This is a genomic window from Dehalococcoidia bacterium (assembly GCA_035574915.1).
GTDB lineage: Bacteria > Chloroflexota > Dehalococcoidia > DSTF01 > WHTK01 > DATLYJ01.
The window spans coordinates 1-56,056 of the sequence record DATLYJ010000089.1; the positions used below are offsets into that span (position 1 = coordinate 1).

General features: G+C 68.1%; 56 protein-coding genes and 1 tRNA gene (1 of these 57 cut by a window edge). 27 read left to right on the forward strand and 30 right to left on the reverse strand.

Going from position 1 to position 56,056, the window contains the following annotated elements:
* The 6 genes from VNN10_08345 to VNN10_08370 all read left to right on the forward strand — a co-directional run.
* A partial coding sequence (locus tag VNN10_08345) for a DUF58 domain-containing protein (GenBank protein ID HXH22025.1) occupies positions 1 to 522 on the forward strand: 522 nt, incomplete at its 5' end.
* A complete protein-coding gene (locus VNN10_08350) occupies positions 519 to 1,526 on the forward strand; it encodes a hypothetical protein (GenBank protein HXH22026.1) in 1,008 nt (335 codons plus the stop codon). The genes VNN10_08345 and VNN10_08350, both read left to right, overlap by 4 nt.
* The gene (locus VNN10_08355; protein HXH22027.1) at positions 1,523 to 2,461 is read left to right on the forward strand and encodes a VWA domain-containing protein; all 939 of its coding nucleotides are present in this window, start codon (positions 1,523 to 1,525) and stop codon (positions 2,459 to 2,461) included. Before VNN10_08350 ends, VNN10_08355 begins: the two co-directional genes overlap by 4 nt.
* Positions 2,461 to 4,215: a VWA domain-containing protein gene (locus VNN10_08360; GenBank protein ID HXH22028.1), complete on the forward strand. Its 1,755-nt coding sequence runs from the start codon at positions 2,461 to 2,463 to the stop codon at positions 4,213 to 4,215. The genes VNN10_08355 and VNN10_08360 overlap by 1 nt, the downstream gene beginning before the upstream one ends.
* Complete coding sequence (locus VNN10_08365) at positions 4,215 to 4,436, forward strand: DUF2007 domain-containing protein (GenBank protein HXH22029.1); 222 nt, start codon at positions 4,215 to 4,217, stop codon at positions 4,434 to 4,436. The genes VNN10_08360 and VNN10_08365 overlap by 1 nt, the downstream gene beginning before the upstream one ends.
* A gap of 23 nt (positions 4,437 to 4,459) precedes the next feature.
* Positions 4,460 to 4,954, forward strand: a complete 495-nt coding sequence (locus VNN10_08370; protein ID HXH22030.1) for a GrpB family protein — start codon at positions 4,460 to 4,462, stop codon at positions 4,952 to 4,954.
* Positions 4,955 to 4,979: 25 nt separating this feature from the next.
* On the opposite strand, the gene VNN10_08375 is transcribed toward VNN10_08370, so the two are convergent.
* From VNN10_08375 to VNN10_08430, 12 genes are all read right to left on the reverse strand, one after another.
* Positions 4,980 to 7,268: a transglutaminase domain-containing protein gene (locus tag VNN10_08375; GenBank protein ID HXH22031.1), complete on the reverse strand. Its 2,289-nt coding sequence runs from the start codon at positions 7,266 to 7,268 to the stop codon at positions 4,980 to 4,982.
* A complete protein-coding gene (locus VNN10_08380) occupies positions 7,265 to 8,539 on the reverse strand; it encodes a DUF58 domain-containing protein (protein HXH22032.1) in 1,275 nt (424 codons plus the stop codon). The genes VNN10_08375 and VNN10_08380 overlap by 4 nt, the downstream gene beginning before the upstream one ends.
* Before the next feature lie 10 nt (positions 8,540 to 8,549).
* Positions 8,550 to 9,512 (reverse strand): MoxR family ATPase, encoded by a 963-nt coding sequence (locus tag VNN10_08385; GenBank protein HXH22033.1) that lies wholly within the window; start codon positions 9,510 to 9,512, stop codon positions 8,550 to 8,552.
* A 486-nt stretch (positions 9,513 to 9,998) separates the two neighbouring features.
* Complete coding sequence (locus VNN10_08390) at positions 9,999 to 10,208, reverse strand: hypothetical protein (GenBank protein ID HXH22034.1); 210 nt, start codon at positions 10,206 to 10,208, stop codon at positions 9,999 to 10,001.
* Between the two features lie 48 nt (positions 10,209 to 10,256).
* Positions 10,257 to 11,162, reverse strand: coding sequence for a glycosyltransferase (locus VNN10_08395; protein ID HXH22035.1), 906 nt, complete (start codon positions 11,160 to 11,162; stop codon positions 10,257 to 10,259).
* An 82-nt stretch (positions 11,163 to 11,244) separates the two neighbouring features.
* A complete protein-coding gene (gene fmt / locus VNN10_08400; protein HXH22036.1) occupies positions 11,245 to 12,216 on the reverse strand; it encodes a methionyl-tRNA formyltransferase in 972 nt (323 codons plus the stop codon).
* A 60-nt stretch (positions 12,217 to 12,276) separates the two neighbouring features.
* Positions 12,277 to 13,098, reverse strand: coding sequence for an SAM-dependent chlorinase/fluorinase (locus VNN10_08405; GenBank protein HXH22037.1), 822 nt, complete (start codon positions 13,096 to 13,098; stop codon positions 12,277 to 12,279).
* Positions 13,095 to 14,729, reverse strand: a complete 1,635-nt coding sequence (locus VNN10_08410) for a peptide ABC transporter substrate-binding protein (GenBank protein HXH22038.1) — start codon at positions 14,727 to 14,729, stop codon at positions 13,095 to 13,097. Before VNN10_08410 ends, VNN10_08405 begins: the two co-directional genes overlap by 4 nt.
* Positions 14,730 to 14,755: 26 nt before the next feature.
* Positions 14,756 to 14,980 carry a preprotein translocase subunit SecG gene (secG, locus tag VNN10_08415; protein ID HXH22039.1) on the reverse strand — a complete coding sequence of 75 codons (225 nt, stop codon included), beginning with the start codon at positions 14,978 to 14,980 and terminating at the stop codon, positions 14,756 to 14,758.
* A 10-nt stretch (positions 14,981 to 14,990) separates the two neighbouring features.
* A complete protein-coding gene (locus tag VNN10_08420; protein ID HXH22040.1) occupies positions 14,991 to 16,343 on the reverse strand; it encodes a gluconeogenesis factor YvcK family protein in 1,353 nt (450 codons plus the stop codon).
* Positions 16,344 to 16,404: 61 nt separating this feature from the next.
* Positions 16,405 to 17,883, reverse strand: a complete 1,479-nt coding sequence (gene gatB, locus VNN10_08425) for an Asp-tRNA(Asn)/Glu-tRNA(Gln) amidotransferase subunit GatB (protein ID HXH22041.1) — start codon at positions 17,881 to 17,883, stop codon at positions 16,405 to 16,407.
* Between the two features lie 93 nt (positions 17,884 to 17,976).
* Positions 17,977 to 18,627: a metalloregulator ArsR/SmtB family transcription factor gene (locus tag VNN10_08430; GenBank protein HXH22042.1), complete on the reverse strand. Its 651-nt coding sequence runs from the start codon at positions 18,625 to 18,627 to the stop codon at positions 17,977 to 17,979.
* A 101-nt stretch (positions 18,628 to 18,728) separates the two neighbouring features.
* Between VNN10_08430 and VNN10_08435 the strand changes: the two genes are divergently transcribed.
* The 3 genes from VNN10_08435 (at position 18,729) to VNN10_08445 (ending at position 22,305) form a co-directional block, all read left to right on the forward strand.
* A complete protein-coding gene (locus tag VNN10_08435; GenBank protein HXH22043.1) occupies positions 18,729 to 19,991 on the forward strand; it encodes an MFS transporter in 1,263 nt (420 codons plus the stop codon).
* Positions 19,988 to 21,349: a rhodanese-like domain-containing protein gene (locus VNN10_08440; protein HXH22044.1), complete on the forward strand. Its 1,362-nt coding sequence runs from the start codon at positions 19,988 to 19,990 to the stop codon at positions 21,347 to 21,349. The genes VNN10_08435 and VNN10_08440 overlap by 4 nt, the downstream gene beginning before the upstream one ends.
* A gap of 227 nt (positions 21,350 to 21,576) precedes the next feature.
* Entirely contained in the window at positions 21,577 to 22,305 is a 729-nt protein-coding gene (locus tag VNN10_08445; GenBank protein ID HXH22045.1) for a hypothetical protein, read from the forward strand.
* On the opposite strand, the gene VNN10_08450 is transcribed toward VNN10_08445, so the two are convergent.
* Complete coding sequence (locus tag VNN10_08450; GenBank protein ID HXH22046.1) at positions 22,302 to 22,763, reverse strand: GNAT family N-acetyltransferase; 462 nt, start codon at positions 22,761 to 22,763, stop codon at positions 22,302 to 22,304. The two genes, VNN10_08445 and VNN10_08450, sit on opposite strands and share 4 nt — an antisense overlap.
* Positions 22,764 to 22,943: 180 nt before the next feature.
* Here VNN10_08450 and VNN10_08455 point away from each other — a divergent pair, with 180 nt between their 5' ends.
* A complete protein-coding gene (locus tag VNN10_08455; GenBank protein HXH22047.1) occupies positions 22,944 to 23,123 on the forward strand; it encodes a hypothetical protein in 180 nt (59 codons plus the stop codon).
* 4 nt (positions 23,124 to 23,127) lie between these two features.
* Positions 23,128 to 23,367, forward strand: a complete 240-nt coding sequence (locus VNN10_08460) for a hypothetical protein (GenBank protein HXH22048.1) — start codon at positions 23,128 to 23,130, stop codon at positions 23,365 to 23,367.
* 226 nt (positions 23,368 to 23,593) lie between these two features.
* On the opposite strand, the gene VNN10_08465 is transcribed toward VNN10_08460, so the two are convergent.
* Entirely contained in the window at positions 23,594 to 24,013 is a 420-nt protein-coding gene (locus VNN10_08465; GenBank protein HXH22049.1) for an Hsp20/alpha crystallin family protein, read from the reverse strand.
* A 339-nt stretch (positions 24,014 to 24,352) separates the two neighbouring features.
* Between VNN10_08465 and VNN10_08470 the strand changes: the two genes are divergently transcribed.
* Together VNN10_08470 and VNN10_08475 are read left to right on the forward strand one after the other, a co-directional pair.
* Positions 24,353 to 25,708: a TldD/PmbA family protein gene (locus VNN10_08470; protein ID HXH22050.1), complete on the forward strand. Its 1,356-nt coding sequence runs from the start codon at positions 24,353 to 24,355 to the stop codon at positions 25,706 to 25,708.
* A 177-nt stretch (positions 25,709 to 25,885) separates the two neighbouring features.
* Entirely contained in the window at positions 25,886 to 26,785 is a 900-nt protein-coding gene (locus VNN10_08475; GenBank protein ID HXH22051.1) for an alpha/beta fold hydrolase, read from the forward strand.
* A gap of 198 nt (positions 26,786 to 26,983) precedes the next feature.
* Here the strand turns inward: VNN10_08475 and VNN10_08480 are convergent, their stop codons facing one another.
* From VNN10_08480 to VNN10_08515, 8 genes are all read right to left on the reverse strand, one after another.
* Positions 26,984 to 29,740, reverse strand: a complete 2,757-nt coding sequence (locus tag VNN10_08480) for a valine--tRNA ligase (protein HXH22052.1) — start codon at positions 29,738 to 29,740, stop codon at positions 26,984 to 26,986.
* Positions 29,741 to 30,064: 324 nt separating this feature from the next.
* Positions 30,065 to 30,403 (reverse strand): iron-sulfur cluster assembly accessory protein, encoded by a 339-nt coding sequence (locus VNN10_08485; GenBank protein ID HXH22053.1) that lies wholly within the window; start codon positions 30,401 to 30,403, stop codon positions 30,065 to 30,067.
* A 124-nt stretch (positions 30,404 to 30,527) separates the two neighbouring features.
* Positions 30,528 to 31,148, reverse strand: coding sequence for a TetR/AcrR family transcriptional regulator (locus tag VNN10_08490; protein HXH22054.1), 621 nt, complete (start codon positions 31,146 to 31,148; stop codon positions 30,528 to 30,530).
* 15 nt (positions 31,149 to 31,163) lie between these two features.
* The gene (locus VNN10_08495; protein HXH22055.1) at positions 31,164 to 31,388 is read right to left on the reverse strand and encodes a hypothetical protein; all 225 of its coding nucleotides are present in this window, start codon (positions 31,386 to 31,388) and stop codon (positions 31,164 to 31,166) included.
* Positions 31,389 to 31,502: 114 nt separating this feature from the next.
* On the reverse strand, positions 31,503 to 32,729 hold the full coding sequence (locus tag VNN10_08500) for a competence/damage-inducible protein A (GenBank protein HXH22056.1): 1,227 nt from the start codon (positions 32,727 to 32,729) through the stop codon (positions 31,503 to 31,505).
* Positions 32,730 to 32,857: 128 nt separating this feature from the next.
* Complete coding sequence (locus tag VNN10_08505; protein ID HXH22057.1) at positions 32,858 to 33,058, reverse strand: hypothetical protein; 201 nt, start codon at positions 33,056 to 33,058, stop codon at positions 32,858 to 32,860.
* A 77-nt stretch (positions 33,059 to 33,135) separates the two neighbouring features.
* On the reverse strand, positions 33,136 to 34,404 hold the full coding sequence (gene fabF / locus VNN10_08510) for a beta-ketoacyl-ACP synthase II (GenBank protein ID HXH22058.1): 1,269 nt from the start codon (positions 34,402 to 34,404) through the stop codon (positions 33,136 to 33,138).
* The gene (locus tag VNN10_08515) at positions 34,401 to 35,444 is read right to left on the reverse strand and encodes an ACP S-malonyltransferase (protein HXH22059.1); all 1,044 of its coding nucleotides are present in this window, start codon (positions 35,442 to 35,444) and stop codon (positions 34,401 to 34,403) included. The genes fabF and VNN10_08515 overlap by 4 nt, the downstream gene beginning before the upstream one ends.
* Before the next feature lie 162 nt (positions 35,445 to 35,606).
* On the opposite strand from VNN10_08515, the gene VNN10_08520 reads away from it, so the two are divergent.
* Positions 35,607 to 36,617 (forward strand): diacylglycerol kinase family protein, encoded by a 1,011-nt coding sequence (locus tag VNN10_08520; protein HXH22060.1) that lies wholly within the window; start codon positions 35,607 to 35,609, stop codon positions 36,615 to 36,617.
* 28 nt (positions 36,618 to 36,645) lie between these two features.
* Here the strand turns inward: VNN10_08520 and recF are convergent, their stop codons facing one another.
* Together recF and VNN10_08530 are read right to left on the reverse strand one after the other, a co-directional pair.
* A complete protein-coding gene (recF, locus tag VNN10_08525) occupies positions 36,646 to 37,812 on the reverse strand; it encodes a DNA replication/repair protein RecF (GenBank protein HXH22061.1) in 1,167 nt (388 codons plus the stop codon).
* 51 nt (positions 37,813 to 37,863) lie between these two features.
* On the reverse strand, positions 37,864 to 38,481 hold the full coding sequence (locus VNN10_08530; GenBank protein ID HXH22062.1) for a hypothetical protein: 618 nt from the start codon (positions 38,479 to 38,481) through the stop codon (positions 37,864 to 37,866).
* 162 nt (positions 38,482 to 38,643) lie between these two features.
* Here VNN10_08530 and VNN10_08535 point away from each other — a divergent pair, with 162 nt between their 5' ends.
* On the forward strand, positions 38,644 to 39,486 hold the full coding sequence (locus VNN10_08535; protein ID HXH22063.1) for a pseudouridine synthase: 843 nt from the start codon (positions 38,644 to 38,646) through the stop codon (positions 39,484 to 39,486).
* Here VNN10_08535 and VNN10_08540 read toward each other — a convergent pair.
* Complete coding sequence (locus VNN10_08540) at positions 39,389 to 40,084, reverse strand: CHRD domain-containing protein (GenBank protein HXH22064.1); 696 nt, start codon at positions 40,082 to 40,084, stop codon at positions 39,389 to 39,391. The two genes, VNN10_08535 and VNN10_08540, sit on opposite strands and share 98 nt — an antisense overlap.
* Before the next feature lie 88 nt (positions 40,085 to 40,172).
* On the opposite strand from VNN10_08540, the gene VNN10_08545 reads away from it, so the two are divergent.
* Positions 40,173 to 40,991: a sulfurtransferase gene (locus VNN10_08545; protein HXH22065.1), complete on the forward strand. Its 819-nt coding sequence runs from the start codon at positions 40,173 to 40,175 to the stop codon at positions 40,989 to 40,991.
* On the opposite strand, the gene VNN10_08550 is transcribed toward VNN10_08545, so the two are convergent.
* Complete coding sequence (locus VNN10_08550) at positions 40,988 to 41,341, reverse strand: hypothetical protein (protein HXH22066.1); 354 nt, start codon at positions 41,339 to 41,341, stop codon at positions 40,988 to 40,990. The two genes, VNN10_08545 and VNN10_08550, sit on opposite strands and share 4 nt — an antisense overlap.
* Before the next feature lie 51 nt (positions 41,342 to 41,392).
* Between VNN10_08550 and yqeC the strand changes: the two genes are divergently transcribed.
* From yqeC to VNN10_08595, 9 genes are all read left to right on the forward strand, one after another.
* The gene (gene yqeC / locus VNN10_08555) at positions 41,393 to 42,163 is read left to right on the forward strand and encodes a selenium cofactor biosynthesis protein YqeC (GenBank protein ID HXH22067.1); all 771 of its coding nucleotides are present in this window, start codon (positions 41,393 to 41,395) and stop codon (positions 42,161 to 42,163) included.
* Positions 42,164 to 42,219: 56 nt separating this feature from the next.
* Positions 42,220 to 42,765, forward strand: coding sequence for a helix-turn-helix transcriptional regulator (locus VNN10_08560; protein HXH22068.1), 546 nt, complete (start codon positions 42,220 to 42,222; stop codon positions 42,763 to 42,765).
* Entirely contained in the window at positions 42,735 to 43,514 is a 780-nt protein-coding gene (modA, locus tag VNN10_08565; protein HXH22069.1) for a molybdate ABC transporter substrate-binding protein, read from the forward strand. Before VNN10_08560 ends, modA begins: the two co-directional genes overlap by 31 nt.
* Before the next feature lie 4 nt (positions 43,515 to 43,518).
* Positions 43,519 to 44,196, forward strand: a complete 678-nt coding sequence (gene modB / locus VNN10_08570; GenBank protein HXH22070.1) for a molybdate ABC transporter permease subunit — start codon at positions 43,519 to 43,521, stop codon at positions 44,194 to 44,196.
* A complete protein-coding gene (locus VNN10_08575) occupies positions 44,193 to 45,281 on the forward strand; it encodes an ABC transporter ATP-binding protein (GenBank protein ID HXH22071.1) in 1,089 nt (362 codons plus the stop codon). The genes modB and VNN10_08575 overlap by 4 nt, the downstream gene beginning before the upstream one ends.
* Before the next feature lie 77 nt (positions 45,282 to 45,358).
* A complete protein-coding gene (locus tag VNN10_08580) occupies positions 45,359 to 46,009 on the forward strand; it encodes a UdgX family uracil-DNA binding protein (GenBank protein HXH22072.1) in 651 nt (216 codons plus the stop codon).
* Positions 46,010 to 46,126: 117 nt separating this feature from the next.
* Positions 46,127 to 47,161: a DUF922 domain-containing protein gene (locus tag VNN10_08585; protein ID HXH22073.1), complete on the forward strand. Its 1,035-nt coding sequence runs from the start codon at positions 46,127 to 46,129 to the stop codon at positions 47,159 to 47,161.
* 138 nt (positions 47,162 to 47,299) lie between these two features.
* Positions 47,300 to 48,166: a transketolase gene (locus VNN10_08590; GenBank protein ID HXH22074.1), complete on the forward strand. Its 867-nt coding sequence runs from the start codon at positions 47,300 to 47,302 to the stop codon at positions 48,164 to 48,166.
* Positions 48,163 to 49,116, forward strand: a complete 954-nt coding sequence (locus VNN10_08595; protein ID HXH22075.1) for a transketolase C-terminal domain-containing protein — start codon at positions 48,163 to 48,165, stop codon at positions 49,114 to 49,116. Before VNN10_08590 ends, VNN10_08595 begins: the two co-directional genes overlap by 4 nt.
* Positions 49,117 to 49,200: 84 nt before the next feature.
* Here VNN10_08595 and VNN10_08600 read toward each other — a convergent pair whose 3' ends face one another.
* The 4 genes from VNN10_08600 to VNN10_08615 form a co-directional block, all read right to left on the reverse strand.
* Positions 49,201 to 51,033 carry an ABC transporter substrate-binding protein gene (locus tag VNN10_08600; protein HXH22076.1) on the reverse strand — a complete coding sequence of 611 codons (1,833 nt, stop codon included), beginning with the start codon at positions 51,031 to 51,033 and terminating at the stop codon, positions 49,201 to 49,203.
* A gap of 114 nt (positions 51,034 to 51,147) precedes the next feature.
* Entirely contained in the window at positions 51,148 to 52,344 is a 1,197-nt protein-coding gene (locus tag VNN10_08605) for a glycosyltransferase (GenBank protein ID HXH22077.1), read from the reverse strand.
* The gene (locus VNN10_08610; GenBank protein ID HXH22078.1) at positions 52,344 to 53,726 is read right to left on the reverse strand and encodes an oligosaccharide flippase family protein; all 1,383 of its coding nucleotides are present in this window, start codon (positions 53,724 to 53,726) and stop codon (positions 52,344 to 52,346) included. The genes VNN10_08605 and VNN10_08610 overlap by 1 nt, the downstream gene beginning before the upstream one ends.
* Positions 53,719 to 54,990, reverse strand: a complete 1,272-nt coding sequence (locus tag VNN10_08615) for a glycosyltransferase family 4 protein (GenBank protein HXH22079.1) — start codon at positions 54,988 to 54,990, stop codon at positions 53,719 to 53,721. The genes VNN10_08610 and VNN10_08615 overlap by 8 nt, the downstream gene beginning before the upstream one ends.
* A 237-nt stretch (positions 54,991 to 55,227) precedes the next feature.
* On the opposite strand from VNN10_08615, the gene VNN10_08620 reads away from it, so the two are divergent.
* Positions 55,228 to 55,305 (forward strand) — tRNA-Pro (locus VNN10_08620).
* 64 nt (positions 55,306 to 55,369) lie between these two features.
* Positions 55,370 to 56,056: the 5' portion of a tetratricopeptide repeat protein gene (locus tag VNN10_08625; GenBank protein HXH22080.1), read on the forward strand. It continues 156 nt past the right edge of the window; only the first 687 of its 843 coding nucleotides appear in the window; its start codon is at positions 55,370 to 55,372; its stop codon lies off the right edge, out of view.

The window sequence follows — 56,056 nt, forward strand, 5'->3', positions numbered from 1 at the left end:
ATTGCCTTCACGGACCGCGTGGAGCTGTACCTGCGCCCGCGCAAAGGACAGCACCACGTCCTGCGCATGGCGCGAGACCTGATCTACCACCGGACCAGGGGCACCGGCACCAGCATCGAGGCGGCGACAGATTTCCTGATGCGCGTCGCCAAGCGGCCCGGCGTCGCGTTCATAATCTCCGACTTTCACGCGCGCGGCTACGCTCCTTCCCTGCGCCTCGCGGCCCAGAAGCACGACGTCATCGCCGTGAGCATCACCGACCCGCGCGAGGTGGAGTTGCCGCCGGCCGGCCTCGTAGCCCTGCGCGATCCCGAGAGCGGCGCGGAGACGCTCATAGACACGGAGGACCGGCGCGAACGCGAACGCTACGCGGCGATGGCAGCCGAGCGGCTGTTGGCGCGGCGCCGCCTCCTCACCGGGCTGGGCGTCGACGAGGTCCCGCTGCGCACCGACCGGTCCTACGTCGAACCGCTGATGCAGTTCTTTCGGGCCCGGGCCGGCAGGAGGGTCGCGAGGGCATGAGAGGCCTCCACTTCCGCGCCCGTCCCTGGTCACGACTGGTGGCCCTTGCCGCCGCTGCCGGCCTCGCCATGGGGCTGCTACACATCGGGGCGGGGGACGCTTCTGCCGAAGAGCCGGCGGTGACCCGGTATGACGTCGAGGCGCCGCCGACCCTGACGATCGGCGACCGCTTTCGGGTGACCATTGTGGTGGAGGCGGACGCGGGAACGCGGGTGGAGATTGCCCCGGGCGGGATTCCGGAGGATGTCGCCCTGGCGGAGTCGGCGCGCTTCAGCAGCAGCGACCTCGGTGGCGGGCGCACCCAGATACGCATCGAGTTGGTGCTGTCGGCCTTCGTGCTCGGGGATTACCAGATGCCTCCTATCCGGCTGCGCTACCGCGACGCGTCCGGCGTGGCCGGTGAGCTGCGGACGCCGTCGGCGCGCCTGCTGATCCGCGGCACGCTGCCCTCGGGACCGCAGCTGCCGGAGCCGCGCGACCTGAAGCCGCAGGCCGAGATCGGGGCGCCACCGGGACCGCCTTATGAGCTGATTGGCGTTGCGGCCGCCGCTTTCGTGGTGGCAGCGGCGCTGATGGCGGTCGCGTTAAGGCGCCTGCAACGCCCGGCGGAAGGGCCCGCAGCTGCAGCTTCGGCGGAGGAGCCGCTGGGTCCGGAGGACGCAGCGCGCCGTCGTCTCGATCAGGCCGGCGCCCGCTTAGCCGAGGACGGTGACCTGCAGACCTATTACGCGACCATATCCAGGGCCGTGAGGACCTACCTCACGGAGCGCTTCGGCTTTCCTGCTTTCGCCCTCACCACGGCCGAACTGCAAGGACAGATGGTCTTTCGAGGCATGGACCGCTGGCAGGCGCGGCTGGTCGCGGGCCTCCTGGAGCAGTGCGATTCCGTCATCTACGCGCGCTATCGCCCGGCCGGGGAGCGCGCCGATGCCGACTTGACGGCCGCGTACGAGATCGTCGAAATGAGCCGCCCGCGGCAGGAGCCTCAGGAGGTGGCGGTGTGAGGTTCGCCGACCCTTACCTCCTGCTCCTCTTGATTGCCATCCCGGCGCTCCTGTGGCTGAAGGTGCGGCTGACGCGCGAGCGAGCCGGAGCTTCGTTCTCGAACCTCGAGCTGCTTGCCGGCTACCGCCCGACCTGGCGCGTCCGTTATCGCTGGGTGCCGACCCTGTTCCGCGCGGGCGCCGTGGCGATGCTTGTCGTCGCACTCGCTCGACCGCAGCAGGGACAGGCCGAGAGCGAGTTGCCGGGCCAGGGCATCGACATCGCGTTGGTGCTCGACACCTCGGGCAGCATGACCTCGACGCCCCTGGGCCGCGAGACCCGCCTCGCCGTCGCCCAGAACAACATCAGGGAGTTCATCAGCGGCCGCCGCGAAGACCGGATCGGCCTGGTCATCTTCGCCGACCGCAGCTTGGTCCTGAGCCCCCTCACGCTCGACTACGAGGCGCTCAAGAGCCTGGTCACGGACGTGACTCAGGTGGATGTGGGCGGTAACACTGCAATCGGCATGGGACTCGCTGAGGCGGTGGAACTGCTGCGTGGCTCGCGGGCGCGCAGCCGCGTCGTGATCCTTTTGACCGACGGCGAGAATAACTCCGGTGACATCGATCCCGGCCAGGCGGCGCGCATCGCGCAGGCGCTCGGCGTCCGCGTGCACACGATCGGCATCCTCGATAGCGGCACGCGCGCCGCGAACGTCAACGAAGAGGTCCTCACCCAGATGGCGGAGGTCACGGGTGGCCGCTACTTCCCTGTCACGAGCCCCGAGTCCCTGGCCCGCGTGTACGAGAACATCGACCAGCTGGAGAAGTCGCGCATCGGCCGCCTGCAGTTTGCGGCCTACGACGAGCTTGCCTGGTACTTCCTCGCGGCCGCCATAGGGCTGCTTGCCGTCGAGCTGCTGGCTAACATGACCATCTGGCGGAGGGCCCTCTGATGAGCCTCGCTGACGGCAACTGGCTCTTTGCCCTCCTGGCGGTCGAGGCGATCGCCATCGGCTTCGTCTGGCTGGGCCTGTGGCGGAGGCGGGCGAGCGCCGTTTTCGCGGGCGAGCGGGCCGCATCGCCCGGATCGGCGGCATACTGGGTGAAAGCGACCCTCGTGGTCATAGCGGCGACCCTGGTGGTGATTGCCATGGCCAGGCCGCAGTGGGGCTCGCGCGAGTTCAGCCGTCAGCACGAGGGCGTAGACGTCGTCATCGCCCTCGACATCTCGCAGAGCATGACGGCCACGGACTCGCAACCCTCTCGCCTTGGCCTCGCCCAGACACAACTCCGCAGCCTGCTCGAGGGCATCCGCGGCAACCGCGTTGGCCTGGTGTTGTTCGCTGGCAGCAGCATCGTCCGATCGCCGCTTTCGACCGACACCACCGCCATCGCGACGATCATCGCGGGCGCGGAGCAGGAGTCGCGCTTGACGCGGGCCGGTTCCGACCTAGGCGCCGCCCTGGACCAGGCTGCCCGCGTGCTCGAGGCCAGCGAGAGTCCGGGAAAGGCGGTCATCCTGGTTAGCGATGGCGAAGACCACGTGGGCAATGCTGTGCAAAAGGCGGCAGAGCTGGGTGCGAAGGGTATAACCGTATTCGCCGCCGGCGTCGGCTCGCCCCAGGGTTCGACGCTGGTCGAGCGTGTCGCGGGCGGGACACAGACGCGCCTCAAGGTCGACGCCTCCGGCCAACCGGTGATTACGCGGCTGAATGAGAACGTACTCAGGTCTGTGGCCGCGGCCGGTGGCGGCCGTTACCTGCGGCTGGACTCGACGCCGCTCCTCAGCCTTCGCGGCGACCTCCAGAACCTGGAGCAGACCCCGCTAGCGGAACAGACACAGAAGGTCCCGGTTGAGCGCTTTCAGATTTTCGTAATTGCCGCTCTCGCCGTACTGGTCCTGGCCTGGTTCGTGCCGGACCCGTTGCCACGGCCCTCCTTCCGGCGCGCGCTCTCCCTGAGGCCCCGGCCCGCCCTGGCACTGGTGGCCGTGGCCGCGCTCCTCGGCGCGTGTTCAGGCGACGGCGACTCGCTACGTTCGGAGGTACAGCGAGCAAACAGACTGTACGAAGAGGGCCGATTCGAGGAGGCGCTCGACATCTATCAACGCCTGCAGGCGCAACGCCCGGACTTGCCCGAGCTCGCCTATAACGCGGGTAATGCCCTCCACCGTCTCGAGCGCTTCGACCGGGCGGTGGCAGAGACGCGCCGTGCTCTGCCCCCGAGCACCATCGCCCTCGGCGCTGCGACCTACTACGCTCTCGGGAACCACTATCTGGCGCAACGAGACCTCATGAACGCCTTCGAGGCGTACAAAAGCGCCCTGTTGCTCAACCCTGGCGATAGTGATGCCAAGTGGAACATCGAACTGGTCCTCTTGCTCATGAACCGGCGCGACCAGCCTCAGGCGCAACAGCAGCCAGGCCCCGGCGACGCGCAACAGCAGCCGCCGGACAGCGAACAATCGGCCGACACGGAAGGTCCGAGCCAGCCACGGGAGGGCCAGCCTCAGGGGCAGCCTTCGCCGCAGCAAGGGCAGGATCAGCCGAGCCAGGCTCAGGTCCTGCAGCAGCTGCGGGAGGCGCTGGCGGGCATCGATGAGGACCTCACGTTCGAGGAGGCTATACGCATCCTGGAACTGCTGCGCCAGCGCCGCCAGGCCCAGCCTCAGCTGCCCTCGACTTCCCCGGGCGGGCTCGACTACTGATGGCCGACTGGGCGTTTCTGGAGACGGCGCCCGACCAGCTTACGGCGGAGATGTGGCTTGAGCAGCTCAGGCAGGCCGGCATCGCGGCCATGATCCGGCCATCAGATGCCGTCTCCTTCCTGGGCATAGCCGGCTTCGGCTGCCGCGTGCTCGTGCCCGCGCGAGACCTGGAGCACGCGCGCGAGGTGCTCGGGATCGAGGAGGAGGAGGCAGCGCGCTGAACGAGCAGGAGCGGGCGGTAACGATCGCGGACTACGACCCCAACTGGCCGCTCCTCTACGCCGAAGAGGAGCGCTGGCTCCGCCGGGAGTGGTCAGGCGCTCTGGGTGATGTGCACCATGTCGGGTCCACTGCCGTGCCCGGACTTGCGGCCAAGCCCATCATCGACATCCTGGTCCTCTTGGACCGCCTCCCCCTTTCCCGGGAGGAGATCGAGGCAGCGGTCAGCCGCGGCTACGAGTATCGAGGAGAGCAGGGCATCGGCGGCCGCGAGTACTTCAGCCGCAGGGATGCGCCCGCGGCTCACATCCATGCCTTCCACCGCGACCACCCGGAAGGCCGCCTGATGCTAGCCTTCAGGGACTACCTCGGGGCGCACGCCGAAGCCGCGCGCGAGTACGAAGCTCTGAAGCGCCGCCTGGCTGTGGAGTACGCCGGCAATCGCCCCGGCTACACGGATGCCAAGGAGCCGTTCGTGCGGCAGATGCTGCGGCTCGACGCGGAGGCCAAGCGGCGCTGATGACGGGCCAGACCGCGAGCCAGCGCTAACCCCAGCGCATCAGGCGGTTGAGCAGGTTCTTCCGGACCGCCTTCCACACCGAGTCCAGGCGTTCTTTCTCCTGCTCGCTAAGGGACTTCGCGCCGTACCGTGCCCGGACGTAGGCATCGCCCAGGAAGCCGATGTCGTCCACCTCCGGCAGGTGATGACGGAGGCGGGCGGTGTACTCACGGGGCGTTTCCTGCGGGTAAGCGGGGATGCGCGCCCACGACGCTAGGCGCAATGTCTTCTCCCACGTCTGGCTGGCAAAGTCCAGGCCTCCGAGGCCGCGCCGCCAGGCGAACTGGAAGCCGAGCAAGCCGGCGACGGTCAGCGCCAGGACGCCGAGGGCGAGGGCCATCAGGATGTTCCCGATAAGCGTCGACCCCTCGTCAGTGGCGAGCTGCTCGACCGCCGGCGTCGCAGGCTCGATGGGGATGCCCGGGTCCTCGGGCACGAGTTCGTCTACGGGCAGTTCGTCCAGCTCGCCCGGCAGCAGGTCGGAGTCGTCGGTCCCGGGCCGGACGATGCGCGGTTCGCTCGGCGTCGGGTTGAACTCCACCCAGCCGAGGCCGGGGAAGTACACCTCCGGCCAGGCGAAGGCGTTGGCCTCGGAGAGTATGTAGGTGCTCGTGTCCGGCAGGCGGTCCGCGGGCCGCACCACATAGCCGACGGCAATCCGGGCCGGGATGCCGAGACTGCGCAGCATCACCACCATTGCCGAAGCGTGGTAGTCGAAGTAGCCGCGGCGCGCGTCGAAGAGGAAGTACGCGACGGAGTCGCGGTTGGGGGGCGCCGGCTGGATCTTGGTGTCGACGGGGAAGTTGGTGCGCAGGAACTGCTCTATGGCCGTGGCCTTGTCGTAGGCGTTGTCCATGCCGCGGGTGAGGTCCAGCGCTTGGTTCACGACGTTGCGCGGCAGCGAGTCCGGCAACTGGAGGTAGGGTGCAATCCAGGCCGGGTAGGAGGTGCCGGCCTGGCGCAGGCGCGTCTGAGACGCGGAGGAGATCGTGCCCTCGACGCGGTACTCCACGCCCCTGTTCAGGGTCCCGCTGGGACGGATGGAGGTCACGTCGCTCTGGTCGGCGCCGTACACGACGCGCGAGTCGACGCTCACGGAGAGCGGCTGGCCGGCGCTGAGGATCACGTTCTGGCGCCGGCTCGGCGTTATCTGCACCGAGATCGGACGGCGGAACTGCCGCCGCGCCTCCTCCGGGCTCTGGAGAGCCCGCAAGGCAGGCCAGGAGGTAGACGTGATCGTGCTCGAGCCGCTTATCTTCCAACCCTGGGACGTGTACTGGTCATAGGTCTGGGCCCGGAGGAACAGGGGAGCCTCCGGGGGCACCACCTCCGCCACCTGGCCGCCTCCGAGTGTGATCTCTCCCTGCAGGGGCAGCGTCGAGCCGAATCGGTGTACGGTGCCCCCCTTCTTGCTGTCGATGGAGGCGAAGACGCGGCCCATCTCCTGGAAGGGCCCAGCAATGGGCGCCGTCGCCTTCTGCCACACGTCGTAGAGAAGCCCGCCGCCACTGCCCACGGGCAGCACCCAGGCGAAGAGGATCAGCGCCAACGCAACCCAGACGGTCACATTGAGCACATGGAGGCTAATGAGGTCGGGGTAGCGAGTGCCCGAACGCCGCCAATCGCGCTCGCGGCGCAGCACGTGCATGCGGGAAACAAGCAGGATCGAGCCGAACAGGAAGACCATCAAGGCGCCTGAGCTCTGGCCGGGCAGGTAGCTGATGTTCGTCAGGAGCGCCAGGCCGCCGGGTATTAGGCCGATCCAGGCGTTGTACCAGCGGAACAGGCTCCAGGCCGAGACATATGCCGTCAGGTAAGTCAGGGCGACAACCATGACGACGAAGGGCAGGTTGTCGTTGGAGATGCCGCCGGTCGTGAGAGCGGTGAACCAGAGGTCCATACGGTCGTAAAGCTCCCGTACCCGGACCTCCAACGACCCCTGCAGGTCGCCCGTCGAACCGATGACGACGGCTGCTGCCCCTGTAAGGAGCGCGAGGGTGTGGGCGATCAGCTCGTTCAAAGGCGTCTTTGCCAGCACGATGCCGAGCACGAGGCCAAAGAGGGCGATCGGGTAAAGCGAGGGCATCTCGTCGACCCAGTTCGCGCTGTCGATGGACTGGACGACGGCCATGAAGACGATGAAGACGATGACGAAGGTGACCAGTTCCTCCCAGGAGAAAACGGCGAACTTCTGCCACCAGGGCGGCTTCTGCGGCGCCTGCTCCTGGGGCAGCTCCGGTCCCTTGAAGAACTCCTCCCAGGTTGCCTGCCTCATCTCTCCAGCCGCCCCGCGATCGTTTCGGAAGTGGTCCCGGAACCGAAGGCCAGGGACGCGTCCAGGTCCTCGGACTTGCGGACCACGTAGGTATAGATGTCGCCCGCTGCCAGGGCGCCGAACACCATCAGCGAGTTCTTGCTGCTGCCGAAAGTCGCGGCGTCGAGGATCACCGCGGCCACCTTGACGCCCCGCTGGGCAAGGAACTGCAGGCTGCCGACCCAGTCCTCTTCGGTCGAAGGAGTGATGACCACGACGGTCGTGTGACGCCCGAAGCGCTTGGACTCCTCCGTAACCAGCGTCCCTATGTCGACATCGCCCTCGGCCGTCGCCAGCGCAAGCGCCTCGAGGATGCGCGTGTAGTGCTGCGCCCCGCGCTCCGCCTCCTCGACGAACAAGCGTTTGCCGTAGCTGATGAAGCCGATGGAGCGGTTGGCGAGCAGGAAGTAGCGCGCGATAGAGGCCGCAACGCGGACGGCGTGCTCCTCCGTGCTGTCATCGCCCTGTCCGATGTGCACGGACTTGTCGAGGTCGAGGATGACCCAGATGTCGCTCGCCGGGTCGAGCTCGAAGAGCTTGACCATGAGCTGGTTCGTGCGCGCCACGGTAGGCCAGTGAATGCGGTTGAAGCTGTCCCCTGGCTCATAGGGACGGATGCCGGAGGCGTTCGGCGTGACATAGTGAGTCCGCTTTCTGAAGCGGCCCTCGCCGGGAAGGTGGGCGGGCGGGACGTAAAAGTTAGGCAGCTCCGTCGCGCGCGGGTAAACCAGCACGCTCTGCGGCCGGCCGTAGGTCTGTGTCGAACGGAAGAAGCCGAAGGGATCACCAGTGGTGACCCTCACGGGCCCGACGCTGAACAGGCCCCGCCGCCTGCAGACTGTCGACGTCCGCCAGGTCTTCGACTCTCGCGGCCCCAGCGTTATCACCCTGGTCGCGTTGTGTCCCGGGATGGTCGAGGAGTCCTCGACCTCCAGCCACAGCTTCGTGAACCAACCCTTGTTCTTTACCGTGATGCGCTCGATGAACTCCTGGCCCTCCTGCAGGCGGTCGACGGGCCGCTCCGTCGACACCTCGAGGTTGCGGCCGTTCATCTTGTGCCAGTAGTAAGCGATCGGCACGCCGAGGAGGATCAGGTAGGCGAGGCGTGTCGGGAGCCAGAAGCCGGTCGAGAGGGCCGAAACGACGCAGACGAAGAATATGATCGTGATCGCCGTCAGTGAGAGGTGACGGCGGAAGAGAAGGTCCCAGCCTTCTCGCAGGAGCTCCAGCACGGGTGAGGCCTTAGCGGACCTGGCCGCCGCGGGCGCGGGTCCCGGGGACGGGGACGCGCTCGAGGCTGCTCAGGATGATGTCGGATGCGCTCACGCTCTTCACCCGCGCCGAAGGACTGATGATCACGCGGTGGCCGAGCGTGGCGTAGGCAAGCTCCTTTACGTCGTCCGGTATTACGAAGTCGCGCCCGTCCAGGAGCGCCCGCGCTTGGGCCGTGCGGTAGAGGGCCAACGAGCCTCGGGGCGAAGCGCCGAGGTAGACATTTTCGTGCTGCCTGGTGCTGTCCACCAGGGCGACGATGTATTGCTTGATCAGCGGGTCGACGTAGACCTCCTTGACGGCGCGCTGGAGGCCGACGATCTCGTTCGGGTCCGTGACCTGCTGCAGCTGCTCCAGCGGGTGCACCACCTGCTGGCTGTCCATCATCAGCACCTCGTCTGTGTTCGATGGATAACCCAGGTGAATGCGCATGAGGAAGCGGTCGAGCTGGGCCTCTGGCAGAGGGAAGGTGCCCTCGTACTCGATCGGGTTCTGAGTGGCCATGACCATGAAGGGCTGCGGCAGCATTCGAGTGACGCCATCGACAGTGATCTGGCGCTCCTCCATTGCCTCCAGCAGCGCTGACTGTGTTTTAGGGGTCGCGCGGTTGATCTCGTCGGTGAGGACTATCTGGGCCATGATCGGCCCCGGCCGGAACTCGAAGTCGCCCGACTTCTGGCTGTAGACGGATACACCCGTGACGTCGCTGGGCAGGATGTCTGGCGTGAACTGGATCCGCTTGAAGCTGCAGCCCGTGGACTTCGCCAGACTGCGGGCCAGGGTTGTCTTGCCGACGCCGGGCACGTCCTCGATGAGGAGGTGGCCCTGGCACATTAGACAAATAACGGCAAGGCGCACTTCTGAGCTCTTGCCGATGATGGCCTTCTCGACGTTGGTGATGATGCGCTCAGCGACTAGTTTTGGGTCTTCCACGCCCCACTCCCGCCTTCTGGAGTATTGAAATCCCCCGGTCTGCCGGCTTTGCACTCGAAGTCTTCCGGGCGCGGGCCGGGGAAGACCACTCGGCTGCTATACGGCCGCGCCGCCGGAAAGTCCGGACGACGCACCTTCAATATACATAAATGCCGGCAAAGTCGGTTTCACGGCTTCCGGCATTCGTGTCGGCGATTATAGCAAGCTTCTATTTCCTCATCTATGCGTGGCACCTGCTGGCTCGCTATCGTCCTGGCCGGGCCTGTTTCGAAGGACAGGGATGGAGCTTCTTGGTGGCGAGAAGCCTCGCCTCACGACGGCATGAGGCCCCTGACTGCGACGATCGCTCCTGAAGCATGAGCGGAAGGCCGTAAAGGCCCAGAGCATGACCACTACGGCGCCAGCTGCAGCACGCGCGCAGGAGGCGCTGGCGGCCGTTCTTCCCGCGAGAGAGGGGAGTTCTCTCTGCCTATACGACAGGAGGCATCAAGCCGCGCCCTTGCGGCCCGGTTGCTCTCGTGCTACCGCCCGCAGCTTCTCGAGGTCTTCCCTGCGGATCGATATCTGTTTGCGCATGGTGGCGCGCAGGAGGTCGCCGAAGCCGTACTGACGCAGCGCGCGGCGCATCTGCCCTGCCGTCAGCCCCAGAGAGCGGGCAGCCTCCTCGATGGTCACGTAGTCGTCCTGCTTCTCCATCGCCCTCACGATGGCGGGCCGTGATCGTCGCCCCGCGACCGAGGGCTGTCAAGGTGCGCCGGGGTCTGGGACGCGCCCGAGGGACGCAGCTGCCCCCCGGGCGAAACCAACGGCGTAAGCGGCGCCGAGGGCAACCAATGTTAGGGACGGCGAGCGCATCGCGCGCTTCAGCCGGTAGCGAAGCGGCGGCCGGAGCTCCCCGGACACCCCTGACCCGCCGGAAGTGCGAGTGACGAGGGCGTCTGAAATTCCCTGAGCATACACGCGGCGCAGGAACCAGCGCCGGGTCATGCGCTCTGCCGGGACCCGATGGCCGACCACCGCGGCGGGCTCATAGAGGACATGGCCGCCGGCGCGGAGCAGTCGTACCTGAAAGTCGATCTCCTCGGCGCTGAGCAGCCGCCCGCCGGAGCGCCCGAGGATCGCGCGAAACCCACCCAACTCCAGTGCTACGTCTCGACCGACGGCGAAGTTGCAGCCGAAGAGCGGTTCCTCCGGCAGCGAGCATTCCTTCGGCAAGGCGCCGTAGTCGAGCAGGCTAAGAAAAGTCAGGAGGTGGCCACGGAGCCAGCGCGGCCGCTCCGCCTCCCAGAGACCGCGCACGGGACCTCCGACTGCCATGGGCTGGGGGCCTGTAGCAAAAGAAGCCAGTAGCGCTTCGAGCCAGGCTGGTTCCGCGACGGCGTCGTCGTCCATGAAGGCAACGAGGCGACCGCGAGCTTCTCTCAGGCCCCGGTTGCGGGCGTTCGAGAGGCCGAGATTGGGCTCGCGCACGTAACGCAGGTTGCTCGCGCTCAGCTCGTGGACCGCCGCCTCGGTTGCGGGGTCGCTCGCGTTATCGACGACCAGGACCTCGAAGAGCGAAGGCGTCAGTGTCTGCGCGACGGCGCTCCGGAGCGCATCGGCGAGGGGCTCTGGTCTACGAAAGGTGCAGATGACGCAGGTGACGTCCAACCCTTACGACTCTAGCCACCCGCCACTGCGGCAAACAAGCAGGACCAGGCGGCCTCATAGCGATGGCCGTAATGTCCCGCACTCAGGCTGACCGGTGGCCTCCGAGGACGGCACCGATGAAGCCTCTGTGCCCGCGCGCGAACTCGGCGCCGCTGGTGGCGCGCTTGCCCGCGCGTTGGACGCTGAGCAGCGCCAATCGGCCCTCGCCGGTCTGCACTACGGGGGCGACGCCTGACGCTCCGGACTCGGCGGGCACGGCCACTGGCGGCAGGACCGTCCCCGGCGGCTGGTCGTCGCCGCCTTCCAGTGGCCAGGCTTCGAGGATTCGTAGCTCCTCATCGCCCAGGCGCGTGAAGGCGACCGGCCAGGGGTTGTAAGCCCGGACGGCGCGCCAGATCTCAACCGCGGGCCGGGACCAGTCGATAAGCGCGTCGCCCCGTCGCACCATCGGGGCGTAGGTCGCCTGGCTGTCGTCCTGCGGACGCGCGCGGAGCAATCCCTGTGCCCAGGGATCGAGTGTATCGAGGAGGAGAGCGGCGCCTTTTTCCGCCAGGCGCGCTTCCAGGGTGCCGGCCGTGTCGTGAGGTGAAATCGGCTCCTCTGCCGTCGCGACAACCGGCCCCGCGTCCAGAGCGCGCACCATCTCCATGATGGAGACGCCGGTGATCTCGTCGCCCGCCAGGATGGCCGCGACGACAGGGGAGGCGCCGCGGTGGCGTGGCAGGAGCGATGCGTGCACGTTCAGGCAGCCGCGCCGCGGCAGTTCCAGCACCCGCTCCCGGAGTATCTGGCCGTAGGCTGCCACGATGATCGCATCCGGCTCCAGCGCCCGCAGGCGCTCCACGGAGAGCGGCGAGCTGACGTTGGCAGGCTGCAGTACTGGCACGCCCCGCTCTTGAGCCAGCACCTTGACCGGCGGCGCCGTGGCCCGGTGTCCCCTGCCCGCCGGCCTGTCAGGCTGGGTTACCACGGCAACGACCTCGTGCTGCGACTCGAGGAGCCGCCGCAGTGTCGGCAACGCGAACTCGGGCGACCCCATGAAGACCACGCGCATGTCGGCGCGATCTTAACAGCGGGCGGTCCGGTCCCTGCAGGTGGCGCCTTCTGGCTTCGTTTACTGCTTGACCAGCACCGGCGTGCCGGGGCCCGCCGCAAGCGCAGCCGCGGCGTTGCCGTTCGGCAGTGCGACCTCCAGGTAGCCCGAGCTGCCGACGAGCGCGGTAAGGCCGGGCGCCTCCGAGTAGGTCCGGGCCACCTCCAGTTCCTCCGCGGCAACGAGCACACGAGCGCCGGGTCGCAGGTCGCCGCCTCGGATGTCCGTGATCAGGTTTCCGAACCTGTCGCAACGCATCACCATCCCGTCGAGGCCTTCGGGCACAGGCGGCCCGCGGAACGCCGGCAGGGCCAGCAACTCGGTCACGCGGCGTCCCAGCTCGGCGGCTTTCGTGCCGCCCGCAAGCAGCCCGGCCACGGGCGCGAAGACGTCGCGTCCTTCGAAGGTCGCGCTCGGCCGCCGAGGCAGGAGGTCCTCGCGCGCAAACGCGAAGGCCCGCACGCTTCGTGGCAACCTGAGCGGCCTCGCCTCATAGCCGGCCTCGGGTGGCCGCAGACCGCGTGCCGTGTCTGGCAGAGCGGCCGACAGGCAGCCGTTGTCTGGGCCCACGAAAAAGTGGCCTTCTGCCTCAATGATGAGTCGCCGGCGGCCGGAGCCTACCCCGGGGTCGACGACGACTACGTGGATCGTGCCGGGCGGGAAAAAGCGCCAGGCGGTCTCGAGCACGAAGGCGGCCTCGCTGATCCCCTGCGGCGCGATCTCGTGCGTGAGGTCGACGATGCGCGCTTCCGGGGAAACAGCGAGGAGCGCGCCCTTCATCTGGCCGGCATAGGAGTCCTGCAGGCCGAAGTCAGTCGTGAGGGTGACCAGGGGCGCGCTCATCGCGTCTTCAGGTACCAGTCCTGCACCTGCCAGAAGCGCGCGCCGGGATTGTCCAGATATCCGGGCCGCGCGCCTTTCACGGCGGTCTTCTGCACGTACAGAGCGGTAGACGAGAGCAAGGGGATCGCCGGTACTTCCTGCGCGAAGAGTTCCTGAAACTCCCGGTAGAGTTGCGCGCGTCTTTCGGGGCTGGACTCGCGGCGCGCGTCCTCCAGCAGCCTGTCGAAGCGGGCATCGGACAGCATGCTGATGTTGCGGCCGCTCGAGGTCGTCTGGCTGCTGTGCCAGGCCGCGTACGGGTCGGGGTCGGCTTCGGCCTGGTAGGCGAAGAGCGCGGCCTCGTACGCTCGCGGCTCCAGCAGGTCGCGCACCAGCGCCGTCGTCCCCCCGGCTTCCACCTTCACGTCGACACCGATGGCTTTCCACTTCTCCGCGAGCGCCTGGGCAATGGCGACGCGCACCGGGTCGTTATTAGTTGCCAGCGTGAATGAGAGACGCCTGGCGCCGCTGATCCTGATCCCGCCGGAGAGCCGCCACCCGGCCTCGTTCAGGAGCAAATCGGCAAGGCTGGCGTCGGACCCGTAGCGGCTCATGGAGTTGGTCGCCGCCCAGGTGCCGTTCGCAAGAGGTGAATCGGCGCGCTGCGCCTGCTCGGGCAGGTACTCGGCCACAAGGGCGTCCCGTTCGACCGCGTACAGGAGCGCCTGTCGCACACGCCGGTCCTGGAAGAGGGGGTTGCGCAGGTTGAAGTAAACGAAGGTCACCTCGCCGGAGCCGAGGAAGGACAGACGCAGGTCCTTCCTGCCGGCGAGATAGGCGTAATCACCGGCGCCCACGCCGCCGTGAAAGAACGCGCCATCGATTTCCCTCCGGCGCAGAGCGCCCATGAGCGCGCCATCGTCGCGGAAGAAGCGCAGCTCCAGCCGCTGGAGGTAGGGTTGGCCGAAGTGGTAGGCGGCGTTGGCCACGAGCACCGCCCTGTCCGGCGACAGTTGCTCGATGCGGTACGGCCCCGTCCCGATGGGACGCTGGTTGAACGGTGAGTCGTACAGGCTCGCGGCTTGAGCCTCCAACAGGTGCCTGGGGAGTATGCCCGTGCTCAGGTAGGCCGGAAGCGGCGCGTATGGCTGCGGCAGATCGATTCGCACCGTGAGTGCGTCCACCTTCGTGACGGAAGCCTCCGCCAGCACCCGGGCGAGGGGCGGCGGAGACGGCAACGACGGCGACTTCAGAAGCCCGTAGGTGAAGACGACGTCGTCCGCGTCGAAGGCGTCGCCGTCATGCCACACGACTCCCTGGCGGAGGCGGAAGGTGTAAGAGCGGCCGTCCGCGCTGGGTTCCCAACTCTGGGCCAGGTCCGGGAAAGGGCGGCCTTCGCTATCGAGCCGCGTGAGGCCGGAAAAGACCAGAGCGGCGAGCGATTGGTCGGCATCGTTCTGGCCAGCGAAGAGCGGGTTGATCCGCGCCGGCGCGCCGGTGACGCCCTCGATGTACTGGCCGCCAAACGCCGGCTGGTTACCGTCGGAGCCGCCGCCGGCGTAGCTCCAGAGCGCGGTTGTCGCACCGATGCCGGCAGCGAGAAGGATGAGGAAGAGCCAGCGCTTCGCCCGTGGAGGGCGTCTGCCGCGCATATGGTCTCCCCAGGCGCGGCGCCTCGTTAGGTCTCGGCGACGCTCAGCGCGGACATCGCGAGGAACAACGCCGTCAGGACGATAGTCGCCTGGAAGAGCGTCTTCTCCAGGCCGCGGCGCGTCCGGAAAGCTGAAGTCGTCCCGCCGAGGCCGGCGCCAAAGCCGGAGCCCTTAGCCTGGAGGAGGATCACGAAGATCAGGACAAGCGATACCAGGATCTGGCCAACGTTCAGGGCATTTTCGAAAGACATCGCTGAAATTCTAGCTCGAGGGGCCAGTGGCGGCCAACTCCTCGGCCTCCTCGCGGTGGCCGTTGGACGCACCGTTGCTCACCGCTGGCAGGCCGCGCCCCATGTAGAGGCGCATCAGCGCCGCGGCCAGCTTGTCAGAATCGTGGTGGTAGCGGTTCTTTTCCGAGACGACGTCGGCCGTGATCACCCTCGCGCCGTCCACGACGAGCTTGTCGACGGGCACCGGGATCGAGTGCCACGCCTCCGGCAGAGGCCCGCGCACGTTGTCGTTCGCGAGGATGTAGTCGAACAGGCCCTCGCCTACGTGGCGGCAGAGGGTGTCGAAGTGGTCGCTTACCGAGAAGTCGTCCGTCTCGCCGTGCTGCGTGGCGACATTGCAGACGTAAACCTTCATTGCCTGCGTGATTGCCAGCGCCTGCCGGATGCCGTCGACGAGGAGGTTCGGCAAGACGCTGGTCAAGAGGCTGCCGGGGCCGCAGACCACCATGTCCGCTTCGAGGATCGCCCTGATCGCTTCCGGGTTCGCCTGCACGTTGGCGGGCTGCAGGAAGACCTCGCGTATTCGCGTGCCGCGCTCGGTGATGTTGTGCTCGCCGCTGATCGTCTCGTGGTCCTCGGTCCGGGCGTGCAAGGTGACGTTCGTTAGGGTCGAGGGCAGTATCTGGCCACGCACGGCGAGGACGCGGCTGGTCTCGCGCACGGCCTCCTCGAAGTTGCCGGTGATCGCGGACATGGCGACGACGAACAGGTTGCCGAAACTGTGTCCCTCCAGGCCGGAGCCCTCATTGAAGCGGTACTGGAACAGCTTCGTCATCAGGGGCTCCGCCTCCGCAAGCGCGGCTATGCAGTTGCGCACGTCACCGGGGGGCAGGATGCCGAGCTCGCGGCGGAGCCGGCCGGAAGAACCGCCATCATCGCCCATGGTGACGATGGCGGTGAGATTGGAGGTGTGCTCCTTGAGCCCCCTCAGCAGGACCGGGAGTCCGGTACCGCCGCCTATGGCAACGATCTTCGGACCTCGGGACTGGTAGCGATAGCGGTAGATGGCCTCGACGATACTGTCGTCCCGGCGCGGGTTGACGAAGGCGGCAAGGAGCGAGGTGTTCAGCTTCCAGACGCCGATGACGATCAGCGCAGCGGCAGCGCTGATGAAAAGCGCCGCGCGCACGAAGCGGGGCAGGAACTGCAGGGTGACGTAGTAGACCCACTCCGGGAAGGTGTAGTTGAGGTAGACCTCTCGCAGGATGTAGCCGAAACCAAGGCCCATGAGCGACACGCCGATGAGCACCAGCAGGAGCCATCGCTTGATGTGCATGCCGAAGTAGAACCACTTGATGAAGCTGCCGTTGCGTATCGAGCGCATGGTCTGGCGAATTATACGGGCTCCTTTCCCGTCGGACCGACCTCGGCCGGATATCTTGTCCCTATCCCTTGAGTTCGGCCTCCAGGAGCTCCTGCACGCGCCTGGCGTTGGCGCGCCCGCGCGTTTCCCTCATCACGGGGCCGACGAGCGCGTTAATCGCGCCCGGCTTCCCCGCCTTGTAGTCCCCTACCACCTTGGCGTTCTCCGCGATAACCTTGCGCACTGCCTCCAGGATTGCGCCTTCATCTTCCATTACACTCAGGCCGCGCTCCCGCACAATCTCCTCGGGGTCGCGGCCCCCGGCGAACATCTCTTCCAGCACGTGCTTCGCCGCGGCGCCGTTCAGCTTACCTTCGTCCACCATTACCACCAAGGAGGCGAGCTGTTCCGGCCGCACCTTCGACTCCGAGGCCTCGATGCCGGCGGCATTCAGGTGCCTGGCGAAGTCGGACAGGAACCAGTTGCTGACCAGCTTCGCCCGCTTCCCGCCCCCCGCCGCCTTTACGGCGGCCTCATAGAAGTCGGCCCGGGAGCGGCTTTCGGTCAGCAGTTCAGCCTCGTACGGCGAAAGCCCGTACTCGGACAGGAAACGCTCGCGCCGGCTCTCGGGCAGCTCCGGAAGCCTGCGGCGTAATTCTTCGACGTACTCGCGCGTGATCGCCAGGGGTGGCAGGTCCGGCTCCGGGAAGTAGCGGTAGTCGTGCGCCTCTTCCTTGGAGCGCTGGCTCGCCGTCTCCTGAGTGTCCTCCCGCCAGCCGCGAGTCTCCTGGACCACGCGACCGCCGGAGCGCAGGACTGCGGCTTGCCGCTGGACCTCGAACTCCATGGCGCGCAGGGCGGCGCGGAAGCTGTTCAGGTTCTTCAGTTCCACCTTCTGGCCGAAGGCATTGCTGCCCCGCGGGCGCAGGCTCAGGTTAGGCTCACAGCGGAAGTTGCCTTCCTCCATGTTGGCGTCGCTCACGCCCAGGTAGCGCAGGATCTGGCGCAGCTTCTGCAGGTAGGCCACGGCCTCTGCCGGCGACCTGGCGTCCGGCTCCGTCACGATCTCCATGAGGGGCATGCCGGCGCGGTTGATGTCCACCAGGGAGTATTCCTCGCCGCTGCTGTCGGCGCGGTGTAGCAGCCGCGCGGTGTCCTCCTCGAGGTGCACGCGGTTCACCCGGATGCGGCGCTTCACGCCGTCGACCTCGATGTCGACCCAGCCGTTGCGGCAGAGAGGCATGTCGTACTGGGAGATCTGGTACCCCTTCATCAGGTCCGGGTACGGGTAGTTCTTGCGGTCGAACTTGGCGCGCTCCGGTATCTGGCAGTTCAGCGCCAGGCCCGTCATGAGCGTGTATTCGACAGCGCGCTTATTGATTACCGGGAGCACGCCCGGCATACCCATGCACACCGGACAGACGTGGGTGTTGGGCGCAGCGCCGCTGTAGTCGGTGCTACACCGGCAGAACATCTTCGATGCTGTCGTTAGTTGGGCGTGGACTTCGAGGCCGATGACGACTTCGAAGTCCTCATCTGTTGTCGCTGCGGCGGGTGCCATCAAAAGCAGTGGCAGTATAGCACCCGCTTCGTGTATGCCTGAGCGCCAGAGCGGCCGTGCAGCGTTACAGTCGGGTTCCGCTCCGAGGTTTGCTCACCCCTCTTGCGGCCGGCCTTCCGCGCGCCACTCCGCCCATCCGCCTTCAACGCGCACCGCATCGAATCCCTTCTCGCGCAGGAGGGCGACGGCCTCGTCGGCGAACAGGCAGTATGCGCCGCGGCAGTAGGCAACGATGCGCCTGTCCTTTGGGAGGGAGTCCAGCCTGGCGGGCAACTCCTCGATAGGCACGGGCAACGCCCCCGGGATGTGCCCGCTCGCGAACTCGACCGCGGGCCGCACGTCGATGACAAGGATGTTGTCCGACCCGATGGCCTGCTGCAGGGCTTCGCGCCCAAGTCCCGGGGAAGCGAGCCCGAAGTCGCTTGCGAGCTGTCGGACTTCCGGCAGGCGCCTCTCGGCAGCCGCGCGGAGCGTGAGCCAGAGATCGAGGACGTCGTCGCCGGCAAGACGGTAGACGACGCGGTTCCCCGCCTTCTCCGCAGTGACCAGCTTCGCCTGCCGCAGGGCCTGCAGGTGCTGAGAGACGTTGGCCACGGACATTTCGGTCTCGGCCGCCAGCGCTTCGACGTGCCTCGGCGCCTGCGCGAGCAGGTCAAGGAGTTCGAGCCGCTTGTCCGAGGCCAGGCAGGACCCGAGGCGGGCGAACTCTGCGTAAAGGCGGTTCTTGAAGGCGCGGTGGCTCACAACTCAATCCTATTGGCGCGAAGGGCCCCGGCTCAAGATATGTTAGTCAACTATTCAACTATTATCTTGAAGTTATGAACTGAGGATGCCATCATCCAGGCGTGCAGCAGAACGCCACCACCATCTTGCCGCAGCAAGTGGTCCTTGGCCTGGGTGCAAACTGGCGGCAGTTCGCGCTTCTCGTCGCCGTGAACTGCTTTGTCGGCTCGATGGTAGGCCTGGAGCGCTCGGTCTTCCCCCTACTCGCGGAGGCCGAGTTCGGCGTGCGTTCTGCCACCGCGGCCACGTCATTCATCGCGACGTTCGGGGTGGCCAAGGCCTTCGCCAACCTTGCGGCGGGGAGGCTCGCCTCCCGGTTCTCGAAGAGGCGCCTGCTTCTGGCGGGCTGGGCCTTCGGCCTTCCGGTACCTTGGCTATTGGTCCTCGCGGACTCGTGGGGCTGGGTCGTCGCGGCAAACCTCCTCCTCGGGCTGAACCAGGGCCTGACGTGGTCGATGACCGTAAACATGAAGGTGGACCTGGTCGGGCCGCGCCGCCGCGGCCTCGCGCTGGGGCTGAACGAAGCAGCTGGCTATATGTCCGTCGCCGCCGCGGCCTACCTCAGCGGCGAAGTCGCTGCCGCGCACGGGCTCAGGCCAGGGCCCCTCTATCTCGGCATAGCCTTCAGCGCCGCCGGCCTTGCGCTGAGCACGCTGGTAAAGGACACGACGGCCCACGTGCGACTGGAGGCGGCCCCCCTCGGCGCCGGGGGCACCTCGCTGCTCGCGGCCTTCGCCGATGCGACCTGGCGGCGGCGGCAGCTCTGGGGCGCCTCGCAGGCGGGCCTCACGAACAATCTCAATGACGCCGTGCTCTGGGGCATCTTCCCCATCCTTTGTGCACGCCGCGGCTTCTCTCTCGAGGAGATAGGACTGCTGGCCGCGGCCTATCCGCTGGTCTGGGGAGCCCTTCAGCCCGCCACGGGCGCGCTTGCGGACGTCGCCGGGAGGAAGCCCCTGGTGGTCGCTGGCATGGCCGTGCAGGCGATCGCGATCTGGCTCGCCGCCGGCTCGACCTCGTTCGGCGGACTGCTGGTCCTGGTTTCAACGGTGGGGATCGGTACGGCGCTGGTCTATCCGACGCTCCTGGCTGCAGTCAGCGACGCGGCGCACCCGGAGGACCGCGCCAGCCTGCTGGGTGTGTATCGATTCTGGCGCGACGCCGGCGCCATCGCCGGAGCGCTTCTCGGCGGCGCCATAGCCGATGCTGCTGACCTGGGCGACGCCATGCGGTTCGTGGCGCTGGTAACGTTTGCTGCGGGCGTCGTCGCGGCTTTCACGCTGAGTCCTGCGAAAGACCGTGCTTATGCTGGAGGTGGGTCATGAAAGTCATCCCGTTCGTCCATGAGGGCCTCGGCAATAGCTCCTATCTGGTCGACCTGGGTGACGGCAGCGGTCTTCTCGTCGACCCGAACCGAATCGTGCGGCCCTATCTCGCGGCGGCGCAGGAGCGCGGGCTGCGCTTGCGCGCCGTACTGGAGACGCACCTGCACGCCGACTTCGTCTCCGGCGCCCGTGAGGTCGCCGCGGCCTCCGGAGCGACCCTCTTCCTGCCGGCGAGCGCGGGCTCGCGGTTGCAGCACACGGGGCTGGCGGCGGGAGAGTCCTTGCGGCTGGATGGCGTGGAAGTGGAGGTGATCGGCTCGCCGGGGCACACGCCTGAGCACCTGGCCTACGTCCTGCGCACGGCCGCGGGACCGCCTCACCTGTTTTCCGGCGGCTCGCTCATCGTGGGAGGAGCCGCCCGGACGGACTTGATAGCTCCGGACATGACGGTGGCACTCACGCGCGCTCAGTTCCGGACGTTGCGCGACGCCTTCGCCGCTCTGCCAGACGAGACGGTCCTGCTGCCGACGCACGGCGGCGGCTCCTTCTGCTCGACCGGCAGCGGGCAGCAGCGGCAGTCGACGCTGGGACAGGAGCGGCGGACGAACCCACTGCTGGCCTTCGAGGACGAGCAGGAGTTCGTCGATTGGTTCCCGACGACATTCCCGGCCACACCGGCCTACTACTCGCGCATGCGGCCTCTCAACCAGCAGGGCCCCAGGCTTCGCACGGAGGTCGCGCCGCCGCCGTCGCTGGCGCCGGCCGATTTTGCAGCAAGGGCCGTGGCGGACGGCATCGTGATCGACGCCCGGCCGCGCGGGGAGTATGCCGCCGCCCACATTCCCGGCTCGCTGAGCATCCCTTTTCGCGATGCCTTCGCCGTGTGGCTCGGCTGGCTCGTGCCGGAGCGCAGGCCCCTTTACTTCGTGGCGGCGCCCGAGGTCCGCGACGCCATCGTGGACGAGTGCCTCCTCGTGGGCTACGAGGATTTCGGGGGATGGCTTGAGGGAGGCATCGCCGCCTGGAAGGCGTCCGGTCGCGAGATACGCCGCACGGACCTCCTGTCGCCGGAGGCGGCCCGGGCGGTGCTGTCCGCGGGCGCCGTCGCGGCCGACGTGCGGGAGGCGGATGAGTTTGCGGCCGGCCACCTCGAGGGCGCCCTCTCTATCCCGCTCGGAGACCTCCCGGCGCGCCTGGCCGAGCTGCCGCGAGACAGGCCTGCCGTCGTCTACTGCGCCGCCGGAGACCGCGCCTCCTCCGCCGCGTCCCTCCTGGAGGCGGCCGGCTTCCGACAGGTCTTCAGCCTGGAGGGTGGCGCTGAAGCCTGGCGCGAGGCCGGCCTGCCCCTGACCCGTTAGGCGACTAAAGGAGCCGCGGCGGAGGCGCGCAGGCCGGCCAGATGCCTGCCGATGCGAGGGCTGGGCGCTGCCCGGGCAGGCGCTACCGGGAGTGCCTCGGCCACCGGCCCGCCCGGCGTGCGCCACGCCTCAGCTTGCAGGGTCAGAGATTCACCCTGGTCCCTCGCTGTGCCCTGCCTCTCAGGATCGGCGGCGTAACAACCGATTCTCATTATGTGAGGGTGTCAATGAATCGGGAGTCGATCCTTTCTCTCGTCCGCAGCGAGCCGGAAGGAGTGAAGCTGCTGGCCGAAGTCGCCGCCGGCGGCGCGGTCGTGCTTGCGGCCTGGTCGCTTATCGGCGACAGCCTGATGAGCGACCTCCTGTATGCCCCCATCACGCTCGCCCTGGCGGCTGCCTACGCGGCCGCGCTCATAGGCTTCACCGGCTCCCTGGTCCACGGCGCCGACCGCTGGCAGGTCGAGTCCGCGCGCCAGGCGCGGCGCTTGCTCCGCACGGCGCCTCCTGCTCCGGGCGCAACGCCCGGTCCTGTCTCGCGCACGCCGACGTCGTTCGACTTCTGGTACTTCGTCCTGCGTCTGGAGGACGAGATCAGGCTCGCGCGCCGCCAGGGCCAGAGGGTCAGCATAGTGCTAATGCGCATCGACCCGCCCGGCGGCGCAACGGACAGCGCCATCGAGCAGATCAACTTCGACGTGGCCAGCATTGCTGCGAGCTACGCTCAGACAATGAGCATGCCGAGCGCCATCGCCCCCCTCGAGTACGCCTTTGTCATGCCGGGCGCCGGCCGCGAGGATGCGAGGTCGCGCGTGGCGCCCCTCCTCGGCCCGTTGGGCGATTACTGGTGCGAGTTCGCGATCGCGGTGTATCCCGACGACGCCACCCAGGCGGAGGCGCTGGTGCAGTTCGCTCAGGAGGAGCTGGACCGCTCGCTCGAGGACGAGGCCGCGAGTTAGCGCAACGGCAGGTCCATCCAGCGGTGCTCGATTCCCGCATCGAGGAAGATGTCGCCCCGTGCCCTGTAGCCGAGACGCTCGTAGAAGCCGATGGCGTGCAACTGAGCGGCGAGGGTGATGCCGGGGTAGCCCAGTTCGTGCGCCCTCTCCTGCAGGGCCTGCATGAGGAGGCGGCCGAGACCCTTGCCTCTGTGCTCGCGCAGCACGGCGACGCGCCCGATGTGGGCGTAGTGCGGTGGGCCGTCCTCCAGCAGTAGACGCCCGGTGGCCACTGGCTCACCGTCCAGGCGCAGGAGCGCGTGCTCAGCCGTGCGCCCCCAGGCCTCCGGGGCGTCCAGGCCGTCGATCTCCAGGTCCTCGGGCACGCCCTGCTCCTCGATGAAGACTGCCCGGCGGATGCGCAGCGCCTCAGCCATGGCCGCGTGGCCCCTCACGAACTCGACCTTCACGTCGCTCACGGAGCGAGTCTACAGCGCGCGGCCCGGTCTTCCGAGGGAAGCGTGGCGGAGATGTCCGGGAAGCATGCGGCCTAGGGGCAGAGTACGGACGACGGAGCGCAGGAGAGTTGAGGTGGCGGCGAATGTGAGCGCCCGGCGCTGGAGAGACCGGTGCTAGTATGGCCCTGGCCAGGGGGTCGGATGCCTCGCGACCTTAAGCTTGCAAGCTGGCGGCTGCTGTTGCTGGCCGCACTCTCTCTCGGTCTCGCGTTCGCGGTCGTGGGCTGCGGCAGCGACATTGGCGGCGCAGCCGTTACGGCGACGGCGTCGGACGCTGGCGCGACCTCGCCGCCTCCCTCCACCCCTCTGGGCCGGTGGTGACGTGGTGGCATGGACGGAGGCATACTGCGGGCCGGATCGCGGCAGGGCGCGCGTCCTCGACCGCCGCACCGGATCGGTGACAGGGTTGGACCAGTCGCTGTGGGTGACGGTCACGCCTGGTGGGCTCTTCGGCGCGGGCGAGTTCGGCCCGTCCGACCTCATCGACCCGAGGACGTGGCAGTACGTGGCGGTCCTGCCGCCGCGCGCGGGCGGGAGCGGCCCTGCTATTGACGTGAACTGGTAGCCGGATTACAAGTACGCGAGCCGTGGTCAGGCGTTCGGCCACGGCGGCTATTGCGGGTAGGAACCATGCCCAGCAGGCGCGACACGGTAATAATCCTCATCGCGGCGGTGGTCATCGCCGTTTTGGCCTGGGCATTCCTTGCGCGCGACGAGAGCAGCGCCCCGACCGCGCCACCTGGCGGACTGCACCAACCGGCGCCTCTGTGGCCCGCCGCGTACCTGCTGGTCTACGCCTCGTCGCCCGCGGGGTTGCCGGCATTGCCATAACGCCGTCCCTGGACGCGGCTTACGCGCTCCGGCCTCACCTCCGCAGCCTTCATCTCGTCGGACACGGGGAGGGAGACGGTGAGGACGCCGTTCTCGTAGGTGACGTTCGCCATCTCACCGTCGACGGGGGTGTCGAGCGAGAGGCGCCGGTAGTAGGGTCCCGGGTTCCATTCGTCCAGGATGACCTCTTTGTCGCCCTTGAAGGCGCCGCGGAGACGCCCTTCCAGCACGACCTCACCCTCGCGGGTGACGTGCACCTGGATGTCTTGAGGCTCCAATCCGGGAAACGGGGCGGCGATGGTCACGCGATGGTCGCTGCGGTAGAGCTTCACCGGCGTGTCGTCCTGCCTTGGTCCTTCGTAAGGCCTGCCTTGCTGCATCAGTGTCCTCTCGTTTTTCTGCGGGCGTTCGAGTCGGAGCCGGAGCGTCCGGAGCGCGGCCGGGCCGCGCGCGTGTCGATGGCCGTGGCGCGAGAGACGCGCCGCCCGTCCTGCTCGCGGCGTCTCGAAGACCAGGCTCCCGCAGCCGCGCGAGCCCCGTGGCGAGCGTCGTGGGCGTCTCTCGGTCGGCTGTCGCTGTCCGCCATCTCCGCCTCCTGCAACCTGAATAGCACCTGGTCCCTTGCCACCGGATAAGGACGCGGCCGTGACCGCTCTCGGCTCGGTGACAGACTCGTCGCGACGCGGCTACCATTCCCCCAGCACCAGCGAGGGTCCGTGATGGATGAAGACCTCCTCTCGATAGCCTCGGACATCGTCGAAAAGGCCAGGCGGCTCGGCGCCGACCAGGCGGACGCCTACGTCGTCGCATCGAACGAGTCGTCCGTGCAGGTGCGCCGCGGCGCGGTCGAGCGCGTGATCGACGCCGGCTCGCGCGCCGCTGGCATCCGCGTGATCAAGGAAGGCCGCACGGCGGTCTGCTCGACGGCGGACATGACGCCGAAGGCGCTGGAGCAACTGGTGCGCGACGCCGTTGACCTGGCTTCGATCTCGGAGCCAGACGCCTATGCCGGCTTGCCCGAGCGCGCGGACCTGGCGTCTGGCGTCCTCCCGGACCTCCAGCTTTACGATGAGCAGATCGAGTCCCTTACTGCGGACGAGATGCGGGAGATGGCTTTGCGCTGCGAGGCGGCCGCCTTCGACTACGATGGCCGCGTCACGAACTCCGACAGCTGCGCCATGGAGGTCCGGCGCGGTGTCGTTGCCCTGGCGAACAGCCTTGGCTTCGCCGCCTCTTACCCTTCGACGGCGGCCGGCATCATGATCGAGGCCATCTGCGACGACGCGGAGGGCAAGAAGCGCAACGACTACTGGCATAGCTACGAGCGCGCGCTGCACCGGTTGGAGAAGCCGGAGGAGGTCGGGCGCAAGGCCGCGGCCCGCGCCGTCGCGAAGCTCGGAGCGCGCAAAGTGGCGACGAAGGCGGTACCCGTCGTCTGGGAGGCGCCGGTGGCGACGGCGCTGTTGCGGGTGATCGGCCAGGCGGTGTCCGGCGAGGCGTTGTACAGACGCGCTACCTTCCTTGCCGACCTTGAGGGCCGCCAGGTGGCGTCGCCTCTGTTCACGCTGACCGACGACCCCCTGCTGCCGGGAAGGTTGGGATCGCGCCCGTTCGACGGAGAAGGCGTGGCCTCGCGGACGCTGCCCGTCTTCGAGCAAGGCATCTTCCGGGCGTTCCTCTTCGACACCTACAACGCCCGCCGGCTGGGGCGCCGGGCGACGGGGGCGGCCCATCGCAGCATCGATTCGGCGCCGGCCCCGGGGACCTCGAACCTCGTCCTGTCTCCCGGCACGACGCCTCCGGAGGCGCTTTACGCCGACATAGAGGAAGGACTGTTCCTCACGGACATCATGGGCTTCGGCGTGAACCTGACGACGGGGGACTTCTCTCGCGGCGCGCAGGGCTTCTGGATCGAGAAGGGCGCCCTCGCGTTTCCCGTGACCGAGGTCAACATCAGCGGCAACCTCAAGGACATGCTCGCGGCGATTGACGCCGTGGGCAGCGACTTGCTCTGGCGCGGCGGCATCGCGGCGCCGAGCCTGCGCATCGGCCGCATGACCGTGAGCGGCCTCTAGGTGCCCGCGGCGGAATCACCGTGCTCACTCCGACCGCCGCGGCTTCCGCCGGCCAGGCCTGGCCCTTGCCGGCGCAAGAGCGCCCAGCGACGACCACGCCTCGGCCACAGGCTTGACTCGACCGAGCCTTGCCCTATGCTGGGGCGCGGCAGAAGGAAACTTGCAGCCTCCTAGAGAGTGAGACCAGACCGGATGGGCAGTATCGCGGCAGTCGACGAGAAAACGGGACGCAAGTTCTTCCTTGACGACCCGGACGACCTGCAACCGGGTGAGAGCCTGACCTTCATCCTGAACCTGCACGGCGGCGGGTCCGTCGGCATGTGGCAGCGCGAGTACTTCCCCGCATACAAGTACAAGGAGGCCTACCGGCTCGTAATCGCCACGCCGTCGGCCGCCACCAAGGAGCCGTCACGGCGGTGGGTGGCCGAGGCGGACGACGAGCACCTGCAGAACATCGTCGAGTACGTGTTCGCGAAGTACGGCAAGGAGAACATCCGCGCCTTCTGGCTCGTTGGCCACTCGCAGGGCGGGATGACATCGCAGCGGCTCCTGAACACGGAGTACTTCGCGAAGCGCGTCGACGGCTGGCTCAGCCTGTCGGGAGGACGCATCGGCCCGGCGGAACGGGCGCCGAACTTCGGGCGCCCAGCGCCGGAGGGCGTGGCCCCCGGCACGGCCGCGCCCCCTGCCGGCTTTAGCCGGCCGCCGGTGCCAGACTGCGACTTCTCGTTCATCTACGCGACGGGCGAGCACGAGATTGCCTCTCTGCCCGAGACCTCACCCTGGGCCGAGAAATACGGCGCCGGGCCTAGGGTCCGCCTGCCAGACGTGGTCGACACGGAACCGGGCCTGATCTACGACCGGCTCAGCGAGGGCAGGTCGAGCCCGGCCTGGGGCCTCTACCCGCGACCCGGCACAGCTCAGGTCTACGTCTATCCGAATGCCCGCGATGGACGCGTAATCGCGGATGTCGTGCGGCTCGACAAGGGGCACACGGAGGGCCTGGAGCCGAGGATCACGGAGGAACTGATCAAGCTCATGGTGTCGGCGCCAGGGGGCAAGGCCCACCGAGTCTAGGAGCCGCCCGGGCAGGTCTGCTGCCTGGCCGGGCCTTCGAACGCCGGCCGCGCACTCTGAGGCTCTGGGAGCCACTCTGACTCGCGCCTACTTCCGCCTCCGGGCAGGCCGCGTGCTTGTCCCTGCAGATGGGGAGCCTCGAGCGCGCGAAGGACGCGTCTGCCCGTCCTCCGCCGGGACGGGCCGAGCCCGTCGTCCTTACCCGAGCTCAGCCAGGCGGCGTTGGGCGACCTCCAGGCGGGACTCGGCCGCGGCCAGGCGGTCGCGGGCGTCCTGGACGACAGCCGCCGGCGCCCGTGAAGTGAAGCCCTCGTTCGATAGCTGCGCCCGCAGGCGTTCGACCTCGGCGCGCGCCTGCTCGGCCTGCCTCTGGAGGTTCGCCCGCTCGGCGGCGACGTCGAAGAGGCCGGCCAGAGGGACGACGACGGTTGCCCTGTCGAGCACGGCGGTGGCAACTCCCTCGGAGGGCGCTTCGGAGGCCGATGCCACGAGGCGGAGCGGCCGCACGCGCGCGAGCTGTTCGATCGCGGGGACGTGAGGCGTAAAGTCGTCGCCGCTGACGATGTACGCCTCGATCCAGCGGCCGGCGTCGATGTTGCGTTCCCGCCGCAGGTTGCGGACCGCCCGGACGATGTCCATGACGGCATCCATCTCGGCTTCGGCGGCGGCGTCGCGCCAGACGCCGGACGGCTGCGGGAACGGGGCGACCATGATCAGCGGCTCGCTGGCGTCGGGCAGATGTCCGCGAAGATCGCCGCTGCCGGACCAGATCTCCTCCGTGACGTAGGGCATGTAGGGGTGGAGGAGGCGCAGGGCAGTGTCGAGGACGTGGACGAGGACCGGGAGCGGCGACACCTGGGCGGCGGCGCGGAGGCGGACCTTGGCGATCTCCAGGTACCAGTCGCAGAACTCGTCCCAGAGGAAGTCGTGCATCTCCCGGCCGGCCTCGCCCAGCTCGAAGCGCGCCATCAGGCGCTCCGTCTCCGAGACCAGGCGGTCCAGGCGAGACATGATCCAGCGGTCCTCGGCTGGCAGCGAGGCGCGGCGTGACGGGTCGGGCCGCGGCACCTTCTGCCCCGGTTCGAGCTGGCTGAGGACGAAGCGCGATGCGTTCCAGAGCTTGTTGGCGAAGTTGCGCGCCGCTTCGATCCTGGGCTCTTCGAGGCGCTGGTCGTTACCGGTGCCGCCAGCGGTCACGAGCTTGAAGCGCAGCGCGTCGGAGCCGTAACGGTCAATCAGGACTTCAGGGTCGACGCCGTTCCCCTTGGACTTGCTCATGCGCTGGCCACGGTCGTCGCGCACGGTGCCGTGGAAGTAGACGTACTCGAAGGGCACGTCGTCCATGGCGTAGAGGCCCATCACGATCATGCGCGCGACCCAGAGGAAGATGATGTCGTACCCGGTCTCCATGACGGACGTCGGGTAGAAGTAGCGCAGGTCCTCGGTGTCCTCCGGCCAGCCGAGGGTCGAGAACGGCCAGAGGGCCGAGGAGAACCAGGTGTCGAGCGTGTCCTCATCCTGGCGGATGACGGTCGACCTGCAGTGCTCGCAGCGGTCCGGGTCCTCGATCGCGACCGTCATCTTGCCGCAGTGATCGCAATACCAGACGGGGATACGGTGGCCCCACCAGATCTGGCGGCTGATGCACCAGTCGCGGATGTTCTCCAGCCAGTTGCGGTAAACGCCCAGGTGCCTTTCCGGGATGATGCGGATCTGCCTCCGCCGCCCGCCCGCACCGTCCCAGCCCTCGACGACGGCCCTAAGAGCGTCGCGGGCGAGCGAGCGCGCCCGGCCGTTCCGCTCGTAGGGCCTGGTCATGGCGACGAACCACTGCTCACTGATCAAAGGCTCGACGATGGTCCCGCAACGGTCGCAGCGGCCGACGGAGTGGGTGTACGGCTCCTCTTTCTCCAGTAGTCCCTGCTCGCGGAGCAAGGCCACCATGTGGCGGCGGGCCTGGAAGCGCTCCTGGCCATCGAGCGGGCCGGCCTCGGAGTTCATCCGCCCGTCGAATCCGACGGCGGTGACGACCGGCAGAGAGTGGCGCTCGCCGATCTCGAAGTCCACGGGGTCGTGGCCGGGCGTGACCTTGAGCGCGCCTGTGCCGAACTCGGGGTCGATGGCTTCGTCGGTGATGACCGGCACAAGCCGGCCGATCACGGGGACGCGGGCGCGGAGCTTGCCGGCGATGTCGCTATAACGCGCGTCCCCGGGATGCACTGCTATGGCCGTGTCGGCCACGATCGTCTCCGGCCGGGTGGTGGCGATGGTAATGAAGCGGCCGCTGTCATTGCCGGCGTCGTCAGCAAGGGGGTAGCGGACGTGCCAGAGGAACGACTGCTCGTCCTCGTGGTCGACCTCGAGGTCGCTGAGGGCGCTCATGCAGCCGGGGCACCAGTTGATGATGCGGTTGCCGCGGTAGATAAGGCCGTCGTCGTAGAGCATCTTGAAGATGGTGCGGACGGCGCGCGCCGGCCCCGGGTCCATGGTGAACCGCTCCCGGGTCCAATCGGCGCTGATGCCGAGGCGCTTGTGCTGCTCGAAGATGCGCGCCCGGCTGCGGTTCACGAAGTCCCACACGCGCTCCAGGAACTTCTCGCGGCCGATCTCGTGGCGGGTCAGGCCCTCGGCGGCGAGCTGATTCTCGATGATCGCGTTCACGGCAATGGCGGCGTGGTCGACCCCCGGCAGCCAGAGGGTCACGTCGCCCTTCATGCGGTGCCAGCGGATGAGGATGTCCTCGACCGTGTCCATCATGGCGTGGCCCAGGTGCAGCTCGCCGGTGAGGTTCGGTGGCGGCATGATGATGGTGAAGGGCCGCCGGCCCGGCTCGTCCGATGGTACGCGCGGCGTGAAGTAGCCGGACCTCTCCCATCGTTCGTACAGCGCCCGCTCGACGCTCGAGGGGTTGTAAGCCCTCGGCATCTCCTCGCGGGTGGGTGGTTGTGCCGTCATGGCAGTCTCTCCCTAGCCCCTTCCCCAGGGGGCATCTCGTCTATCATCGCGGCATGAAACCAAAGAGGCCAGTTGTCCTCATCGACATCTTTTCCGAGGAGCGGGTGCGGCTGCTCTGAGTGCTGCGAGTCCTCGGCCCCGGCCAGCGGTACGCGGACGCAGTGACCCAGGGGCGACCGGGCGCGAAAGTGCGCGTGGTGTTCCTGCCGGGGCGCCTGAGGCGGCCCCGGCGTCAGGTTCGATGTCCGGAACGCGGGGGCTCGCGCGCGGACACGGTACGCCGGAGGGTCGTGGAGCTGGTCGGAGTAGAGAGTCGGGTGTTCGTCAGCGGGCGCCGCAACTGCAGCCGCCGCCGCAGCCGCCACCGCCGCAACCGCCGCCCATGAGGCGCGGGTTGCGGATCGAAAAGCCCTGGCGCAACTCTTCCTGGATGTAGCCGACCTCGGCGCCGGCCCAGAAGGGCACGCTGAGCTCGTCGACGTGCAGGCATACCCCATCGCTCTCGAGTACTACGTCGCTCTCGTCAGCCTCAGACCAGGCCATGCCGTAGCGGACCTGGCCCTCGACCGGCTGCGCATACAGCTTGAGCACCAGGCTCTTGTCCTCCTGGGCTTCGATCATGCTGCGAAAGCGCTCCATAGCTTCTCGAGTGACGCTGATCATGCCTTCCTCCAGCGAGGGGTTGCACTGGCCATTCTCGGCGCATCGGGTACATCCCTGCAAGGGCCATACGGCCGGCTCCTTGAAGGCCGGCCGCTGCAGCCTTGCGCCGTGCCTGACGGCAGGCCTAGGACGGCGATGCCGCGGCGTGTTTGTCGCCGATGAGGCCGGCGATAGCGCGCAGCACGGGCTCGGGGCGGAAGTGCTCCGGGTCGATCAGGTGGTGGACCCGCAGGCCTTCCCAGGCGCAGATGAGCAGGACGGCCAGACCTTCCGTATCGATGTGAGGAGCCAGTTGCCCTGCGCTCTGGGCCTCATCGAGGAGGGCGCGCATGTTCGACCGCCAGGTGTTGAGTTCGGCCGAGAGCGATTGCAGGAGGTCCGGCCGGCGAAGGGCCTCGGGAAGCGTCTCGATGTGGACGCGGGTGACAGCGTCGCAGGAAGGGTCATTGAGCGAGCCGAAGACGCGCGCGCCCAGGGCCGCGAGGGCGCCGAGCGGCTCGCCGGCGGTGTCCCGCGATTGGGCGATGCGCTGGAGGGCCTCGGACTGAGCGCGCTCGCTGGTGGCGCGGAGGATGTCTTCTTTGCTGGTGAAGTAACGGTAGAGTGCGCCGTAGCTGAGACCACTTTCCTTGCAGATGTCCTGCATTGTGGTCTCGTGATAGCCGCGGCGGCCGAAGCAGGTCCAGGCCGCGTCCAGGATCTGGTCACGCCGCGCCTTCAGGTAAGCTTCGCTGACCTTGGGCACTGGCCCTCCTTCTGCTCAGGACTGGCGCTGGCCGGCCAGCGCGGGCGACGCGCCGCCGTCGATGGCGGCCGCGAGCCGGATCAGGGTCGCGGCGATGCGCTGACGGGCGCCGCTGGCGGACGGCCTCCCGGCGTCCATTGTAGCCCTGAGGGCGAGGCGCGCCCGTTGTGCCGGCGTAAGGTTCTCCTCGAGGTGGGCGGCGGACCTCACGAGGTGTTCCATCGTGACCCAGTCGAACATAGGTGTGCTCCAAACAAAACTGACTAATCACTTTTTATACCAGAATCAGAGGGCTGTCAAGATGCTGGCGGCGCTCAGACCCCCGGAGGCCAGTGCCGGGGCAGGGTTGTAGGCCTAGGAGGAGAGGGTACGGCGCAGCAAATTGATGGCCTGGCTCACCGCGCGGCGCTTGATCTGTTCACGCGCCTGGCCCATGACGTAGCTGATCACCGACGTGGCCCCCTGAACGTCGACGGCTATGTGCACTTCGCCCACTGGCTTGTCGTCCTGCGGGTCCGGCCCGGCGACGCCGGTGATCCCGACGCCCACGTCGGCGCGGAGTCGCTCGCGCGCTGCGGCAGCCATGGCGATGGCCGTCTCGTCGCTGATCACGCCGTGTTCCTCGATGATCCGGGCATCGACGCCCATCATTTCCTTGACGTCTGTCGCGTAGCTGACGATGCTGCCCCGGAAGTAGCGGCTGGAGCCGGGGACGTTAGTGATCGTGTCGGCGAAGAGGCCGCCGGTGCAGGACTCCATGGCGGCTAGTGTCAGGCCGCGCTCGACCAGCATCTCCCCGACAACCTTCTCGAAGGTGTCGTCGTCTGCGCCCCAGATGGCAGGGCCGAGGATGCGCCGCACTTCCGCCTCCACCGGCTCGATGATCGCCCGCGCCTCGGACTCCGTGGCCGCCTTGGCGGCCAGGCGCACGTGGATGCCGTCCGGCTTCGCGTACACGCCTATGGTCGGGTTCGTCGCCTTCAGCAGAGGGCTGAGGGCTTCGTCGACGCTTCCCTCGCTCATGCCCGAGGTCTTCAGCGTGCGGGTTATGAGGACGATGCCGGGGTTGCGGCGCGCCAGTTCAGGCGCGACCTCGTTCTGCCACATGCGCGTCATTTCCGCCGGCGGTCCCGGCAGGCAGATGATGATGTTGCCATCGCGCTCGACCCACCAGCCGGGGGCGGTCCCGCCCGGGTTGGGAATCGGGCGCGCCGAGGGCACGAGCCAGGCTTGCTTGACGTTGCGTTCCGGCATGACGGCGCCGCGGCGGGCGAAGATGGAGCGCACCCAGGCCTCGAGCTCCGGGTCAACGTAGAGCTCTTCGCCCAACACCTTCGCTACGGCCTCCCGAGTTAGGTCGTCTTCGGTCGGCCCCAGGCCGCCGGTAGTGATGACGAGGTCGTTGTGCTCCCAGGCGTGGCGGATGGTGTCCGCGATGCGGTCCAGGTTGTCGCCGACCGTGTGCTTGAAGTAGAGGTCGATGCCCAGGGCCGGCAGGCGGGAGGCGATGTAAGCGCTGTTCGTGTCGACAATCTCGCCGAGCAGCAGTTCGGTGCCGATAGAGATGATCTCAGCCTTCATGCCGCCCTCTCAGGGAAGCTCCTGCCGGAGTACTGGCCTGCAAGATACGGTGAGACGGCGCGGCTGGCAACGGCGGACCAAGGAGGCTGCTAAAGCTGGGTGGCCGAAACGGTGGCGAAATGCGCCCGCTAGGGGCCGTCGCCGGCAGCGCGCTTCTCCATGTAGCGCATCAGGACGAAGAAGGGTAGGAAGCAGGCAAGCGCCGCAAATCCGGGCAAGAGCCAGCCTCCCAGGAGCATGAAGATTCCCGAGGAGATCGCCAGCGCCATCCCCAGGACGGAGACGATGCGGACGATGGCGAGGAGGGCGGTGGCGCGGTCGGGTTGCATCTGAGAGAGATCGTATCAACCGGGGCCTTTAGCGCCAGGGTTGCGAGCGGCCCTGGCTGGCCGCGGATCGCGGGACGCTACGCCTCCCAGCGTCGGAAGAGCAGCGCCGCATTGTGGCCCCCGAGGCCGATAGAGGTCGAAAGGGCGTATTCCAGCCCGGAGACTGGCCTCGCGGCATTTGGCACGTAGTCCAGGTCGCAGTCCGGGTCGGGGACAGCGTAGTGCATGGTCGGCGGCAGCAGTTGGCGTTCCAGCGCGAGGACCGTGACCAGCGCCTCGACGGCGCCAGCGGCGCCCATCATGTGGCCGGTCACCGACTTCGTCGAAGACACCGCGAGCGACCGCGCGTGCTCCCCGAACACCCGCTTGATCGCGGCCGTCTCCACCCGGTCGTTCAACGGCGTGCCTGTGCCGTGGGCGTTGATGTAGCCAACGGCGCCGGGAGGGACTGCTGCTTTGCGGAGCGCCATCTGCATGGCGAGCACCGGGCCCCTGCCGGAGTCCTCCGAGGCCACCATGTCGAAGGCGTCGTTGCTGGAGCCGTAGCCGGCGAGCTCGGCGCGGATGCGGGCGCCTCGTGCGAGGGCGTGCTCCAGGCTCTCGAGCACGACGGCGCCTGCGCCCTCGGCGACCACGAAGCCGTTGCGGCGGCGGTCAAATGGACGGCAGGACTCTTCGACCGGCTCCGAGATGCCGATGGCGCGCATCGCCGCGAAGGCCGAATAAACGATCTCGGAGAAGGGCGCCTCAGCACCACCGGCGACCATCACCTCCGCATCGCCGCGGCGGATGACCTCGGCCGCTTCGCCGATCGCCGCCGCACCGGTCGCGCAGGCGGCGACGACGGCCATGTTGGGGCCGGTCGCGCCGGTCAGGATGGCGATGTTGCCGGATACGGCGTCCGGCAGCATGTTCGTCAGGAGGAAGGGGCTGACGCGCCGCGGGCCGCCCTCGCGCAGGAGGCGGCTCTGCTCCTCGATGAGCATGAAGCCGCCAGACCCGCAGCCGAAGACCACTCCGGCTGAGTCGCCCAGGGCGACGCCCTCCGGGAAGCCGGCGTCGGCGAGAGCCTCCAGGGCGGCGGCGACGCCGAAGAGGGCGTAGCGGTCCATGCGGCGGGCTTCTTTCGGCGAGACGCCCCTCGGCTCGAAGCCCTTCACCTCGGCGCCGACATCCGCATCGAATTTCGAGCCGTCGAGGAGCGTAAGGCGGCCGATGCCGCTGCGGCCGGCGATGAGGGACTCCCAGGTCGTGGGAGCGTCGTTGCCGACGGGCGTGATGGCGCCGAGGCCGGTCACGACCACTCGGCGACGGCCGTTGGCGTCAGTGCCGGAGAGGAGTGTCATGCTGGCTGGCCGGACTCCAGGGGGGCGCCGATGCCCTTGATCTCCTCCGGACGGGCGTCTTCCACGGCCACGAACGGCAGATTGGCGCCAAAGCGCCGCGCGATGTTCGTCAGCGTGCGTCCGGGCCCGACCTCGACGAAGGTAGCGATGTTCTGGTTCACCAGCGCGCCCATGCACCGCACCCACTCGACCGCTTCGCAGATCTGGTCGGAAAGCTCCTGCACTATCTCGTCCGCCGTCGTGAGGAGGCTGCCATCCAGGTTGGAGACAAGCGGGGCGGTGGGCGTGAAGAAGCGCGTCTTTCGGATTGTCGGGGTGAGCTCGTCGGCGGCCGGGCGCATCACGGGGGTGTGGCCCGGCACGCTTATGGGCAGGCGCCGCACCGCAGCGCCCCTCTCGCGGGCGATCTGCATGGCCCGCTCCAGCGGGGCAATGTCGCCCGAGATCACGAACTGCTCGGGAGCGTTGTGGGCGGCGATGGCGATGGACTCGGTCCCGGAAACGGCGGCGCAGATCTCGGCGACCTCCTCGCGGCCGAGGCCGATGATGGTCGCAAGGCCGCCGGGACGCTGCTGCGCCCATTCCTTCATGATCCGGCCGCGGGTGCGGACGAGCTGCAGGCCGTCGTCCAGGGGCACGGCCTGAGCCGCCACAGCGGCGCTGAACTGGCCCAGGCTGTGGCCTGCGAAGGCCGCGGGCTTCAAACGCCCACCTACCTCTGCGACGCGCTCCTTCAAATACTCGAAGTACGCCACGCTGGTCGCGAGGATGGCGGGCTGGGTGTTCTCCGTGTCCTCGAGGTCCTCGGCGTCGCCCTCGACACAGAGGCGCGAGAGGCTGAAGTCGAGGGCGCGGTCAGCCTCTTCGAAGACGGCCCGGGCTGCGCGCGATATCTCGAGGAGGCGAGCGGCCATGCCCGGCCGCTGCGATCCCTGGCCGGGGAAAAGCAGGGCGAAGCGCGGCAACTGGAGGCCAGGCGTGGCCCGCTCCGACACCCGAGTGTCGGCATCCCTGTCAGGCACTCCGGCATCGACGCCCACGCGGCGCCTCCTTATGTGCGATTTGCGCAGCGCAAATATTAGCACGGACGCCGCGGCGGGGAATGGATACGCGCGGCTCGGGGCTCAACGTACGGCTCAGAAGGCAACCCTGGGGCATGGTCTTCGTCTTCTTCCGGATGAGGTCTCGCCTGCCCGGCCGTAATGCGCTATGCCTTATGGGTCATGCGAGCGGCGATCGTCCTGAACCCGTACGCCCGGAACGCGCCTTCATGGCAGAGGCTGCTATCGGCCGTGGCGGTCGAACGGCTGCGGGGCTGGGAGATCGAGGTCATGGAGAGCCGGGCGCCGATGCACGCCATCGGCCTGGCGCGCGAAGCGGCGCGGAAGGGCGCGCGAGTGGTCTTCGCCTGTGGCGGCGATGGCACGGTCAACGAGGTGATTAACGGCATCCTCGGGACGGGCGCGGCCCTGGGCGTGCTGCGGGCCGGCACGGGGAACGTTTTCGGCAAGGAAGTGCGCGTGCCGAGGAAGCTGGAGTCAGCGCTTTCCGTGCTCGACGAAGGACGGCTCTACCAGTTCGACCTGGGCTACGCGGAAGGACCTGCCGTTACCTTTGCGCCGCCGGACGCGTCCGGGCCGGCGCCGGCGGACGCCAGGCGCTACTTCCTGCTGATGGCGGGCATCGGCTTCGACGGCGCCGTCGTGCGGCGGGTGCCACGCGCGCCAAAGCGAGTCCTGGGGACGGCCTCGTACGTCATATGGGGCGCCGCCGAGGCGCTGCGCTTCAAAGGCACGCGGGTGAGCCTGAAATTGGACGGCCAGCGGCAGGAGATGGAAGTTTACTGGACACTGCTCGGTAATACGCGCTCCTACGGCGGCGTCGCGGACGTCGCCTTGCAGGCCGTCGCGGACGACGGGCTTCTCGACGCGTACCTTTTCTCAGGCAAGGGGCTGCCGTTCCTCATCAGCACGGGCGCCAGGATCGCCTTTCGACGCCACCAGAACGCCCCCAGCGTGACGTACGCACGTGTCGCCAGCCTGGAAATCGAGACGCCGGGCCTTCACGTACAGGCGGACGGAGAGTACTTCGGCGAGACGCCGATTCGCTTCGGCGTCGAGCGCCGGGTACTAGAGGTGCTGCTCATGCCCGGAGCCGCTGACCGCATCCTCACCGGCCAGGCCGGCGAGCCAGTGGTCCCTCAGGAAGCTTAGCGGCGAGGGCGCGTCGCGGGGTCGCCAGTCAGGCGGATATCGTGCCAGCGTCCACCCGGAAGGTAATGGCCGCCGCCATAAAGCCGGGGTCGAAGCCGTGAGTATCGGTGGCGGTGAACCAGACCTGGTCGAAGTCCGCGATGGTCGCGAGCACCGAGCGGCGACGCGCTTCGTCCAACTCCGAGACGATGTCGTCGAGGAGGAGCACAGGGGGGTCGGTGATGTCCCGCTCCAGGATGCGGGCTTCGGCCAGCCGCAAGGAGAGAGTGGCCGTACGCACCTGGGCCCGGGAGCCGAAGGAGCCCGCGGAGGCGCCGTTGATGCGGAGCGCGACCTCGTCCCTGTGGGGCCCCACAAGGGACATGCCGGCGGCAATCTCCCGGCGCCGGGCGCGCTGGAGCCCGCCGGCGAGCATTGCCTGAAAGTCCTCCAGGCCCGCCGGCGCCTCCGGCCGCCAGGACTCGTCCGCGGCAAGGCGCGGCCAGTATTCGAGGTCGAGGGCCTCCATGGCGTCGCCGCTGAGGTCCCGGTGGAAGGCAGCGGCGAGGGCCGCGAGCGAGGCGCAGGCCCGCGCGCGCGCCTGCACGATTATCGCTCCCTCCTGGACCAGCCTGTCGTCCCAGAAGTCCAATTCGTCCGGCGCGCCGATGCCTTCCTTGATGCGCTTGAGGACGGCGTTCCGCTGTTGTAGCACCCGCGCATACTGCTGGCCGGCGGTGTAGTAGCGCCTGTCGAGCTGCGAGAGCATTTCGTCAAGGAAGCGCCTCCGCTCCGAGGGCGGACCGGTGATTATCGCCATGTCCTCGGCCGTAAACTGCACAGCCCGCAGGTTGCCGACGAAGTCGGCGGCACGGCGTGGGATGCCGTTGACGCGCAGCCGCTTGCCTGCCCGGGCGCCCGTCTTGGGGCTCGGCCCGGCGATGATCACCTCGAGTTGGAGGCTGCCCGTGCGCCGCTCGACGGCGCCTGTCACCCGCGCGACGGGCTGGGGGTCGGCTTCTGCCTCCCAGCTGATCATCTCGGCTTCGCTGGCCGCGCGGCCGGAACGCCCGTTGGCGAGCAGGTACACAGCCTCCAGCAGGTTGCTCTTGCCCTGAGCGTTAGCGCCGAGGAAGAGGAGGTTTCCTCTGGGAAGAGAGAGATCGAGTTGCAGGTAGTTCCGAAAGGCCGTGAGCTGCAGCCGTCTCAGATACAAAGGAGACCCCGGGCAATTATGGCACGGGGCAGCCCGCGGGCCGGCCGGGCTTCAGGCGGGGGCGATGCGCAGGCGCAGGCGCGACATCTCCGGCTTCGAGTCTTCGATGGCGGCCGTGAACGGGGTCGAACGCCGCAACCAGTCGGCGATTTCCGTCGCCGTGACAGGCGCTGTCAGATGCACGAGAAGGCGGGAGTCGCCCTCCTGGTAGCGCTCGACGGAGACGCCGGCGACCTGCTCCATCGCCGAGACAGCTTTTTGCACCTCCATTAGCGCCTGGAAGCCTGGCAGACCGGTAAGCGTCAGGCTGAGGCCATCTGCGCCAGGCCGGAAGGGCGTCTCTGCGGGGACCGCGGCCACGCCCTGGGGCTCGGCGAGACGCTCGAGGAGGTCACCCATGAGCTGGGAGAGGCCCTGGAGGTGGGTTACGAGGCGGTCGAGGGAGCCGGCAAGCGTGACGAGCTGGTCGCCGAGCTGGCGCCGCTGCTCCTTGTCCTCCTCGAGTTGCATTTCTACGCGCCGCGCGAGTTGATCGATGGCCGCGCGGGCCTCGGAGAGCTCGGCGGTGGCTGCGGCGATGCCCGACCCGGCGAGGATCGCATCCTGTAACTCAGCAAAGGCGCGCGCGAAAGAAGAGGCGATGCGAGCAGACGTTTCCTGGTCGGGCATAGATTGGCTTTCCGACAATCTGTCCTCTGGGCAGGCCGCCTCTTGCGGCGTATCGCGTCCGGGGTCTGGGGAATTATCGGCAGGCCATGCGACCCGGATAGGCCATCCCTCGACCGCGGACGCGAATTATATCGCGATTGTAAGCCGCTCTATGCTTACAGGGTGAACTCGGGCGAGCACCACAAGACCTTGCTGCGAACCCTGATAGAGGCGACAGGCCTCTCGCGGCGCAAGGCGTTCGCCGCGATCCGCGAGGGCCGGGTCAGCGCCGGCGGCCGGATAGTCACCGACCCGTCCAGTCCGTTCCCGGGCGGGGAACTCGCGCTTGACGGGCGTCCTCTGGCACACCGGCGGGCGCCGAAGGTCTATCTCCTCCTGCACAAGCCGGCCGGATACCTGAGCGCGGTCTCCGACCAGCGCGGCCGCTCGACTGTGCTGGACTTGGTCCCCGTGGAGCTGCGAGTGCCGGGGCTGCACCCGGTCGGCAGGCTGGACCGGGACACGACGGGCCTGCTCTTGCTGACGAACGACGGTGACTTTACCCAGCGCCTGACACACCCCAGCCACCTCGTGGAGAAGGAGTACTGGCTGAGTTGCCGCCCCCGCCTGAGTGAGGCTGCGCTCGATGCGCTGCGCCGGGGCATCGAAGTAGACGGCCGGCTGCGGGTGCCGGCGGATGTCCGCCGCCTCCCCCCGGCGACCGGCTTCGAGATTGCGATCACGCTGCGCGAGGGGCGAAAGCGCCAGGTGCGCCGGATGGTGGAGGCTGTCGGGGCGAAAGTGCTAAAGCTGAAGCGCGTACGAGAGGGCGCCCTGACCCTGGAAGGGCTTCCCGAAGGACAAGTGCGGGAGCTGGCGCCGGAGGAGGTGACGGCGTTCCTGCTAGAGGGGGCCGGACCTCGGACCGTTAGCGCGGGCGCGAAGGCGTCGCAAGGAAGAGAAGTCCGACGCCGATCACCATCACGGCCACGCCCGCCGCGACCGAGCGCGCGGCCCGTTCGCTAGACAGGCCCGCCTCGCCGGTATTCGGCGGCGTGATGGAAGCCCGGGGAGGAGCAACGGACGGCTCCGGGGCCGGGGCGGGAGCCGGACCCGGCTCCGTTGGCGCCGGGATGCCGGCAAAACTGCGTTCGGTGCCGTTCGGCGTTGTGCCGGGGAGGAACCCCGGGGGCACGTAGACCTGGCCTCGCAGCTCTCCGCCCGGATGGTCCTTCGTGTATACGGTCACGTAGTAGTTCCCGGCTACGAGGTCAGCAAGCTCTTCCGGTGTGAGGTGCAGGCGCCCGGAGGTGACGATGAAACCGCTGCCGGCCAGGTGGCGCACCACCGGCCCTTCGCCGCCGGGCGGGCCGTAACGCAGGTCCGCGCCCTCTACGAGCGTCCCGGAGATTCCCTTGACGTCCACGGTGTAATCCGCCTCGAGCCGGTCTTCGCTGAAGAAGAAGCGGACGAACCCCCAGGCACCCGTCTCCACGGGCGGGACAACGTTGAAACCGTACATATCCGTCTGGAAGACGAAGGGCGCCTCGCCGGCGGCGCTGAACGGCGCAGCGAGCGATACGACAAGCATGCCCAGGGCGACCAGGAGGATTCGGCGCGTCATGCTCCTGCTTTCGCGGATGCCCGTCTCTCATACCGAGGGCGGGCCTCGCTGATATTATCGGAACAGCCGAGATTGGCGGGAGCAGGCGATGACGGACTACGCCCGGGCCGACATCCTGGTGGACGGCGACTGGCTGCAGCGGCGCCTCCAGGACCCGCTGGTGCGGGTAGTCGACTGCGACGGCACGGAGGCCTGGGCTCGTGCTCACATCGAGGGCGCGGTCTCCATCCCGGACAACCACCTCAAGGACCCGAACAACCGCCTCTTCACGCTGGACCCGGAGCAGTTTGCTGACCTCATGGGCCGCCTCGGGATCGGCGATGACACGACGGTTGTCGCTTACGACACCTCGGGTGCCCGGTACTCCGGGCGCCTGTGGTGGTGCCTGCGTTATTACGGGCACGAACGGGCGCGCATTCTGAACGGGGGCTGGCCGAAGTGGTTCCGTGAAGGACGGCCAGTCTCTATCGACAAGCCTCAGCCTCCAGCGGCAAAGTTCACGCCGCGCCCCAACCGCTACCTCTTCGCCTCGGCCGAGGACGTCAAGGCAGCCATCGGCAAGCCCGGTACGGTGATCCTCGACGTCCGCTCAGATGGCGAGTGGGAGGGGACGGAGACCCGGGGGAACCGGAGGACCGGCCGCATACCCGGGTCGGTGCACGTCGAATGGCTGAACAACGTTACGGCGGACGAGCTGCAACTCATGAAGCCAGCCGACGTCCTGCGCCGCATGTACGAGGAGGCCGGAGTCACGCCCGATCAGGAGGTCATCACCGTGTGCCAGGCCGGCGTGCGGGCCGCCCAGGCGGCTACGGTGCTCACGCTGCTCGGCTTCGACAGGGTCAGGGTCTACGATGGCTCCTTCGCCGAGTGGGGCAACCGTGACGACACGCCCATCGAGCGCTAGGACTCGGCGGCGCGGCTTTCCTGCTCCGACGGCCTCGTGAGCAGGGCAACGATGGCGAGCAGCCCCCAGGCGAAGGCGACCCAGGCGATCGACGGCCGGCGGCGCAGGAGCTTCAGGCCGTCTCCGAAGTCGTAGAAGGCGCGGCTCACCAGGGGCATAGTCGGTGAGGCGGCGGTCAGGATGTCGACGCCGGACATGACGTCGCGCTTCGCCATTTCCTGGATGGTCTCTTCGTCCATGTCTGTAAGCTCGGCGAAGCGCCTCGGCTGTGTGACAGACGCCACGGCGTAACCGATCGTCCCGAGGCCGAGCAAGTAGCGCAGCGCCCTGTGCAGGTTGGCTGTCCTCAACTAGCGCCTCCCGATGTCTCTCCCGAAGCCCGCTTATCATCATAGGTCAGAATGGACCTTACGGAGGCGCTCGGAGTCCGGCCGCGCGACGTCGTTGCCCTCGTCGGAGGTGGCGGCAAGACGACGGCCATGTACCGGCTTTGCGGCGAGGCCGCGGGGCGCGGCGCAAGAGCAGTCGCGTCCGGTACGGCTCGCTTCACGGCGCCGGCAGGCACGGCGGCAGCGCCCCTCATCGTCAACAAGGACGAGGACCGCCTGGTCAGCGATGTGTTGTCCGCCCTGGCGTCCGCGCCCTGGGTGATCGCCGCGACGGGTCATGGCGAGAAGGAGCGCCTGCTCCCGCTCTCCTTCGCGGCGGTCGAAGCGCTGGCCTCCCACGAGGTAGTGGAGTTACTGGTCCTCGAGGCAGACGGGTCGGCTCTCCGGCCTTTCAAGGCCCCGGCCGGGCACGAGCCCGTGGTGCCACCGCAGGCGACGCTCGTCGTGGCAGTCGCCGGCGCCGACGCGTTCGGGCGGCCGTTGAGCGAGGCCTTCGTGCACCGGCCCGAGCGTGTCGCTGCCCTGACCGGTGCCCGGATAGGAGAGCCGGTGACGCCACAGATGGCCGCTGCCGTCCTAGCCCACGCCGAGGGTGGGCGCAAGGGCGTGCCGGCCGGGGCGCGCTTCGCCGTGCTGATCAACAAGGTCACCGCGGCGAGGCGGGGTCCTGCGCGGGAGACGGCGCGCTTACTCCTGGAGCGCGGCGTGCCCCGGGTGGTGCTGGCCCAGGCGCGCCAGGCGGAGCCGGTCGTGGAGGTGCTGATGCCGTCGCTGACGGCTTGACGCTGCGCTCCTCTGGTTGACGGATACTCAATTATTGACCCATCATCCCTTGAGTAATGCCGAAGGCTAAGACGGGCCTGACGACATCGGAGTACGTCGTCCTGGGGCTGCTGCAGGGCAGGGCCGCCTACGGCTACGAGCTCCAGCGCCACCTCTCGGGCGGTGCCGGCTTGGCGCGCGCCTGCCCCATCGAACCGGCGATGGTGTACGCGGTCCTGAAGTCGCTCTCCGGCCTGGAGCTTATCGACGGTCACTGGGACACGAGCCAGTACCCGCCCAGGGCTGTCTATACGGCCACGCCGGAGGGTGAGGCCGCCTTCGAGCGCTGGCTGCGGCATCCCGTGGGCAGGATGCGGGAGGTGCGCTCGGACTTCCTGGCGAAGCTGTACTTTGCCCTGGAGCGCGACGCAGCCCTGGCCCGCGAGCTTGCCCAGGCGCAGGTCGCGGCCTGCGAGGAGTATGAGCGACGCCTGCGAGATGAGCTCGGAGGCGTCGAAGAGGGCTCCTTCGACGCCATCGTCCTCAAGTCGAAACTCACCGCGGCGCTGAGCACGCGAGAGTGGATAGAAGAGTGGCTGCGCGAGTCGCGATCGTCGCGCTGACCATGGCGGCGCTCGCCGGCCTCGTCGCCTGCGGCGGCGGCCGTGACGCCGGCAACGGGAGCATCCTGGTAGTCGCAGCCGCGGACCTCCGCTTCGCCTTCGACGAAATCGAGAAGGCGTTCGAAGGTGAATGCCGCTGCCGGGTCGAGATCACGTTCGGTTCCTCCGGGGCCTTCGCGGCCCAGATCGAGCAGGGCCTGCCTGCGGACGTGTTCTTCTCTGCTGACACGGGCTACGTCGCATCTCTGGAGTCCAAGGGTCTGATCCTCGAGGGTTCAGCGCGGACCTACGCCTCGGGCCGCATCGTGCTGGCAAAGAACCGCCGAGTCGAGGGGAAGCTCGAGACGCCGGGGGACCTCCTGTCCCCGGCCTTCCGGCGCATCGCCATCGCCAATCCGGCGCACGCCCCCTACGGCAGCGCGGCCAGGGAAGTGCTCGCCAACGCGGCTCTGTGGGACCTCCTCCAGCCGAGGCTGGTACTGGGCGAGAGCGCCTTCCAGTCGGCCCAGTTCATCGAGGCAGGGGACGCCCAGGCCGGGATCATCCCACTGTCGCTGGCTATCGGGCTCCGCGACAGGCTCGACTACGTGCTCATCGAGCGCTCGCAGCACACCCCCCTGCGTCAGGTGGCGGGCGTCATCCGTCGCAGCCGCAGTCCCGGCCTTGCGCGCAGCTTCGTCGACTTTGTTTGCGGGCCTCGAGGGCGGGAAATTCTCGCCAGGTACGGTTTCGAGGCTGCAGAGGACTAGGGCCATGGACCCCGGGGCGATCGACCTCTCCGACCTCCGCCTGACCCTGCAGGTGTCCTTCGGCGCCACGCTGCTGTGCGTTGCTATCGGCCTGCCTATCGCCTGGCTGCTGGCCAGGCACGAGTTCAGGGGCAAGGCCATAGTCGAGGCCCTCACCACGCTGCCCCTCGTCCTGCCGCCCACTGTCGTCGGCTTCTACCTGCTCCGGGCTGCGGGCAGGTCCAGTCCTGTCGGACGCTTCCTCGAAGACGAGATCGGCGTGCGCCTGGTGTTCACCTGGGAGGGGGCGGCCATCGCCGCGGCCGTGCTGTCTGCGCCGCTCCTGATCCGTTCGGCGCAGGCAGGCTTCGCAGAGGTCGACCCCGAGCTCGAGCGCGTAGCGGCGACGCTGGGGCGCACGCCCCTCGGCGTGTTCTTCACGATTACGCTGCCCCTCGCCATCAGGGGAGTGGCCGCGGGGGTCGGCCTGGCCTTCGCGCGCGCGGCGGGGGAGTTCGGGGCGACGGTCATGGTCGCCGGCAACATCCCGGGACGGACCAGGACCATGTCCGTGGCGGTCTACGACGCCGTCCAGGCCGGGGACTTCGAGCGCGCCAACGCGACGGCGCTGGTCCTCATCCTCATGTCCGTGGCCAGCCTGGCGGTCTTCAGTTGGCTCACATTTCTGGTGCGGCGGGCATGAACGGCGAGGCGCTCCTACGTATCGAGGCCAGGCGACGCCTCAAGGGCTTCGAGCTAGACGTCCACCTCGTCAGCGACCGGGGTCGCACCGTGATCTTCGGGCCCTCCGGCAGTGGTAAGAGCATGACGCTACGCGCCATCGCGGGGGTCGAGAGGCTCGACGCCGGCGTGATCGAGGTCTGCGGGAGCACGCTCTTCGACAGTGCGCGCGGCATCGACCTGGCGCCACGCGCGCGGCGTGTCGGTTATGTGCCCCAGGGTTATGCCCTCTTCCCGCACATGACGGTGGAGGAGAACATCCTCTACGGCGCGCCGGAACGCGGGGCGGCCGGGCTCGCACCGAGAGCCCTCCTCGAACTCACGGGCCTCTCCGGACTGGAGAAACGGCGTCCCCGGGAGCTGTCCGGAGGGCAGCAGCAGAGAGTTGCCCTTGCCCGGGCGCTGGCCAGCGAGCCGATGCTGCTCCTGCTCGATGAGCCCTTCAGCGCGCTCGACGTGGCGCTTCGCCGCCAGTTACGGGACGAGGTGATCGACCTGCAACGGCGCACCCACACCCCGCTGCTGGCCGTCACCCACGACCTACAGGACGCCTTCGAGCTGGGCGAGAGGATCGTGGTGATCTCGCAAGGAAGAGTGCTTCAGCAAGGCTCTCGCGAGGACCTGTTCTACCGGCCTGTGTCGAAAGAGGTCGCCAGGCTGGTGGGCATGCGCAACCTCCTGGAGGCGCGCGTGGTCGGCCCGTGCCCTGGAGGCATCGTGGTCGACTGGCACGGCCACCGGCTGGAAGCGGAGACGCCGGAGCGTCTCGCCGCGGGCGAAAGGGTCACGCTTTCGGTGCGGCCCAGCCAGGTGATGGTGCGGCGCGAAGAAGACGCCGAAGGCAGGCACCGCAACACCATCGAAGGACGCCTCGTCGAGGAGGTCGTGACTCCCGAGGGGTACCGGCTGAAGTTCCAGCCGTCTGGCAGCGGCGAGAGCATCGAGATCGAGCTTTCGGGCTACACGTATTTCCGCCTGGGCCTCGACCGCCGCAAGGAGATCGAGGTCTCCATCCGGCCCGATGCCCTGCACGTAATCGCGGGCTGAGCGGCAGCGGCGCACTGCATCAGCTAATCTGGGCTGGCGGACATGCCGGGGCCTGTTGCCGCCGAGGCCCGAAGTCGATGCAGGAGCAGCAAGAAACCACTGCCGCGCCCTTCGTGCCGCCAACGGGCGACCTCGGCGAACTGCGGGCGGCGGCGGCAGGATGCCGCGGCTGCGAGCTGTACAAGCGCGGCACCCAGACCGTGTTCGGGGCTGGTCCTGGCCACGCCCGGCTGATGCTGGTCGGAGAGCAGCCGGGTGAGCAGGAGGACGTGCAGGGGGCGCCCTTTGTTGGCCCCGCGGGCAAGATGCTTGACAGGGCACTGGAGCGCGCCGGGCTTGACCGGCAGCAACTCTACGTGACCAAAGCCGTCAAGCACTTCAAGTGGGAACCGCGCGGCAAGAGGCGCATACACTCGACCCCGCGCGAGAGCGAGGTCCGGTCCTGCCGCCCCTGGCTCGAGGCCGAGATCGGCGCTGTCCAGCCCGCGCTTATCGTCGCCCTGGGCTCGACAGCGGCGTCGGCCGTTTTCGGCCCCGGCGTCAGGGTGATGCGTGACCGGGGCCAGGTCCTCGACACGCGTTTCGGCGTGCCGGGCCTGGTGACCGTGCACCCTTCGGCCCTACTCCGTGCGCCGGACGAGGCCTCGCGTCAACAGGCTTTCGCGGCGCTGGTGCGTGACCTCGAGGTCGTGGTCGCGGTCCTCTCAGGTCTGGTGGAGAGATCCTGACAGACAGGAGTTAGATGGCCGCGAGTGGCCTGGCGGAGGCTGCGGTTAGAATTAGCGCAGACGCTCCGACGCCCAGACGGCCTCGACCAGGACACCGACATCCCGCGCTTTTCCTTCTTGCCTGGCATCGCAGTAGTTCTCGCCCTCGTGCTCACGGCGTGTGGCGGGCAGCAGCTCGCGCCCGGGTCGAACGAGGCGCCGGACGGTCCGGGGACGGCTGGGCCGGTAACGCGCTCTCCCGGGTCGGCTCTCGAGTCGGCGACGTCCACGGCAGGCGAACGGGTGCGGCTCAGCGTGAGTCAGTCAACGACAACGTATCCCGTCTACGGCAGCACGGGCGATGAGGTGCTCGCTTACATCGAGCGCTTCGGGCCGCTGGACGAGGACGGCCAGCGGGCCAGCGGCGTCACGAACTACAGCTCGCGGCTGGATTGGCGGCCGGGCGGCAACCCGCGAGCCTGTGCTATCGCCTCCATGACCATAGAGGTCGACCTGCGGGTGCTGCTCCCCGCGCTCGACGCATCGGCGCCGGTCCCAGCGGACGTGCGCTCGCGCTGGGCCGTCTTCGCCGCGGGCGTAGCTTCGCATGAGCAGAGGCACGTGGACATCTACCTGGCAGGCGTCCAGCGGATCAAGGAGCGCATGCTGGCGATCCCCCCGGCGAGCAGCTGCACGGCGCTGGAGGCGCAGGTGAACGAGGTCTGGGAGGGCGAGCAGCGCGCGCTCGATGAGGAGCAGGAGCGATTTCACGCCGAGGAGCGGCGCCGTGTCGAGGGCCTGCGAGCGCCCATTCGCGCCCAGATCGAGGCGGCGCGCGCGCGCCTGCAGTCGTTGGGAGACCAGATCAGCGGCGTGGACAGTTCGCTCTCGTCGCTGTCGGCCCAGCTCTCGGCCCTGCGCGATTTGCTGGCCGGCCTCACCAGCCAGCTCCAGGCTATCGAGAGCCGTTACCAGGGAGAGGCGTTGCCCTCAGACGTGTATCAGCAGTACCAGGCCTTGCGCGGCCAGTACAACGCGCTCATCCCGGGCTACAACACGCTCGTCGATAACTACAACTCGCTGCTCGGGACGCGGGCGGAACTGGTCAGGCAGGCGGAGGCGCTGCAGGGCCAGCTCAACGACCTTGTCGACGAGTTCAACTGGACGAGATAGGCACGTCGAGAGGGCCATCGCTCGGCCGCAACTCGGATTGCCGCCCGGATCAGGGCGCGCCTATAATCGGGCTGGAAGCGAGATGACGGGACAAAGGTTGGGGTCCTGAGTCTTTTTCAGCCCTACTCCGACGACCAGATATCGGCAGCTGTAAAGCGGGCGCGGCGCAACATCATCGAGATGATTTTCGCCGCGCAGAGCGGGCATCCCGGGGGCTCCCTGTCGGCCGTCGAGATACTTGCCGCCCTCTACCTGCGCGTGATGCGCCATGACCCGGAGCGACCGGACTGGCCCGACCGCGACCGCTTCGTGCTGAGCAAGGCCCACAGCGTCCCCGTGTTGTACGCGTTCCTGGCCGAGTGTGGCTATTTCCCGGCGGAAGAGCTGATGACGTTCCGGCGCATCAACAGCCGCCTCCAGGGCCACAGCAAGGTCAACACCGTACCTGGTGTCGAGATGTCGGGCGGATCGCTGGGCCAGGGGCTCTCGTACTCCATCGGTCAGTGCCTTGCAGCAAGGCTGGACGGACGGGACTACCGGGTCTACTGCCTTCTTGGCGACGGCGAACTGGATGAGGGGCAGGTCTGGGAGGCCGCCATGGCGGCCGCTCACCACCAGGTGTCCAACCTCACGGCGATCGTCGACCGTAACCACGTCCAGAACGACGGCTTTGGCGACTACGAGCGCGTTTCGGTCGACGGCCGGCCCGTCCCGGGCGGCTGGGTGCGGCCCGACGGGCACACCGTGAACATCATGAACCTGGAGCCTTTGGCGGATAAGTGGCGCGCCTTCGGCTGGCGGGTGCAGGAGGTCGATGGCCACGACGTCCACGCCCTGGTGGAGGCGCTGGAGCGCGCGAAGGGCAGCCTCGGAGGTCCGAGCGTGATCATCGCGCACACGGTAAAGGGCAAGGGCGTGAGCTTCATGGAGAACAACCCCGCCTTCCACGGCAAGGCCCCGAACCCGGAGGAGAGGGAGCGGGCGCTGGCGGAGATCGGCGTATGACGACGACGCAGCAACCGCCCGCCGCCACGCGAGAAGCCTTCGGCCCGACCCTGGTGCGTCTCGCCCAGGAAGGACTCGATATCGTGGTCTGCGACGCCGACCTCGGCGTCTCGACGACGGCGGCTACGTTCGGCAAGGCCTTCCCGCAGCGCTTCTTCACGCTGGGGCCGGCCGAGGCGAACATGATCGGCATCGCCGCCGGGCTCGCGGCCGAGGGCAAAGTCGCCTGGGCGAGCACTTTCGCCGTCTTCATGCCCGGACGATGCTTCGACCAGATCCGCGTGAGCGTCGCGCAGCCCAACCTCAATGTGAAGCTGTTCGCCAGTCACGGCGGGATATCGGTGGGCGAAGACGGCATCTCGGCCCAGGCGATCGAGGACCTTGCCCTGATGTGCTCGCTCCTGAACTTCACTGTCGTCGTGCCCGCGGACGTGAACGAGACGGCGAGCGCGGTCGAGGCGGCGTCGAGGGCGAAGGGACCGTTCTACATACGCGCCGGCCGTCCGAAGATCCCCGTCATCTATGAGCCCGGGCACAAAATCACCCTCGGCAAGGCAGACCGGCTGCGCGAGGGCCGCGACGTGACCATCGTCGCCAGCGGCATCATGGTGAAGATGGCCTTGGACGCGGCGGCGACGCTGGCGGAGAGAGGGATCGAGGCCAGGGTGCTGAATATGTCCACATTGCGCCCGCTGGACGGTGAGGCCCTGGAGAGGGCGGCGCGCGAGACAGGCGCCATCGTGACGGCCGAGGAGCACCTCGTGCACTGCGGGCTCGGAGCGCTGGTGGCGCAGCACCTGGCCGCGCGGGCGCCTGTGCCGATGGGCTTCGTGGGCATGAAAGACCGCTACGCAGAGTCCGGCAGGTGGGACGAGCTACTCCAGAAGTACGACCTCACTCCGGACGCCATCGTGCGCGAATGCGAGGCGGTGGTCCGGCGCAAGGCGTAGTCACGCTGCACTGACGGGGTAAGTCGGATGAGTAAGGGCTGGTCAGTAACTGACCAGCCCCTGTGCTGCGTGCGGGATGTCCCGCTACGTCTTGAAGGGCGGCTTTGTGCGGTCGAGCCAGAGGTGGATGGCCGTCTCCGTGCCGCCGCCATAGTTGGAGCCCGCGAGGAAGACACCGGCGTTGCCGACGCAGGGCCAGGTGAGGCTGAAACCGGCGGCCTGCCCGGGGAACGGCACCGCGTACATGGCCTTGGCCATGTACTGCTGGTAGCGCTTGGCGATCTCCTTGCGCTTCTCGGTATCGAATTCGCGCTTGATCTCCTCCAGTAGCTTCGTGACCTCGGGGTCTCCCGCTGTCGGGTTGCGGCCGCTGGGGTCGAAGCCCTTGAAGCGCGGGCCCTTGGGATGGAAGCGGGCGAACATGAAGTTGCCGACATCGGCGTCCGTGTTGTCCGCGCCAATGGCCATGCCTTCGAAGGCGCCCTTGCCGTAGTAGTAGTTGCTCAGCCAGACCGTCTGGTAGTCGGGATTGTTGACCTTGGTCTTGATGCCGACCTCGTTCAGGAAGCCGATCTGGATGTTGGCTTGGTCGACGAAGTTGCGGCCGTACTGGGAGGTGGAGATGTGGTAGATGGGTATCTCTGCCCCGTTGTAGCCGGCGGCGGAGATCAGCTTCTTCGCCTCGGCCGGGTCGTACCTGAAGTACTTGGCGTTGGCGCCGAAGGCCTTCTCGTCCTGCGGGTCCAGCCACCAGCCGTCAAGGCCGGAGGAGAGGTGGCTGTGCCAGCGCTTCGCGACAGGTAGACCGACGTCCTCGAACGCCTGGGTGTTGTAGATGGCCTCGATCCAGAGGTCGCGGTCATAAGACATCGCGACTGCCTGGCGCATGCGCTCGTCCCTGAAGGGCGAGTTGCCCTCGTATCCGAACCAGGAGTTGAACCACAGTAGGTTGAAGTTGCCCTGGAGCATCAGGAGCGCGGGGATGTCGCGCTTCGTCTGGAGGATGTCGGTGTCCTGCACGGCGAAGATGAAGACGTTGCCGGCACGGAATTGCGACAGCCCCGAAGCGTATTCGCTGACGATCGGCTGGTCGTACTTGTCGAGGAACGGGCGGTCTGTCCGGTACCAGTTCGGGTTTCGGGCCCAGGTGAAGCCCACCGACGGTTCGTACTTCTCCAGGAACCAGGCGCTCGAGCCGCGCATCTCCCGCCGCGGGTCAAAGCCGCCGTCCGCCTCCTTCGGAATTATGTAGAGGTCCGAAGTGGAGGACAGTCCCGCGAGGACACTGGAGTCCGGAGCGCCGAGCTTTACGACCAGAGTCCTCGAATCCGGAGCGGACATAGACTCGATCGGCGCGTCCGGGCTGGCCGCGCGCGCGAGATTGGCCCGATATGGCGATAGGTTCGCGTAGCGCTCCCAGGAGAAGACGATGTCCTCGGCGCTGACGGCCCGGCCGTTAGTCGGCGCCCTCGCATCCCACTTGGCGTTCGGGCGCAGCTTGAAGGTGATTTGGAGCTTGTCCCCCGAGACCTCCCAGCTCTCGGCGAGGTCGCCTTCGACATCGCGCGTCGAGGGTACCTTATAGCCGGGAATGTTCTTGAGGATGCGGCTATAGACCCAGCCGGCGGCGACCTGGGTGGTGAACGACTGCGAGGTCAACGGGTCAAAGGAGGTGACGTCGGAAGTCGTCAGGGACTGCATCGTGCCGCCGCGGACGGCTATGTTGGACGTGTCGACTCGCTCGCCGAGCAGGCCAGAGCTGTCCTTGGGTCCCTTATCGCCCGCGTCGTCGCCGCCGCCGCAGCCGACCAGGCCGATAGCAGCGGCGCCAGCCCCCGCCATGGCGACGCCCTGAATGGCCCTTCGCCTGCTGATGCTCGCAAGACGGAACCGCTCCCAATAGGACTCCCGCTTCATATGGCCCTCCTCCGCAAAACGCTGCAGTAATGCGCGAAACGTATGGGGCGATTCTACCCCTCGTTCAGAGTACGGCCTACGGTAGCGGGAAGATTTGCGACATGCCGGGGCCTGTCAGATGGCGCCCTCCGCCAGGGGATGCCCGGCGACGCGATAGTAGTGGCGTTCCATCAGAAGCATGTTCCGTTCCAGGTCGCCCTGCTGGCGTACCCTTTCCCGGTTCGGCTCCACGGCTCCGCGGCGCAGGACGTCGTCCGTAAGCGCGAGGTGGAGACTCGTGGCGAGAGCGTCGATGTCGCGCACCGGCACGCGCAGGCCGTTGACGCCATGAGTGATCCACCCGTCCTGGCTGGGCAGGTCCGAGACGACCGGAAAGGCGCCCGCGGTCATCGCCTCCATGGTGCTGAGGGGGAACGAATCGGACGACGGCACGGAGACGTAGACATGGGAGGCGTTTAGCAGCTCGCGCAGCCGTGCCTGGCTTGCCTGTCCGATGAAGGAGACGGAGAAGCCGAGGCCCAGGCCGGCAGCGAGGCGTTCCAGGCGCGGCCGCTGCGAGCCGTCGTTTGCCACGACGAGCCGGGCGGAGGGAAGTCGCCTCCGGAGGAGGGCGAACGCCCGCAGCACCACGTCGATGTTGTACAGGGGCTCGAGGGCGCGCGTGCTCGCCACCGTCGGCGGGCTGCTGTCGCGGCCGGCATTGACGCTGAGCAGTGGCGCGTCGAGCCAGTCCCGGTCCAGGCCGAGCCGGATCACCGCGGCCCGCTCGGCCGGCACGCCGAGGTGGACCGCCTCGCGCACCAGGGCGGGATCGTTGCCCGTGACCAGCGCCGCCCTCCGGAGGGCGTAGCGCGCAATCGCCGCGCCGGCCGGCGTCCGCGGCGCGTTGTAGAGGTCCGAGCCCCAGGCGCTCAAGACCAGTGGTTCGAATCCCGACATGGCGGCGTAGAAGCCATGCTCGACCACGTAGTGGGCGTGGAGGAGGTCGGGTTTGATCTCCGCCAGGAGGCGGCTCAGGCCCGCCCTTCGAAACCGCAGCGCATTAGCGAGCCGCATCAGGGAGGGCGGGATGCGGGAGGCGGCCCGGCGGACGGGGCCGCCCTCTCCCCGGGCGCCCGCGGGCCCGCGCTCCGAAGAGGCGAGGGCGTGTACCACGGCGCCCGGCAGCTCTCGCCCCGGTGGGTAATAGCTGATCGCGTGGACGTCATGGCCCCGGGCTATGAAGACCTTGATCCATCGCCAGGCGTGCGGTGAGTCGAAGTTGGCCAGCACGGCGAGGCGGAGGGGCCGCCCGGGGAGCTCGCCGGGCATCAGCCGGCTTCCAGTGAGGCCGGCGGGCTCTTGGAGCCGCCGCGCAAGCGGGACAACGTGGACCGCGCGCCTTCGACGAAGAGACCGACATCCGCGAGACGCGGCAGCACCGCATCCAGGGGCCGGCCGCCAGAGATGCGTCCGTAGGCCACAAGGGTCAGGACGAGGTTCGCGCAGTAGGCGATCGTGGAGGCGCCGGCAGCGCCCGCGACCCCGAAGGGCGGGATCAGCACCAGGTCGAGCGCCAGCGTCAGCGCCAGGGTCGCGGCCGAAATCCAGGTGTTGAGCATCGGCTTTCCCTGGCTGAACACGTAGGCGGACAGGACCTTGGCGCCGGACATCGCCACCGCCCCGGGTAACAGCCAGAGAAGCGGTTCCACGGACCCTTCGAACTCGTCGCCGAACACGAAGGGGACAGCAAAGGGAGATGCGGCCGCGACGGCGACGGCGCTGAGCGCGGTCACGAGCATGGTATTGCGGCAGACGAGGGGTGTGGCGCGAGCCGCATACTCAGGGTCGGACGAAGCCAGCTTGGGGATGAGGACCACGGCAACGGAATTCGCCACCAGCCAGAGCGCCTCGCTTACCGCGACACCGTTGGCATAGAGCCCGACTCCTGCAGAGCTCACGAAGAGCGCCACGAGATAGGAGTCCAGGCGATAATTCAGGGTCTGGACGATATTCCCCGCCTGGCCCTGCATCCCGAAGCTCACCAGGCGCCGCATGACGCCCCAGGTCCCCAGGCCTCGCGGCCAGGCGCGGACGCCCAGTGCCGCGTAGCCGGCAAGCACGGACGGGAGCGGGGACAGGCTCCATAGGAGTATCGCGCGTGGCACCGTCAGGGAGCCCGCAACCTCCAGGGCCACAAGCCCCGCCAGCGTCACGAAGGGGACAGCGGCCTCGATGATGCTCACGATGAGGAACCTTCCGTCCGAGCGTAGTAGGACCTCGACGAGGCGGAACTGGACGACGAGGGGGATTGCGAGGACGACGAACCATTGGGGCACGCCGGCGTCGCTGAGCCACTCGCCGGCGAGGGCCTCCAGGACGGCCGCCGCGGCAGCGGCCAGCAGGGCCGACAGGACGGTCGTGCTGAGGCCTGCCTCGAGCGCCTGGCGCGCCGAGACTTCACCTCTGCTCACGTAGTAAAGGGCGGCGATGCTCACGCCAAAGGAGATGAACGCGTAGCTGAGATTGATAGACGTTTGATACAGGGCCGTCACGCCCCGGCCTTCGCTACCGAGGAACTGCGATACCGCGACGATGATGAGGAAGCTCAGCACGTACACGGTGAGGGTGCTGAGGAAGATCAGGTTGACGTTGGCCAGGAAGCCCCCGTGGCGCTGAGGGTCAGCGGTGGTGCCACCATAGGCGTCAGACACGAGTGGCCGCTCCGCTGACCGCGCGCCCGACCAGCGCTTCGACCTCACGCAGCTCTGCGTTGAGGCGGTCCTGCCAGCTCCAGAATTCCCTGGCGGCGAGGCGCGCCGCGGCCTCGCCGAGGCGCCGGCGGCGCTCCCGGTCGGACGCTAGCGACGCGAGCGCCCTGGCGATGCGAGACGGCTCCCCGGAGGCCGGCAACAGCACACCTGTCTCCCCGTCCCGGATGAGATCGGCGGTGTCGCCTTCGTCCAGGGTCAGGATGCACCGCCCGGCGCTCATGGCCTCGAGCAGGGGGTTGCCGACATTCGAGAGCTCGTTCAGCGACAGGAAGATGTCCGCTGCCCAGAGGTAACGCTGGACCTCCGCCTGCGGTACGGCGCCCGTGAAGGTCACGGCTGGCGCTACGCCACGGTCCCGGGCCAGCGCTTCGAGGTTCGTGCGCTCCTCCCCGTCGCCCACGACGATGAGACGCGCCCTTGTGACCTCCCGCCGCAGGAGCGCGAGCGCGTCGATTGCGCGGTCGATGCGCTTCCATCGGGCGAGGCGGGCGGCGGTCACGAGCACGATGTCATCCGGCGCGAGGCCGAGCGCGGCGCGGGCCTCTTCAGCCTCGGCTTCAGTGGGCGGGCGGATGTGGCGCAAGTCAAGGCCGTTGCGCCAGAAGCGGACCTTGCCGGCAGAGGCGGGGTTCAGACGCGCGAGCACCTCAGCGCCGCGCGTGCCGTCGTTCGTCATCACGTAGAGGTCGGCAGGCGTGCGCAGGGCCAGCACCTCCTCGTACCGGCGCAGTAGTTGCAGCCGGCTGTCGAGGTAGGGGTGCATGATGGTGCCCTGAAATCGGGCGACGAGCGGTAGTGGCAGCCTGCGGCGGACAAGGCGCTGGGCGAGCACGCCGTGTACCTCGTAGCCGTAGAGGAGGTCATATGCCCGCCCGCGGGCGGTCTGGAGGGCCCTCCGTGAGGCGAGCCAGGGGAAGAGCGCGGCAAACCGCAGCTTCTGGTCGGCGCGCAGCACGAAATCGGGCCACGGGACGCGTGACTCGCCGAGCGAGGGGAGATGGAACTGATGAAAGGTCACGCCCTCCAGCTCGGGCGGCGGCACCGGGGGCGCGCCGTGGTGGTGGTTCGCGCCGATGGTGGGTGAGACGACGTCCACCAGGTGGCCCCGCTGGCCGTAGGCCTGCAGCGTCTTGTGAAGGGAGGGGGCGCCGCCCTGGCCGGAAAGGGCCCAGACGTCCAGGGCGGTGATCAGGAGGATGCGCAAGCCCCACCTCTCCGCCGCGCCCGGCGAGCATGCAACCCCTCCCCGGCCGCGGGAGGGTGGCCTGAGGTCGGTCGATGGCCGGGGATGGACTGCAGGCTGATGTTCGACGGCCCTCGAGTCGGCTCACCGTGTCGGATGCCGTTGTGGGTTAGTGTAGGAGAGGGACGGCATCGACGCCAAAGCGCGGCAATTGATAGGATCGTCCGGAGCCCGCTATGATTTATCGTTCCCACGCATCGGGGTGTAGCTCAGCCAGGCTAGAGCGCACGGTTCGGGACCGTGAGGTCGGCAGTTCAAATCTGCCCACCCCGACCATGCAGCGCCAACGACGAGATGCCGCGCGTGCATCCGTGTTTCTTCTCAACGAGGTGTAACGTCGATGACAATGCCCGCCCAAGGGGAAGATGCGGCCCGCCTGAAGCGTCAGCGTGCCGACCAGGCGATAGCCCTCGCGCTCGAGGGCCGCTGGGAAGAGGCGGTCAGCCTCAACCGCCAGATTCTCGAGACCTCGCCTAACGATGTCGATAGCTGGAACCGCCTCGGCAAGGCCCTGCTGGAGCTGGGCCGGCTGCGCGAGTCCCGCGAGGCTTACCAGACCGCCCTCGAGCTCGACCCGGTAAACACGATCGCCAAGCGCAACCTCGAGCGCCTGGCGAACGTGAAGGAAGAGGAGTTCGCGCGCGAGGGCACCGGCAAGGCTGCCCAGGACGTCTTCATCGAGGAGATGGGCAAGTCCGGCACCAGCATGCTCCAGGACGTGCAGACGGACATGCTCAGCCGCCTCGTCGCCGGCGACGAGGTCTACCTGAAGGCGGACGACACGGTCCTGCGCGTCGAGAATGCCCAGGGTGAGTTCATCGGCACGGTGGAGCCGAAGCTCGGGCTGCGTCTCACGCGCCTCATGCAAGGCGGCAACCGCTATGCGGCCGCGATCAAGAGCGTGAGCGACGCGGGCGCCGAGATCATCATCAAGGAGACCTACCGCGACCCGAGCCAGACGCGCCTCTCCTTCCCCGCGACGAGCGCCGAGGGCCTGAGGCCCTACACCCGTGAGACCCTCCTCCGC

What these genes read in the sequence shown, in the direction of transcription:
- VNN10_08350 (HXH22026.1), top strand. Translation starts at nt 519, where the DNA reads ATGAGAGGCCTCCACTTCCGCGCCCGTCCCTGGTCACGACTGGTGGCC.
- VNN10_08360 (HXH22028.1), top strand. Translation starts at nt 2,461, where the DNA reads ATGAGCCTCGCTGACGGCAACTGGCTCTTTGCCCTCCTGGCGGTCGAG.
- VNN10_08365 (HXH22029.1), top strand. Translation starts at nt 4,215, where the DNA reads ATGGCCGACTGGGCGTTTCTGGAGACGGCGCCCGACCAGCTTACGGCG.
- VNN10_08375 (HXH22031.1), bottom strand. Translation starts at nt 7,268, where the DNA reads ATGAGGCAGGCAACCTGGGAGGAGTTCTTCAAGGGACCGGAGCTGCCC.
- VNN10_08390 (HXH22034.1), bottom strand. Translation starts at nt 10,208, where the DNA reads ATGGAGAAGCAGGACGACTACGTGACCATCGAGGAGGCTGCCCGCTCT.
- fmt (HXH22036.1), bottom strand. Translation starts at nt 12,216, where the DNA reads ATGCGCGTGGTCTTCATGGGGTCGCCCGAGTTCGCGTTGCCGACACTG.
- VNN10_08405 (HXH22037.1), bottom strand. Translation starts at nt 13,098, where the DNA reads ATGAGCGCGCCCCTGGTCACCCTCACGACTGACTTCGGCCTGCAGGAC.
- VNN10_08410 (HXH22038.1), bottom strand. Translation starts at nt 14,729, where the DNA reads ATGCGCGGCAGACGCCCTCCACGGGCGAAGCGCTGGCTCTTCCTCATC.
- secG (HXH22039.1), bottom strand. Translation starts at nt 14,980, where the DNA reads ATGTCTTTCGAAAATGCCCTGAACGTTGGCCAGATCCTGGTATCGCTT.
- VNN10_08420 (HXH22040.1), bottom strand. Translation starts at nt 16,343, where the DNA reads ATGCGCTCGATACGCAACGGCAGCTTCATCAAGTGGTTCTACTTCGGC.
- gatB (HXH22041.1), bottom strand. Translation starts at nt 17,883, where the DNA reads ATGGCACCCGCCGCAGCGACAACAGATGAGGACTTCGAAGTCGTCATC.
- VNN10_08440 (HXH22044.1), top strand. Translation starts at nt 19,988, where the DNA reads ATGAAAGTCATCCCGTTCGTCCATGAGGGCCTCGGCAATAGCTCCTAT.
- VNN10_08445 (HXH22045.1), top strand. Translation starts at nt 21,577, where the DNA reads ATGAATCGGGAGTCGATCCTTTCTCTCGTCCGCAGCGAGCCGGAAGGA.
- VNN10_08455 (HXH22047.1), top strand. Translation starts at nt 22,944, where the DNA reads ATGCCTCGCGACCTTAAGCTTGCAAGCTGGCGGCTGCTGTTGCTGGCC.
- VNN10_08465 (HXH22049.1), bottom strand. Translation starts at nt 24,013, where the DNA reads ATGCAGCAAGGCAGGCCTTACGAAGGACCAAGGCAGGACGACACGCCG.
- VNN10_08470 (HXH22050.1), top strand. Translation starts at nt 24,353, where the DNA reads ATGGATGAAGACCTCCTCTCGATAGCCTCGGACATCGTCGAAAAGGCC.
- VNN10_08480 (HXH22052.1), bottom strand. Translation starts at nt 29,740, where the DNA reads ATGACGGCACAACCACCCACCCGCGAGGAGATGCCGAGGGCTTACAAC.
- VNN10_08485 (HXH22053.1), bottom strand. Translation starts at nt 30,403, where the DNA reads ATGATCAGCGTCACTCGAGAAGCTATGGAGCGCTTTCGCAGCATGATC.
- VNN10_08495 (HXH22055.1), bottom strand. Translation starts at nt 31,388, where the DNA reads ATGTTCGACTGGGTCACGATGGAACACCTCGTGAGGTCCGCCGCCCAC.
- VNN10_08500 (HXH22056.1), bottom strand. Translation starts at nt 32,729, where the DNA reads ATGAAGGCTGAGATCATCTCTATCGGCACCGAACTGCTGCTCGGCGAG.
- VNN10_08505 (HXH22057.1), bottom strand. Translation starts at nt 33,058, where the DNA reads ATGCAACCCGACCGCGCCACCGCCCTCCTCGCCATCGTCCGCATCGTC.
- fabF (HXH22058.1), bottom strand. Translation starts at nt 34,404, where the DNA reads ATGACACTCCTCTCCGGCACTGACGCCAACGGCCGTCGCCGAGTGGTC.
- VNN10_08520 (HXH22060.1), top strand. Translation starts at nt 35,607, where the DNA reads ATGCGCTATGCCTTATGGGTCATGCGAGCGGCGATCGTCCTGAACCCG.
- VNN10_08530 (HXH22062.1), bottom strand. Translation starts at nt 38,481, where the DNA reads ATGCCCGACCAGGAAACGTCTGCTCGCATCGCCTCTTCTTTCGCGCGC.
- VNN10_08540 (HXH22064.1), bottom strand. Translation starts at nt 40,084, where the DNA reads ATGACGCGCCGAATCCTCCTGGTCGCCCTGGGCATGCTTGTCGTATCG.
- VNN10_08545 (HXH22065.1), top strand. Translation starts at nt 40,173, where the DNA reads ATGACGGACTACGCCCGGGCCGACATCCTGGTGGACGGCGACTGGCTG.
- yqeC (HXH22067.1), top strand. Translation starts at nt 41,393, where the DNA reads ATGGACCTTACGGAGGCGCTCGGAGTCCGGCCGCGCGACGTCGTTGCC.
- VNN10_08560 (HXH22068.1), top strand. Translation starts at nt 42,220, where the DNA reads ATGCCGAAGGCTAAGACGGGCCTGACGACATCGGAGTACGTCGTCCTG.
- modB (HXH22070.1), top strand. Translation starts at nt 43,519, where the DNA reads ATGGACCCCGGGGCGATCGACCTCTCCGACCTCCGCCTGACCCTGCAG.
- VNN10_08575 (HXH22071.1), top strand. Translation starts at nt 44,193, where the DNA reads ATGAACGGCGAGGCGCTCCTACGTATCGAGGCCAGGCGACGCCTCAAG.
- VNN10_08580 (HXH22072.1), top strand. Translation starts at nt 45,359, where the DNA reads ATGCAGGAGCAGCAAGAAACCACTGCCGCGCCCTTCGTGCCGCCAACG.
- VNN10_08595 (HXH22075.1), top strand. Translation starts at nt 48,163, where the DNA reads ATGACGACGACGCAGCAACCGCCCGCCGCCACGCGAGAAGCCTTCGGC.
- VNN10_08600 (HXH22076.1), bottom strand. Translation starts at nt 51,033, where the DNA reads ATGAAGCGGGAGTCCTATTGGGAGCGGTTCCGTCTTGCGAGCATCAGC.
- VNN10_08605 (HXH22077.1), bottom strand. Translation starts at nt 52,344, where the DNA reads ATGCCCGGCGAGCTCCCCGGGCGGCCCCTCCGCCTCGCCGTGCTGGCC.